This is a genomic window from Corynebacterium gottingense (assembly GCF_002285125.1).
GTDB lineage: Bacteria > Actinomycetota > Actinomycetes > Mycobacteriales > Mycobacteriaceae > Corynebacterium > Corynebacterium gottingense.
This window is the reverse complement of record NZ_NSGN01000003.1, coordinates 1-57,671: the sequence shown is the minus strand read 5'-3', so window position 1 is coordinate 57,671 and position 57,671 is coordinate 1. Positions and strand designations below refer to the sequence as shown.

Annotated in this window: 47 protein-coding genes, 1 tRNA gene, 1 other RNA gene and 1 riboswitch (1 of these 50 running past the window's edge); of the genes, 29 read left to right on the top strand and 20 right to left on the bottom strand. The window is 62.4% G+C overall.

Annotated features, from left to right (window positions below):
• Positions 1 to 908, bottom strand: partial view of a YlbL family protein gene (locus CKJ82_RS03870; protein WP_338063597.1) — the 5' portion only. It extends 208 nt beyond the left edge of the window; the window shows 908 of its 1,116 coding nt (coding positions 1–908); it begins with the start codon at positions 906 to 908; its stop codon lies off the left edge, out of view.
• Between the two features lie 109 nt (positions 909 to 1,017).
• On the opposite strand from CKJ82_RS03870, the gene CKJ82_RS03865 reads away from it, so the two are divergent.
• The 3 genes from CKJ82_RS03865 to CKJ82_RS03855 all read left to right on the top strand — a co-directional run bounded on the left by CKJ82_RS03865 (position 1,018) and on the right by CKJ82_RS03855 (position 5,849).
• Positions 1,018 to 2,439, top strand: a complete 1,422-nt coding sequence (locus tag CKJ82_RS03865; protein ID WP_095537106.1) for a zinc-dependent metalloprotease — start codon at positions 1,018 to 1,020, stop codon at positions 2,437 to 2,439.
• Between the two features lie 133 nt (positions 2,440 to 2,572).
• Positions 2,573 to 3,298: an ABC transporter ATP-binding protein gene (locus CKJ82_RS03860; RefSeq protein WP_095537105.1), complete on the top strand. Its 726-nt coding sequence runs from the start codon at positions 2,573 to 2,575 to the stop codon at positions 3,296 to 3,298.
• A gap of 1 nt (position 3,299) precedes the next feature.
• On the top strand, positions 3,300 to 5,849 hold the full coding sequence (locus CKJ82_RS03855; protein WP_095537104.1) for an ABC transporter permease: 2,550 nt from the start codon (positions 3,300 to 3,302) through the stop codon (positions 5,847 to 5,849).
• Here CKJ82_RS03855 and CKJ82_RS03850 read toward each other — a convergent pair.
• Both CKJ82_RS03850 and CKJ82_RS03845 read right to left on the bottom strand, forming a co-directional pair.
• Entirely contained in the window at positions 5,833 to 6,534 is a 702-nt protein-coding gene (locus CKJ82_RS03850) for a hypothetical protein (protein WP_240510671.1), read from the bottom strand. The genes CKJ82_RS03855 and CKJ82_RS03850 overlap by 17 nt on opposite strands.
• A 56-nt stretch (positions 6,535 to 6,590) precedes the next feature.
• Complete coding sequence (locus tag CKJ82_RS03845; RefSeq protein WP_095537249.1) at positions 6,591 to 7,088, bottom strand: PPA1309 family protein; 498 nt, start codon at positions 7,086 to 7,088, stop codon at positions 6,591 to 6,593.
• Positions 7,089 to 7,267: 179 nt separating this feature from the next.
• Between CKJ82_RS03845 and CKJ82_RS03840 the strand changes: the two genes are divergently transcribed.
• Complete coding sequence (locus tag CKJ82_RS03840; RefSeq protein WP_240510689.1) at positions 7,268 to 10,171, top strand: UPF0182 family protein; 2,904 nt, start codon at positions 7,268 to 7,270, stop codon at positions 10,169 to 10,171.
• 4 nt (positions 10,172 to 10,175) lie between these two features.
• Here the strand turns inward: CKJ82_RS03840 and CKJ82_RS03835 are convergent, their stop codons facing one another.
• Positions 10,176 to 10,652 (bottom strand): hypothetical protein, encoded by a 477-nt coding sequence (locus tag CKJ82_RS03835; protein WP_095537102.1) that lies wholly within the window; start codon positions 10,650 to 10,652, stop codon positions 10,176 to 10,178.
• Positions 10,653 to 10,890: 238 nt separating this feature from the next.
• Between CKJ82_RS03835 and CKJ82_RS03830 the strand changes: the two genes are divergently transcribed.
• A tRNA-Met gene (locus tag CKJ82_RS03830) sits at positions 10,891 to 10,964 on the top strand.
• A gap of 524 nt (positions 10,965 to 11,488) precedes the next feature.
• Here CKJ82_RS03830 and CKJ82_RS03825 read toward each other — a convergent pair.
• Complete coding sequence (locus CKJ82_RS03825; protein ID WP_095537101.1) at positions 11,489 to 12,016, bottom strand: hypothetical protein; 528 nt, start codon at positions 12,014 to 12,016, stop codon at positions 11,489 to 11,491.
• A gap of 117 nt (positions 12,017 to 12,133) precedes the next feature.
• On the opposite strand from CKJ82_RS03825, the gene CKJ82_RS03820 reads away from it, so the two are divergent.
• From CKJ82_RS03820 to CKJ82_RS03805, 4 genes are all read left to right on the top strand, one after another.
• Positions 12,134 to 13,192, top strand: coding sequence for a DUF4192 domain-containing protein (locus tag CKJ82_RS03820; protein ID WP_095537100.1), 1,059 nt, complete (start codon positions 12,134 to 12,136; stop codon positions 13,190 to 13,192).
• Positions 13,189 to 14,358 (top strand): DUF4192 family protein, encoded by a 1,170-nt coding sequence (locus CKJ82_RS03815; protein WP_095537099.1) that lies wholly within the window; start codon positions 13,189 to 13,191, stop codon positions 14,356 to 14,358. The genes CKJ82_RS03820 and CKJ82_RS03815 overlap by 4 nt, the downstream gene beginning before the upstream one ends.
• A 191-nt stretch (positions 14,359 to 14,549) precedes the next feature.
• Positions 14,550 to 15,113: an antirestriction protein ArdA gene (locus tag CKJ82_RS03810; RefSeq protein WP_165765372.1), complete on the top strand. Its 564-nt coding sequence runs from the start codon at positions 14,550 to 14,552 to the stop codon at positions 15,111 to 15,113.
• Between the two features lie 71 nt (positions 15,114 to 15,184).
• The gene (locus tag CKJ82_RS03805) at positions 15,185 to 15,760 is read left to right on the top strand and encodes a hypothetical protein (RefSeq protein WP_095537097.1); all 576 of its coding nucleotides are present in this window, start codon (positions 15,185 to 15,187) and stop codon (positions 15,758 to 15,760) included.
• Positions 15,761 to 15,827: 67 nt separating this feature from the next.
• On the opposite strand, the gene CKJ82_RS11990 is transcribed toward CKJ82_RS03805, so the two are convergent.
• From CKJ82_RS11990 to CKJ82_RS12130, 4 genes are all read right to left on the bottom strand, one after another.
• A complete protein-coding gene (locus CKJ82_RS11990; RefSeq protein WP_338063596.1) occupies positions 15,828 to 18,698 on the bottom strand; it encodes a DNA methyltransferase in 2,871 nt (956 codons plus the stop codon).
• Between the two features lie 8 nt (positions 18,699 to 18,706).
• Positions 18,707 to 20,314, bottom strand: a complete 1,608-nt coding sequence (locus CKJ82_RS03795; RefSeq protein WP_133064007.1) for a FliH/SctL family protein — start codon at positions 20,312 to 20,314, stop codon at positions 18,707 to 18,709.
• A 1,177-nt stretch (positions 20,315 to 21,491) separates the two neighbouring features.
• Positions 21,492 to 23,630 (bottom strand): hypothetical protein, encoded by a 2,139-nt coding sequence (locus CKJ82_RS03790; RefSeq protein WP_095537095.1) that lies wholly within the window; start codon positions 23,628 to 23,630, stop codon positions 21,492 to 21,494.
• An 806-nt stretch (positions 23,631 to 24,436) separates the two neighbouring features.
• On the bottom strand, positions 24,437 to 24,592 hold the full coding sequence (locus tag CKJ82_RS12130) for a helix-turn-helix domain-containing protein (RefSeq protein ID WP_420838544.1): 156 nt from the start codon (positions 24,590 to 24,592) through the stop codon (positions 24,437 to 24,439).
• 375 nt (positions 24,593 to 24,967) lie between these two features.
• On the opposite strand from CKJ82_RS12130, the gene CKJ82_RS03780 reads away from it, so the two are divergent.
• The 3 genes from CKJ82_RS03780 to CKJ82_RS03770 all read left to right on the top strand — a co-directional run bounded on the left by CKJ82_RS03780 (position 24,968) and on the right by CKJ82_RS03770 (position 28,340).
• A complete protein-coding gene (locus CKJ82_RS03780; protein WP_165765371.1) occupies positions 24,968 to 26,320 on the top strand; it encodes a tyrosine-type recombinase/integrase in 1,353 nt (450 codons plus the stop codon).
• A 366-nt stretch (positions 26,321 to 26,686) separates the two neighbouring features.
• Positions 26,687 to 26,848 carry a hypothetical protein gene (locus CKJ82_RS11750; RefSeq protein ID WP_158221641.1) on the top strand — a complete coding sequence of 54 codons (162 nt, stop codon included), beginning with the start codon at positions 26,687 to 26,689 and terminating at the stop codon, positions 26,846 to 26,848.
• A 70-nt stretch (positions 26,849 to 26,918) separates the two neighbouring features.
• The gene (locus CKJ82_RS03770; protein WP_095537092.1) at positions 26,919 to 28,340 is read left to right on the top strand and encodes a purine-cytosine permease family protein; all 1,422 of its coding nucleotides are present in this window, start codon (positions 26,919 to 26,921) and stop codon (positions 28,338 to 28,340) included.
• Here CKJ82_RS03770 and thiC read toward each other — a convergent pair.
• From thiC to CKJ82_RS03755, 3 genes are all read right to left on the bottom strand, one after another.
• Entirely contained in the window at positions 28,337 to 30,109 is a 1,773-nt protein-coding gene (gene thiC / locus CKJ82_RS03765) for a phosphomethylpyrimidine synthase ThiC (RefSeq protein WP_095537091.1), read from the bottom strand. The two genes, CKJ82_RS03770 and thiC, sit on opposite strands and share 4 nt — an antisense overlap.
• A riboswitch (TPP riboswitch) is annotated at positions 30,107 to 30,219 on the bottom strand. It overlaps the preceding gene by 3 nt.
• Positions 30,220 to 30,237: 18 nt before the next feature.
• Positions 30,238 to 30,474, bottom strand: coding sequence for a hypothetical protein (locus tag CKJ82_RS03760; protein ID WP_095278931.1), 237 nt, complete (start codon positions 30,472 to 30,474; stop codon positions 30,238 to 30,240).
• A gap of 44 nt (positions 30,475 to 30,518) precedes the next feature.
• Positions 30,519 to 31,463 (bottom strand): cation diffusion facilitator family transporter, encoded by a 945-nt coding sequence (locus CKJ82_RS03755; RefSeq protein WP_095537090.1) that lies wholly within the window; start codon positions 31,461 to 31,463, stop codon positions 30,519 to 30,521.
• A gap of 224 nt (positions 31,464 to 31,687) precedes the next feature.
• Between CKJ82_RS03755 and CKJ82_RS03750 the strand changes: the two genes are divergently transcribed.
• Both CKJ82_RS03750 and CKJ82_RS03745 read left to right on the top strand, forming a co-directional pair.
• Positions 31,688 to 33,460 (top strand): BCCT family transporter, encoded by a 1,773-nt coding sequence (locus CKJ82_RS03750; protein WP_165765370.1) that lies wholly within the window; start codon positions 31,688 to 31,690, stop codon positions 33,458 to 33,460.
• 296 nt (positions 33,461 to 33,756) lie between these two features.
• Positions 33,757 to 35,040 (top strand): HNH endonuclease signature motif containing protein, encoded by a 1,284-nt coding sequence (locus CKJ82_RS03745; protein WP_095537088.1) that lies wholly within the window; start codon positions 33,757 to 33,759, stop codon positions 35,038 to 35,040.
• On the opposite strand, the gene CKJ82_RS03740 is transcribed toward CKJ82_RS03745, so the two are convergent.
• The 3 genes from CKJ82_RS03740 to CKJ82_RS03730 are packed head-to-tail and all read right to left on the bottom strand — an operon-like array spanning position 35,037 to position 37,897.
• Positions 35,037 to 35,471 carry a GNAT family N-acetyltransferase gene (locus tag CKJ82_RS03740; RefSeq protein ID WP_095537087.1) on the bottom strand — a complete coding sequence of 145 codons (435 nt, stop codon included), beginning with the start codon at positions 35,469 to 35,471 and terminating at the stop codon, positions 35,037 to 35,039. The genes CKJ82_RS03745 and CKJ82_RS03740 overlap by 4 nt on opposite strands.
• On the bottom strand, positions 35,446 to 36,660 hold the full coding sequence (locus CKJ82_RS03735; RefSeq protein ID WP_095537086.1) for a DUF418 domain-containing protein: 1,215 nt from the start codon (positions 36,658 to 36,660) through the stop codon (positions 35,446 to 35,448). The genes CKJ82_RS03740 and CKJ82_RS03735 overlap by 26 nt, the downstream gene beginning before the upstream one ends.
• Positions 36,661 to 36,682: 22 nt before the next feature.
• Positions 36,683 to 37,897 (bottom strand): amidohydrolase, encoded by a 1,215-nt coding sequence (locus CKJ82_RS03730; RefSeq protein ID WP_095537085.1) that lies wholly within the window; start codon positions 37,895 to 37,897, stop codon positions 36,683 to 36,685.
• 116 nt (positions 37,898 to 38,013) lie between these two features.
• Here CKJ82_RS03730 and CKJ82_RS03725 point away from each other — a divergent pair, with 116 nt between their 5' ends.
• On the top strand, positions 38,014 to 38,862 hold the full coding sequence (locus tag CKJ82_RS03725; protein WP_095537084.1) for a S1 family peptidase: 849 nt from the start codon (positions 38,014 to 38,016) through the stop codon (positions 38,860 to 38,862).
• A 1-nt stretch (position 38,863) separates the two neighbouring features.
• On the opposite strand, the gene hisN is transcribed toward CKJ82_RS03725, so the two are convergent.
• Both hisN and CKJ82_RS03715 read right to left on the bottom strand, forming a co-directional pair.
• The gene (gene hisN, locus CKJ82_RS03720; protein WP_095537083.1) at positions 38,864 to 39,646 is read right to left on the bottom strand and encodes a histidinol-phosphatase; all 783 of its coding nucleotides are present in this window, start codon (positions 39,644 to 39,646) and stop codon (positions 38,864 to 38,866) included.
• Positions 39,639 to 40,445, bottom strand: coding sequence for an inositol monophosphatase family protein (locus CKJ82_RS03715; protein WP_239216787.1), 807 nt, complete (start codon positions 40,443 to 40,445; stop codon positions 39,639 to 39,641). Before CKJ82_RS03715 ends, hisN begins: the two co-directional genes overlap by 8 nt.
• 80 nt (positions 40,446 to 40,525) lie before the next feature.
• On the opposite strand from CKJ82_RS03715, the gene prfB reads away from it, so the two are divergent.
• On the top strand, positions 40,526 to 41,629 hold the full coding sequence (gene prfB / locus CKJ82_RS03710; RefSeq protein ID WP_095278941.1) for a peptide chain release factor 2: 1,104 nt from the start codon (positions 40,526 to 40,528) through the stop codon (positions 41,627 to 41,629).
• A 3-nt stretch (positions 41,630 to 41,632) separates the two neighbouring features.
• Here the strand turns inward: prfB and CKJ82_RS03705 are convergent, their stop codons facing one another.
• The gene (locus tag CKJ82_RS03705; protein WP_240510670.1) at positions 41,633 to 42,973 is read right to left on the bottom strand and encodes an MFS transporter; all 1,341 of its coding nucleotides are present in this window, start codon (positions 42,971 to 42,973) and stop codon (positions 41,633 to 41,635) included.
• Between the two features lie 388 nt (positions 42,974 to 43,361).
• On the opposite strand from CKJ82_RS03705, the gene CKJ82_RS03700 reads away from it, so the two are divergent.
• From CKJ82_RS03700 to CKJ82_RS03680, 5 genes are all read left to right on the top strand, one after another.
• On the top strand, positions 43,362 to 44,924 hold the full coding sequence (locus CKJ82_RS03700) for a hydroxymethylglutaryl-CoA lyase-like TIM-barrel protein (RefSeq protein ID WP_095537081.1): 1,563 nt from the start codon (positions 43,362 to 43,364) through the stop codon (positions 44,922 to 44,924).
• 2 nt (positions 44,925 to 44,926) lie between these two features.
• Complete coding sequence (gene accB, locus CKJ82_RS03695; RefSeq protein WP_095537080.1) at positions 44,927 to 45,457, top strand: acetyl-CoA carboxylase biotin carboxyl carrier protein; 531 nt, start codon at positions 44,927 to 44,929, stop codon at positions 45,455 to 45,457.
• Positions 45,458 to 45,493: 36 nt separating this feature from the next.
• Positions 45,494 to 46,870: an acetyl-CoA carboxylase biotin carboxylase subunit gene (accC, locus tag CKJ82_RS03690; RefSeq protein ID WP_095537079.1), complete on the top strand. Its 1,377-nt coding sequence runs from the start codon at positions 45,494 to 45,496 to the stop codon at positions 46,868 to 46,870.
• A gap of 31 nt (positions 46,871 to 46,901) precedes the next feature.
• Positions 46,902 to 47,822 carry a DMT family transporter gene (locus CKJ82_RS03685; RefSeq protein ID WP_095537078.1) on the top strand — a complete coding sequence of 307 codons (921 nt, stop codon included), beginning with the start codon at positions 46,902 to 46,904 and terminating at the stop codon, positions 47,820 to 47,822.
• A 104-nt stretch (positions 47,823 to 47,926) separates the two neighbouring features.
• Positions 47,927 to 48,370: a hypothetical protein gene (locus CKJ82_RS03680; RefSeq protein ID WP_095537077.1), complete on the top strand. Its 444-nt coding sequence runs from the start codon at positions 47,927 to 47,929 to the stop codon at positions 48,368 to 48,370.
• A 65-nt stretch (positions 48,371 to 48,435) separates the two neighbouring features.
• Here the strand turns inward: CKJ82_RS03680 and CKJ82_RS03675 are convergent, their stop codons facing one another.
• Positions 48,436 to 49,569, bottom strand: coding sequence for a PDR/VanB family oxidoreductase (locus tag CKJ82_RS03675; RefSeq protein ID WP_095537076.1), 1,134 nt, complete (start codon positions 49,567 to 49,569; stop codon positions 48,436 to 48,438).
• A gap of 248 nt (positions 49,570 to 49,817) precedes the next feature.
• On the opposite strand from CKJ82_RS03675, the gene CKJ82_RS03670 reads away from it, so the two are divergent.
• The 8 genes from CKJ82_RS03670 (at position 49,818) to ssrA (ending at position 57,266) form a co-directional block, all read left to right on the top strand.
• The gene (locus CKJ82_RS03670; RefSeq protein ID WP_240510669.1) at positions 49,818 to 51,197 is read left to right on the top strand and encodes an oxygenase MpaB family protein; all 1,380 of its coding nucleotides are present in this window, start codon (positions 49,818 to 49,820) and stop codon (positions 51,195 to 51,197) included.
• A gap of 37 nt (positions 51,198 to 51,234) precedes the next feature.
• The gene (locus CKJ82_RS03665; protein ID WP_095537075.1) at positions 51,235 to 52,461 is read left to right on the top strand and encodes an oxygenase MpaB family protein; all 1,227 of its coding nucleotides are present in this window, start codon (positions 51,235 to 51,237) and stop codon (positions 52,459 to 52,461) included.
• Positions 52,462 to 52,517: 56 nt separating this feature from the next.
• Positions 52,518 to 53,891, top strand: a complete 1,374-nt coding sequence (locus CKJ82_RS03660) for an NAD-dependent succinate-semialdehyde dehydrogenase (protein ID WP_095537074.1) — start codon at positions 52,518 to 52,520, stop codon at positions 53,889 to 53,891.
• 128 nt (positions 53,892 to 54,019) lie between these two features.
• Positions 54,020 to 54,712 (top strand): cell division ATP-binding protein FtsE, encoded by a 693-nt coding sequence (ftsE, locus tag CKJ82_RS03655; protein ID WP_095278949.1) that lies wholly within the window; start codon positions 54,020 to 54,022, stop codon positions 54,710 to 54,712.
• Positions 54,713 to 54,714: 2 nt separating this feature from the next.
• Positions 54,715 to 55,617, top strand: a complete 903-nt coding sequence (gene ftsX, locus CKJ82_RS03650) for a permease-like cell division protein FtsX (protein ID WP_095537073.1) — start codon at positions 54,715 to 54,717, stop codon at positions 55,615 to 55,617.
• Between the two features lie 16 nt (positions 55,618 to 55,633).
• Positions 55,634 to 56,131 (top strand): SsrA-binding protein SmpB, encoded by a 498-nt coding sequence (smpB, locus tag CKJ82_RS03645; protein ID WP_095278951.1) that lies wholly within the window; start codon positions 55,634 to 55,636, stop codon positions 56,129 to 56,131.
• A 24-nt stretch (positions 56,132 to 56,155) separates the two neighbouring features.
• Complete coding sequence (locus tag CKJ82_RS03640) at positions 56,156 to 56,812, top strand: SDR family oxidoreductase (RefSeq protein ID WP_095537072.1); 657 nt, start codon at positions 56,156 to 56,158, stop codon at positions 56,810 to 56,812.
• A 70-nt stretch (positions 56,813 to 56,882) separates the two neighbouring features.
• Positions 56,883 to 57,266, top strand: a transfer-messenger RNA (tmRNA) gene (ssrA, locus tag CKJ82_RS03635).
• Between the two features lie 159 nt (positions 57,267 to 57,425).
• On the opposite strand, the gene CKJ82_RS11925 is transcribed toward ssrA, so the two are convergent.
• The coding region (locus CKJ82_RS11925; protein WP_205691374.1) for a hypothetical protein at positions 57,426 to 57,671 on the bottom strand (246 nt) is incomplete at its 5' end.

Below are 57,671 nucleotides of genomic sequence, written 5' to 3'. Positions count from 1 at the left end.
ACCTCGCCGTCTTCCGCGATGGTGCCGGTGCCGGCGACGAACTTGCCGTGGTTGAGCTCGCCGGGGCTCAGTTTGTCTATCACGGCCAGCGAGAAGATCATACCGGCGCTTGGGCCGCCGACGTCGTTGAGGTTGTAGTTGACCGTCACGTCGCCGCCGGGCTCCGAGGTCATGAGGATGCCCACCATCGGGGTGTCCTTGTTCTCGGGGCTCTCGCCGAGGCGGACGCGGACGTCCATCGGGGCGCGGTCACGCTCGATGCTCACGGTGATCTCGTCGCCGGGGGAGTGGGCGTGAACCTTTTCCTGCACCTCGCTGGGCTCGGTGACGGGGGTACCGTCGATGCGGGTGATCACGTCCTCTGCTTCCAGCACACCGGACGCGGGGGAGTCATCCACCAGGTCGTGGACCAGCACGCGGGTCGGTTTGCCCAGGTAGCGCATGGCGGCCACGGTCGCGTTGCCCTCCGAAGCGGCGAACTCGGCCTGGTTGTATTGGCGCATCTGCTCCTCGTCCACGTCCGGCGGGATGATCTGCTCCACCGGTACGATCGTGTCGTCGGTGCCGATCCACCGGCCGACCGCCTGCGCGAGCGACATGTTGGTGCGCACGGACACTGTGGTCATGTTGAGGTTGCCCGAGACAGGGTCCGTCTCAGTGCCCTCGACGTCAATCACCGGCTCGCCCTCGACCTCGCCGAGGGTGTTGAACATCGGGCCGGGGCCCTCCGCCGCGTACGGCACGGCCAGGGAAATGTTGGTGCCGGGGACGTGGTTGATGGACATCATGACGGCGAGTGCTGCCACGGGGATCGCTCCCCACACCACGGTTGACCACCGCCTGCTGTGAGTGGTTTCCTGCGCGGATGCGTCCGCCTGGGGCTGCGCCCCGTCTTCCTGTTCTTCCACGCAGCGCATCTTAGCGCAGCCGTAATCGCTCACCGTGTTCGCTCTCAGCGTCCCGGTCTGCGCAAAAAGTGCTCGCGCGCAAGAGTCGGCGCTATGTATCGTGGCAGGTATGAATAACGGATTTGGATTTTCCTTTCCCAACAATGATGACGACGAAGATAAGAACAAGCGCGGCGACAACAACGGTGGCGACGCGTCGAACCCCTTCGCCGCCTTCGGGTTTGGTGGCGGACAGCAGGGCGGCGGGTTCGGCGACATGCTGAACCAGTTCGGCCAGATGCTGTCCGGCATGGGCAATTCGTTTAACCAGGCGAGCCAGTCGGGCGACTCGGCCGTGAACTTTGACATGGCGCTGCGCATGGCCCGCCAGCGCGTTGGTGACAAGGCGGCGGTCTCCGCCGGCGACAAGAAGGCGGTGGAGGAGTCACTCGGGCTGGTCAACCACTGGCTGAGTGAGTCCACCACGCTGCCCGCCGCGGACTCCCAGGCGCGCGCGTGGAACGCGGACGACTGGCTGGTGGAGACCATGCCGATGTGGAAACGCCTGGTCAACCCGGTTGCGGAGCACATGAACCGCGCGCAGCTGGACAACATGCCGGCAGAGGCTCGCGAGATGATGGGCCCGCTGGCCGGGGTGATGAACTCCATGAACTCCATGAACTTCGGCATGAAGCTGGGCCACGCGCTGGGGGATCTGGCGCAGCAGGCGCTCACCGGCACGGATTTCGGCCTGCCGGTCGCGCCCCGCGGCGTGGCGTCGGTGCTGCCCAAGAACGTGACGCGGATTTCCAAGGACCTCTCGGTGCCGGGGCAGGAGGTGCTGGTTTACATCGCTGCGCGCGAGGCCGCGCGTCAGCGCCTGTTCCAGCACGTTCCGTGGCTGGTGGAGCGCCTCGTGGCCTCGGTGGAGGAGTACGCCGCCGGGCTGCAGATCGATACGTCCAATATCGACGAGGCCACCCGCAGCCTGAACCTTGAGTCGGGCGACCCGCAGCAGATCCAGGAGGCGCTGCAGAACCTGCAGAACATGGATCTTTCCCCGCGTGTGGTTTCGCGTAACGCTGGGGCGACCTCGCGCCTCGAGACCCTGCTCGCGCTTGTTGAGGGCTGGGTTGACGTGGTCGTAGATGCCTCCCTGTCGGAGCGCATCCCGTCCTCGGCGCAGCTCGCTGAGGCGTGGGCGCGTCGCCGCGCGACCGGTGGCTCCGCCGAGCAGGCCTTTGCCAGCATCGTCGGCATTGAGCTGGGTGCGCCTAAGGTGCGCGAAGCCGCGGAGCTGTGGCGTCGCGTGGATAATGCCGTGGGCGTGCAGCGCCGCGACGAGGTGTGGAACCACCCGGACTTCCTGCCGACGGCAGAGCACCTGGACAACCCCGCCGCGTTTATCGACGGTTTGTTGGACGACACCACCGATGCGGACTTCGACGCCGAGTTCAGCAAGCTCGAGGAGGAGCTGCGCAACAACCCGAAGCTCAAGCGCGAGGACGGCGACGGCAAGGACAACGGCAGCGAAGACGGTACCGAGCTCTAGACCTTCGGCCGCGTTCGTACCAGGGCGGGGTGAGCGATTGCACAGCGCTCACCCCGCCCTTTTGCCTGCATTTCTCCTGCAAAGCGCAATAAAATAGATGGTGAAGCCACGCTGCTCGCAAGGAGAACACGCCATGACCGCCGCCGCCCGGGCCGAGAACCTGTTTAAGCAATACGGCGAGGCAGATACCGCTATTGTTGCGCTTGACCACGTCACGGTCGAGTTCCATCGCAATGAGTTCACCGCCATCATGGGGCCATCCGGGTCCGGCAAGTCCACGCTCATGCACGCAATGGCGGGGCTGGACACGGTCACCTCTGGTGAGGCCTACATCGGGCAGACCTGCCTGACCAACCTGCGTGACCGGGAGATGACGCAGCTGCGTCGCGATCGCCTGGGCTTTATTTTCCAGTCCTTCAACCTGGTGCCCACGCTCACCGCGCGGGAAAACATCACGCTTCCCCTTGATATTGCGGGGCGCGACGTGGATGAGCAATGGCTCGAGGAGATCACCACCCGGTTGGGTCTGGCGCAGCGACTCAATCACCGCCCGGCGGAACTCTCCGGTGGGCAGCAGCAGCGTGTCGCCTGCGCGCGAGCGCTGGTATCGCGCCCAGAGATCATTTTCGGTGACGAACCGACCGGCAACCTGGACTCGAACGCCACGGCTGAGGTGCTCGACATTTTGCGGACGGCGGTGGACAAAGACGAGCAGACCGTGGTCATTGTCACGCACGATGCGAAGGCTGCGTCCTACGCTGACCGAGTGCTCTTCCTCGCCGATGGCCGGATCGTGCGGGAGCTTCGCGACCCGACGATGGAGGATATTCACACCGTCATGGCGGAAATAGAGGGCTGACATGGCACGCAACGCAATGCGCACCGTTTCGCTGCGCACCATCGCGCAACACAGGCTTCGGCTCGGGCTCACCGTGCTCGCGGTCATTTTGGGAACGGCGTTTGTTTCCGGTTCGTTCATGTTCACCACCTCGCTGTCGAACACGTTCGACGCGGCGGTCAACAACGTCTACCGCGGCGTGGATGTCGGCGTAGGGGACGGCGTAGGGGACCAGGACGGGGATGGCCCTCCACTTGACGCGAGCATGCGCGACCGGCTTGCGCAGGACTCGCTGGTGCGCGAGGTCAACGTGCTGAGCCCGCAACCCGTGGTGATTGCAAACGAAGACGCTGTGGCGTATCAAACGCAAGGCGACACCTCGGAGGTGATCGCGTACTACCCGCCGGAGCAGACTGTGGGCGGGGAGAACGCGCTTGTGCAAGGTCGCGCGCCACGCGGCGCGGGCGAAGTCCTGGTAAGCGAATCTGCCGTCGAGGACTACGGTATTGGGCTCGGTGATCGGCTTATCCTGGTGCACCCGGAACATCGCGACACGGTCACCGTCGTGGGGGTGTCTACCCCCGCGTCGCAGCTTGGCGACGACATCACGATCAGCATGGCCGCGCCCGCCTTCCTTGACGTGTACGGCGACCCTATGCAGCTGAAGCTCTCCGCTGCCGAAGGCACCACGGCAGAGGAACTTGCGCAGCACCTCAGCAGCACCTACGACGTGGAAGCAGAGACCGGCGAGGCGCTTGCGGACGCGGCCCGCGAGGAGATGGCGTTCGCGCTGACAGCGATCCGCTACCTGCTCATTGCCTTCGGCCTGATTGCGTTGCTGGTCGGCACGTTCATCATCGCCAACACGTTCTCTATGATCGTCGCCCAGCGCACCAAGGAGTTTGCGCTGCTGCGTGCGCTGGGGGCCTCGCAGCCGCAGGTCGTCGGCTCGGTGGTGGTGGAATCCGCCATAGTGGGTGTCTTCGGCTCGCTGGTTGGTGTTGCTACCGGTATTGGGCTGGTCGCGCTGATCAAAGCAGTCATGGGCACCCAGGGCATGCCGTTTGAGCCGGGCCTTGGGCTCAGCCCCGCGGCCATCATCGTTCCGCTGGTGCTTGGCGTGCTGGTCACGACGCTCTCCGCCTATGCCCCGGCCCGGCGTGCGGGCTCGGTGCAGCCAGTCGAAGCGATGCGTGGTACCGACGCAGATGCGCCCGGTTCGTTGCGCCGCAGGACGATCGCAGGGGTGGTGCTCGCCGTCGTTGGCATTGCGGCGGCGAGCGCCGGGGCGATTATCGACGCCTCGACGAACCCCCGCGTCACCGCCGTCGGTATTGGTGCAGCGTGTCTGATTGTTGGCGTGTACTTGGCGGGCCCGGCACTGTCTTCGGTTGTCGTCCCTGGTCTTGGCAAGGTCGTTGGTGCGCCCTTCGGAGCGGTTGGTTCCCTCGCGGGGACAAATACGCACCGCAATCCGCGTCGCACTGCTGCGACCGCGTTCGCGCTGATCCTGGGCGTTGCGTTGGTGACGGTCATCGGCATGCTGGGGGCGACGATGAAGGCCTCACTGCAGGACGATATCGCCGACCACATCAGCGCTGACTACGTGCTCACAGGCCCCGTCAACGGTAACTTCCCGGCACCGAGCGACACTGTCGCCATGACCGAGGGCGTTGACGGCATCGATGCGCGTGTGACCGTCGGCGCGGTCCCGGCCACCGTCGGCGGGCAGTCTTCATTGGAGGAGCAAGCCCAGCTGACCATGACGGTCGATGCTGATCCGACCCAGGTGTTCGCCCTCGAGTTGAAAGACGGAGACCAAAATATTGCCGGAGGGTTCCTTGCAGACGAGGAGTTGGCCACCGAGCAAGGCTGGAAGGTTGGCCGTGCATACGAGGTCGCAGGTCCTATCCCCGGGATGACGGCGCAGGCGACGCTGCGGGGGATTTACGAGCCGACTGAGGTTGCGACGCGGATCCTGCTCGACGCCGAGGTGGCGGACCAAGTTGCACCACCCGAGGCGCAGCTTGTGCGCATGGTCGGCATCGTGGCTGAGGACGGCGCGGACCGTGACGCGATGCGTGAGGACCTCGAGGCCGCGGTGCGCGACGCGGTGGTGCTCCAGGTGATGACGGGCGACGAGTATGCCGCGCAGCTGGCTGGCAAGATCGACCAGATGCTCGCCGTGCTCTACGGGCTGCTCGCGCTGGCCGTGATCATTGCGGTGCTGGGCATCATCAACACGCTGACGCTTGGTGTCATTGAGCGACGCAAAGAGATCGGCATGCTGCGAGCGGTGGGCACGCAACGTCGACAGGTGCGCACGATGATCACGCTGGAATCGGTGCAGATCGCTGTCTTCGGCGCGTTCGCCGGGGTGGTGCTGGGCCTTGGTTTGGGTGTGGCGTTTATTGCCACGTTGGCAGACGAGGGGTTTGACAGTCCCCAGGTGCCCTGGGCACTCGTGGGCGTGATGCTCGTTGGTTCGGCGGGTGTGGGCGTGATCGCGGCGCTGTGGCCATCGCAGCACGCGGCGAAAACCCCGCCGCTTGACGCTATCGCTGCGTCGTAGTCGCAGCCGCCGACGTGCGCGTCGTGGACGCGGGGGAGTCCGCGGCGGTCTCGCCCTCGGCCTCCACGTCAGCCAGGCCCAGCTTCTCGATGCGCTCGCGCGGATCCTCCTGCTCAGAGGACACCAGCTGCTGCATCACTTGGCCGCGCTTATTGTCCACCACCGTGATGATCGCGGAGGTGCCCAGCGTGGACCAACCGACGATGCGCTCGCCGTCATCTTCCACGATCCGCGAGGACCGCAGCTCCGTGAGCAGCTGCGTCGTCGACGCCGCCTTCGCCTCGGAATCGAAGAATTGGAACTGTCCGATCTCCGCGCCGGAGCAGTCGTAGGAGCCGCTCACCCCAGTTGCCGAGCACGTATCCAGCTGCGCGAACAGCGACTCCGGCGCCAGCCCGGCGAAGGAATCGGTCACTTCCTGCACCGTCTTGTCTTTCGCAGAAGTGCTTGTCGACGCCCGCGTGCCCGATTCCTTCGACGTGCTCGACGCTGAACTTTCAGTGCTCCCAGTGCTTTCCGCCGTGGAACTCGTCGCGCTGCTGGACGGCGCCTCGCTCTGCGCCGTCTCGGTCTCTTCCGGTGCCGGTGCTGCTGTAGTGCTCGTCTCGTCGTCCCCGTTCCCGCACGCGGTCAGTGCGAGTGAGGCGGCGAGGAGAGCGGGGACAAGAGTGCGGCGGTGCGTCACGGGTAGGCTCCTTATTTCCTGTGCGTATGGGTAACGATAGTACGTGAGCGCTCGACCTAGGTCAGCTCGTCGGGGTCCTGCGCGAGGCTGTAGCGCAGCGCGGCGATCACGTTCGGGGCGACGTTGGGCCCGCCGCGCAGCTCGATCTCGTCCTGGGCGAACATGCCGCGTTCCTCCAGTTCTTCCTCAGTAAGCCGCATCTGCAGGAGAGTCTGCTCGATGTCGTCGTCGCGCAGCACGCCGGAGAAGAGGCGCGCGGGGCGCGGCTGGGCGTCCGGCCCGGCGGAAGTGTCGCGGAAGATGATTTCCTGGGCGAGGACGACGCCCTCGACCTGCTCGGGCCAGGCGACGCGCGCGACGTAGTCGGCCAGCTCATCGCTACCGGGGCGGATGTGCTCCGGCAGCTCCTGCACAACCAGGGTGAGGGGGGAGTGGTCGGCGTCGTCGGTGAGTTGAGACAGCTCGTCGATAAGCAACTGCGAGGGGACCAGCGCAAAGAGTGAGGGCGGTGCGTCCCAGCCCTCCGCGTGGACGAACTCCACAGCTTCCGTCATGGCTTTGTTCAGGGCCTGCTGTGAGCTGAAGTGACGCTGCACGGGAACCTTTCTGGCTGTCGAATCGTTGAAACTTTAAGCTAGAAGCTTAATACGCACGTAAAGACTATTTCGAAGGAGCAGGATTGGCTACCCGCGTCAACCAGCCTCAACCCAGCGCGAAAAAGTCGAACCGTACGCTGCTGACGGCGGTCATCGTCGTTGGCGCAATTTTTACCCTCGTGCCCATGCTGGTCGGTCTGTACACCGACTTCCTGTGGTTCGGGGAACTCGACTTCCGCGGTGTGTTTAACCGGGTGATTATTGCCCGCATTGTTTTGTTCGTCATTTTTGCGCTGATTGGCGGCGGTGTCGCGTACGCGGCGGCCCTGCTGGCCTGGCGGGGGAGACCGGCGGGTGCGCCCACGGCGGATCCGTTCTCGCCGTCCGCGCAGTACCGCGAGACGATTCAGCAGGGCATTCGTTCCCTGCTCTTCGTCGTGCCGCTGGTCGTCGCCGTCCTGTCGGGCCTGGCGGGGCAGCGGATGTGGCGCACGTTCCTGCTGTGGTTCAACGGCTCCGATTTCGGAGTGTCCGACCCGCAGTACGGCAAGGACCTCGGCTTTTACGCATTCGCGCTGCCAGGTCTTTCCGCCATCGTGGGCACGCTGAGCATGCTGCTTATCGTCGCGTTTCTCATCGCCCTCGTTGCGCACTACCTGCTGGGCGGGATCCGCATTGGCAACCGTGCGTCGGGGCAGCGCGGCTTCGTCTCCAAGGCGGCGCGCGTGCAGCTGGCGTTCACTGCCGGTCTGTGGATGCTGCTCAAGGCCGTGAGCTACTGGATGGAGCGCTACTTCCTGCTCTACGGGCAAAACGACATTTTCACGGGCGCGTCGTATACCTCTATTAACGCGATGCTGCCCGCCAAGATGATCCTCACCGTTATCGCGGTCATCGTCGCCGCGGCGTTCTTCGCGTCGGTGGTGTACAAGGACTTCCGCATCCCGGTGCTGGCCACCGTGCTGATGCTGGTGTCCTCGCTGGTGATTGGCAACGTCTGGCCGGCCCTGCTTGAGCAGTTCTCGGTGAAGCCGAACCGCCAGGCCAAGGAGCGCGAGTACATCGGCCGCAACATCGAGTCCACCCGTTTCGCCTACGGGCTGACGGACGACACGGTGACGTACGAGGACAACTGGGGCTCGGACAACGTCTCCAACAATGAGGTCGCGGACGATTGGTCCACTATCAGCAACATCCGCCTGCTGGACCCGGACGTGCTTTCGCCCACGTTCACCCAGAACCAGCAGCTGCGCAACTTCTACGGCTTCCCGGATCAGCTGGCCATGGACCGCTACCAGGTCGACGGGGAGATGCGCGACTTTGTCGTCGCCGCGCGCGAGATGGATCCGAACGCCCTGCGTGAGAACCAGCGCGACTGGATCAACCGCCACACGGTGTACACGCACGGCAACGGGTTCGTGGCCGCGCAGGCGAACACCGTGGACGAGGCAGCGCAGGACGCCGGCTCGACCCGCGGCGGTCTGCCCATCTTTACGGTCTCGGACCTGCAGTCCAACGCGAAGGCGGCGGAGAAGAAGGACGCCGAGGAGCTGGGCATCCGCGTTGACGAGCCCCGCATTTACTACGGCCCCGTGATCTCCAGCGCCGAGGATGGGCTGGACTACGCGATCGTGGGCGACAACGGGCAGGGCCCGGTGGAGTATGACACGGACAATTCCACCTACACCTACGAGGGTGAGGGCGGCGTGAACATTGGCAACTGGTTCAACCGCGCTGCGTACGCGGTGAAGTACCAGGAGCTGAACATGATCCTGTCGGACCGCGTGGGCGGCAACTCCAAGCTGCTCTACGACCGCGACCCGCGCGAGCGTGTGGAGAAGGTCGCGCCGTGGCTGACCACGGACTCCAAGACCTACCCCGCAGTGATCGACGGGCGAGTGAAGTGGATCGTGGACGGCTACACCACGCTGTCGCAGCTGCCGTACTCCACGAACACGTCGCTGCAGGACACCACGCAGGACGCGTTGAACCCGGACGGGACCACGCAGCGCCTGGTGAACAACAACCTGGGCTACATCCGTAACTCGGTGAAGGCGACGGTGGACGCGTACGACGGCTCCGTCGACCTCTACCAATTCGACGAAGAAGATCCCGTGCTCAAGGCCTGGATGGGTGTCTTCCCGGACACCGTGCACCCGAGCGGCGAGATGAGCGACGACCTGCGTGACCACCTCCGTTACCCGGAGGACCTGTTCAAGGTGCAGCGCGAACTGCTGGCCCGCTACCACGTGGACGACCCGGGCGTGTTCTTCAACAACGACGCCTTCTGGTCTGTGCCCAACGACCCGACCGCGCCGGAGGGCCGTCAGGAGCTGAACCAGCCGCCGTACTACGTTGTGGCCGCTGACCCGGAGACCAACGAGTCCTCCTTCCAGCTGATCACCCCGTACCGCGGCCTGAACCGCGAGTTCCTGTCGGCGCACATGTCGGTGTCCTCGAACCCGGAGACGTACGGCAACATCACGGTCCGCGTGCTGCCGACCAATACGCAGACGCAGGGCCCGAAGCAGGCGCAGGACGCGCTGATGTCCTCCGACCAGGTCGCGCGTGACCGTACGCTGTGGGAGGGTTCGAACGACCTGAAGAACGGTAACCTGCTCACCCTGCCGGTGGGCAGTGGCGAGATCCTCTACGTCGAGCCGATCTACTCCAAGCGCAAGGACCAGGAGTCCGCGTTCCCGAAGTTGCTGCGCGTGCTCGTGTTCTACCGCGGCCAGGTTGGCTACGCGCCGACGATCTCCCAGGCCCTGAAGCAGGTTGGCATTGATTCCAAGGCTGCGCAGGACATCGAGCTTGTCGACGAAGGCGCGGCCGACAACCAGGACGCCGAGGCCCCCGCCGAGCAGCCGCAGGAAGGCGACAGCAAGGCGCCTGCCCCGGGCAACAAGGACGAGGCGATGCAGGGCATCAACGACGCCCTGCGCAACCTCGAGGGTGCCCGCGACGGCTCCTTCGAGGAGTACGGCCGAGCCCTCGACGAGCTGGATCGCGCCGTGGAGGCGTACCAGAGCGCGCAGTAGTCGCTTACCCTAGCGGGTTGCGGACCAGGAGCCGGTCGATCTGCTCACGCAGATCCTCCGGTGCCGGGCGAAGAAAATCGCCGGGCTTCTCCTGGTCCGCTTCGTCGTTCTCGGGGCCCGGCCCGCCCGGATCCACCATGGCCGCCTCCGTGAGGTCGAGCAGCCTGCCCAGCCGCGCCAGGTTGAGTTGGTACGCGCCATCCAGCGCCGGCTCGTCCACGTCGCGGACCCAGCCGGTTTCTTTGAACAGTGGGATGTGCGTGGCGACGATGTTCGCCCTGGCGAACCCGCCCTTCGCCCCCGGAGGCCCGAGCCGGGTAATGAGTCCGGTGCGGCCGGGACGGATCGTTCCGTCGAGTTCGAGCGTCGGCTCGTCGGAATCGTCGGCGAGGAAAGCGAGGGTGCCGAGGATGTTCCGCTCCTTTGGTAGGAGCGAGGGGATCTCAACACAGTAGATTGCGGCTCGAAGTAATTCTCCCAAGGGCGCCTCCTGACGTCGTGTGACTGGATGGAGTGCAATCGTATCGCCCGGCCCGGACACGGCACCGGGTCGGTTCGAACTGGTGAACGAACCTGAGCGTGGTGGGCGTGCGTTGGGCAAGCCGTATGAATCTCACGATTATGGGTTCTGCCCAGGGGATTTGGCCTTTGGCAAAGTGATCAGTATAGTTACTTCACGTTGCCGATACGGCAGCAGGTGAAAAGAAAATATCACCCGACGCGGGGTGGAGCAGCTCGGTAGCTCGCTGGGCTCATAACCCAGAGGTCGTTGGTTCGAATCCAGCCCCCGCTACTAAGTGCCTGGCCAGAGGATATTTCCTCTGGCCAGGTTTTCTTTTTGCGAGACACCGTCTCGATAAACGTCCCTATAGCTGCACGGGTTCTGTACAGCGTCTCGCTAGAGCAGATTGGTACCCCGGAGCAAAAGCGTCCCGATAGCGACCTGCAGAGGCTTCGCGTGCAGTCGGGGGTGCTGCCCGACGCGGGCGCGGCACACCCCTGCTTCAGGGGTGTGCTTGGTTCACTACGGGCTGCGAAGGCCGGCATCTCCCCGGTGGGAACGACAGCAGGCGTGATGCCGGCCTTCGCTCAGCACGGGTGGGGCAGGCCTTGTGCCGCAAAACCACATGTGTTGATGCGTGGTGTGGATTTGCAGCCGTGTTTGCGCAGGTCGCATTTTCAAATCCACATCGCAATCACGCCAAGCGTGGATTTCGCCTAAAATTGGTGACGCGCCTCACATCAGTGCGGCCGCAGCTGAAGAAAGGCCCATTTCTATGAATAAAAATGGGCCTTTCTTCATATATAGGACACACGCTAGCTGTCTGAGCTCTGTCCATCCTGTTTCGTCGTGCGCTTGGTGGTTTTCTTCGCGGCGTCCTTCTTGTAGCGCTTCGCTGCACCACGCTTGCGGGCCTCGGATCGCGCCTTTGCACCAGCGTTGTACTCCCGCAGTGCCTCTAACACGTCGTTGTCCTTGGCAATGTCCTTGGATTTGTCCCACGAAGCCTGTACATCGGCAATCTCTTGCATCACGCCATCGCGAAACGACGCTGCTTCAGTCAAGAACGCATCATGCTCAGCACCTGCGTAGTCTTCGTCATTGTCGGATTCGATGATCGTGGACGGAGAGTCGTAGAGGTACTCCAACAACATCGGCAGGCTGTCGCGGTGTCTTTTCCACATTGCTGTGTACTCGTTCTTACGCTCACGCGAGACGTTCTTTCGAGACTTGACTGCCTGTTGAGCCTTGTTGATGAGCGCTTCAATCTGCTCAGGCGTGAGCTTGTCGAAGTCAATATCAGGCGTACCCGGGTTGTCGGGAGTGTTTGCTGAGTCTGTCATATGTGCACTGTAAACCAGTTTCCGTGCTGTTGTGCACATACCCGCACCAAAAGGTGCGGACGAGTGTGGGCGTGGCTGATGTAAGCCAACCCCCCGACACTCGTGTGAGGAGACATCATGGAGCAGCAACCTATTTCGACCCCGGGCGATGTAATCGCCTTAATCCCCGGCTTACTCGGGTTCTACCCGCAAGAATCGCTGGTGGTGCTGTGCTTCAACCGCGACGGCGGCTATGTGGAGACCGGCCCTGCAATGCGCCTTGACCTCGACCAGGTCACAGAAGACGCATTTGGTGAGCGCTTTGCACGCATCACCGGCGACTACAACGTGGTGCTCGGCGTCATCATCACCCGCCACCGCCACCACCCGGTCGTGCTCAACGCACTGGATCACCTGTACGTCGCCTACGTTGATGAGCTCATCGACGCTATCTGGTCTGTGCCCGATGTTGCCGAAGGCGAGCGCTACCACCTTGAGTACGGCCAGCAGCCGTCGATGGTGGATGACCCGCGCTTTTATGAAGGCGACGTCGCAAGCATCATGGCCTCGCCTGCAATGGCACAGCTTGCACAACACGGCGTGCTGCCGGAGCTGAGCCGCGAGGACATCATGGGCTACTTTGCGCTCGCCACGCACCGCGAATCGCGCTACGACCAGGTTGCCGCCGACGCCAAGCTGCACGGCAGTGAGGTGCTTCACACCTGGGCAAACGGTATCCACGACCCTGCCCGTGCGCTGGTGGCACAAGCGATGCTCACCATCGAAACAGCACAGCCTGCAATGGTTGTGCCCGCGCAGATCCCCGATCCGCTGGCGCTACTCGGCACCGACGAGCTGACCGCCTTTGTGGCGTGTCTGACCAGCAGCAAACTGCGCGACGCGCTGATTACCGTCGTGCTCGACAACCCGCAGCGTGCAAGCCAGATCCTGCTTGCTGTCGCTACCTGCTTCGACGGTGTGGTGCGTGCCAACGCGCTGTGCCTGTGGTCCATGCTGGCCACCAACGAAGACTTGGCAGGGCTAGCGCGTGCCGCACTCGATGCTGCGGTGGACACCGAGCCAGAGCATAGGCTGACGCGCCTGTTGGACAAGATCATGGCGCACGGGCTGAGCAGACAGCTGCTCAATAGCGCCGCTGACGGGGCGAATATGACCCTGCAGGAGCTTGGCCTATGACCGGGCCAGCTGTGCCACAGCGGTTCTTCCCAGGCCGGATGATCGCGCAGATCCCAGGCATGTTCGCCTATTTCCCACGCGATGCCTTAGTGCTGGTCGGCCTGGACTGGCTAGACGATGCGCTACAACCCGTTGAGCTGGCGTATGTCGGCCTAGAGCAGGTGTTGCGCCAAAACTGGCAGCACGCGATGTTTCGCGACCTGCGCAGACTGCCTCACGTCTTCGCCGTGATCGTGACCCCGCATCGTGAGACGCAGCAGGTCGATGACATCACCGAGCACGCCTATGTGGCCCAAGTGCTGGGCACCAACCTCATCGAGGCGTGCTGGCACGTGGCAGACATCGCCCACGGCGAGCCATTCTCGCTGGTGTTCGCCACACCAGGGCTATTGGGCTACGACGTGCGCAGACCGCCTGTGATGTTCGGGTCGGTGGCCGACCCGGAAGACAACGACCACATGCGCCTGCTACACAACTGTGGCGTGCGCCCAGCGGCGAACTTCGCGACGTTTGCCGGCTACTGGGAGTACTCCGAGGACTTAGCAGCGCTGACAGGCGTGCACAGCAAAGCAGCCTCACAAGAGTTCGCCACCGCCAACGCCGTGGTGGATGTGGCAACCAGCGCGCTGCGCAGGGCACACCGGGCGCTGATGGACCTCAACGACGGCAACGCTGACCGCGCTGTCGATCTGGTCTACGCCGCCCGTGACGTGCTGCGCAGTGCTGTGGCCAGCGAGCTGATCGAGCCGACACACTCATGCCCGCAGATCGTGCTGGTCGATGACCCGCATGAGCTTGAAGTGCTCATCGCGGCACTGAGCGTGAGCAAGATCAGCGACTGCCTGATCACCGAAGCGCTCGACCACCCGCAGCAAGCCGCAGGGCTGTTGATGCACGTCGCAAAGACCACACACGGCGAGGCCAGAGCGCACGCCCTGGGCATGTGGGCGCTTATCGCGCTGCAGGAGGGTATTACCCCTTGGGCGCTGCAGGCACTGCGCCAAGCAAGCGCTGAGATGCCCTCCTACACGCCTGCACGGGTGATTGGAGAGCTGTTGCGCCAAGGACACAGCCACGAGGTCATCTCGCGGGCTCACAGCGGCTCACAGCGCGCCTGGGCCGAGCTCTTGCTGCCACCAGATGCGATGCACTGGCGACGCACATAGGAAACCCGCCCTGGGGACACCAGGGCGGGCCCGCAGCCAGGGAGCGCTAGGCGCGAAGTTCTGGGGGATGAACTTCATCGGGGGGGTGCCACGCTGCCCGGGGAGGTCGATGAGCAGGTCGCTCAACCCGGCTGCAGCCATGAATGTACTGGACAACCACACACCCCGCACGACAACAGGAGAAAGATACTATGACCAGCAACAACACCAACCGCCCACAGGTCTGGGTGGGATGTTTAGCCTGCTACAACGACGGCCGTTTAGTCGGTGAATGGATCGACGCCGAGGATGCCGAGGACATCACCATCGACAGCCTGCACGACTACCTACCAGCGACGCTGCGCACGCAGGTCGAGCGAGACAGCGCGCATGACGAGCTGTGGTGCTTCGATACCAACAACATGCCCCGAAGCGGCGAGATGCAGCCTATGGACGCTGCCATGTGGGGTCGGGCCTACGTCGAACTCAGCGATGATTCGCTGTGGCCTGCGTATATGCGCTGGTGCTACGACGTCATGGATGCATCCGAGCCGCCAGAGGTAGCACGCTTTATGCAGGCCTACCAGGGCGAATACGGCTCATTTGCCGACTTTGGCTGGGAGCAATACTGCGAGCTCAAGCCCACCGAGGGCATGACCGACGAGCAGGAGCGCTACTTTGACTACGAGCAGTGGCTGCGCGATCTGGAGATGGACTACCACGTGCTTCCCACCATGAGGGTGGGGAGCGTGTGGGTCTTTGACGCGGTGGTATAACGCTTGCACAGCTTGCTGACAGTGTGTTTACTGACGGTGTACAGATTTCACTGGATCTAAGGAGCGGCGCAATGCCCAACCCTCAAGAACTCAACCGCCTGCTGCGTGACCTGCAGAACCTGCTTCCACAAATCGCTGGCGCTATCGTCGCGGTCATCACCGTCATCGTGATGATCGTGCAGGCAATCAACCCATCTCTTCCCGAGGGTGACAAACCCCAGAACCCAGGCCCCAGCATTGACAACGCTGCTCCGAAAGAAGAGTCGATGTGGGACCTGTGCGGTAGGACCTGGAACCTGCTGAGCCCGGCTGAGGTCGGCGTCAACGGCAAGACCTTCAAGAACGGAGTTGTGTCGACCGGCCGCGATGGCGCCCCATCTGGGATCGAATGCATCGTCGACAAGAAGTACAGTGCTGTTTCCTTCACTCTCACACGTGATGAACTGCACTACGTCAACGATGACGCAGAGGTAGAGGCCATCATCTACCTCAACGGTGCCGAGTCCCGTAAGTACACGCTACGTAAGGGCCAGGAGACCCAGGTCACCCTCCCACTTAATGGTGCATCCAGCTTCGCTATCTACTTCGAGGGTGGCGAAAACGACGGTAAGGGTGCCGCAGCCTACGGCTTCAAGTTCTACCGCTAACCCGTAGCCCCAGGCACGTCAGAGCAGTAACCCCGTGAGGAACAACCTCACGGGGTTTCGTTTTGCCCTACACGTCCCGCGTCAGAGCAGCGTAGTTTTCGAACAACAGCTCCTGGCGCTGCCGCTCAGTCGTGAGCTTGCGCGGTGCACCAAACGCCTTGTCCACCTCACGGTCGAGGGCGTCATGCGCCTTGATCAACTCTGGGTCCATCGCCAACGGGTTGTAGTGGTCAGCAAGCGAGCGCTCTGGGTGCTGTGCACGCACTTCAAGTACGCCCTTACCGGCCTTAATGATGCGCTCGCGCTGGTCATCAGTCAGCGACGGCACCGGGAAGGTGTACCAGGTCAATGTCGAGCTAAACCGCAGGTCAGACTTGATACGCCCACCGATCGTACGCTGCCATTCGATGAACATGGACGAGCTGATGAGCCCAAACTGCAGACCGTCGGGGTCAGCCAAGACAAAATTGGCATTGCCACAGATCACATCCGGTGAGTTGTGCTGTACCAGCCAATACAGGCGTTGTTCACCGACATGACATGGGATTGCTACATAATCGGTGAGCGGGCGATTCGGGTTTGGCCTGAACCGGTGTGGCATCTGCCTCAACTTGTAGGCGTCGCCGGTGGCAGGGCTACCCTCACGGAATTTACGGCACCCTTCAATCCGATTTTGCAGCTCCGGGGACCGGCCAATGTCAGCGGGATCGAAGTCATCCTCAGTCCAGATGCACCACCTGTCCGTGTTGTGCACTAGCTCCTTGGCCCCGATGAATTTACGCACGTATTTCATCGCGACCGCATCAGCTAGCGGGCGCGGCACTCCAGCTTTGGGGGCTAGAAAGTTGTTGTCTGCAGGTTTCGAGCCATAAGCAGCCTTGTTCACAACCGTCGAGAGTGGCTTTGAACGCTTGCTCACGATCACATTAACGCCATCCACCAGGTAAGCATTCACCCCGGTCTCCACTCTCACCGGCAAAGCGTCCCCGTTAACCTGCGGGTAATCCCACAGCTGCTGCTTTATGCCACGGTTACGGGTGAAGCCCACAATCACGCAGTGCACAGCAGCCTTGCCCGGTGCCTCAGAGTCCCACGCGAAGGTTCGGTGCGCGAATTTGATACGCCAGCCTTCACGCTGCAGGGGGCCAAACAGTGCAGGCACCGGCTGTCCTTGCGTAATCGAGTTCGTTGTCACGTAGGCAAACTCGCCCTGGCGGTGCTTGAGTACCTGCATCGACTGCGCGTGCCAACCGGTGACGTAGTCCAAATAGCCGTCGTAGTCCTTGCCCCAGACACGCTTCATGTCGGCCTTCTGCTCATCAGTCTTGGTGTACTGACCAATGAACGGAGGGTTACCAAACAGGTACGTCATCGGCGCGTCTGGCAGCGCCACAGCCCAATCCATGGCCAGCGCATTGCCGTGATGAATGTGCGCCGAAATCGAGATAGGCAGGCGATCTGGCGCCATGCCGATACGCGCGGCAAGCTCGACGTTGGCCTGGTGGTCCACCAAGAACATCGCTGTCTCAGCGATGCGTGCAGGCCACCAATTCAGCTCGAACCCATGGAACTGGCCGATGGAGAGCTTCTGCTCCATCGCCACGTCCATCACGGCAGTTTCATGGCCCTGCAGCTCACGGATCGCAACGATCACGTCAGTCTCGATTTTGCGCAGCTCACGGTAGGCGACCACCAAGAAGTTGCCCGAACCACACGCGGGGTCACAGAAGATGTAGGAGGCCAACCTGTCCTGGAAAGCACGCAGCTGCTTCACCCTCGCACTTGCAGTGCCTTTCAGGGCAATCAGCCTGTCAGCCTCGGCGCGGAACTCGTCCAAGAACAGCGGCTCAAGCACCTTGAGGATGTTTTTCTCGGACGTGTAGTGCTCACCATCTGAGCGACGGGCTTCCTTGGATTTCACCAGCTGGAACAGGGAGCCAAAGATTGCAGGTGAGATGCGCGACCAGTCAAAGTGCGTCGCCACACGCAACGCCTCGTACATTTGCTCGTTGAAAAACTGCGTCGGCAGGGTGTCTTCGAACAGGTGGCCGTTGACGTAGGGGAATTCCGCCAGCAGCGCAGACACATTGCGCCTGCGCTCAACAGGGGTGTTGAGCACTGCAAACAGTGCTTGCAGCTGGGCGCCTAAGTTGGCGGCGTTGCACTCTTCCTCGACATAGCGGGTGAACATCCCCGCCTCGAACAGGCCAGCATCCTCTGCGAACAGGCAAAACAGGATGCGTGACAGGAAGGAAGACGTTTCATAGACAGCCACGTCCTCGTCCTGCATCGTTGTGGGCGCTTCGTCGCCAACTTCCTCATCCACCTCATCGCCCACCATGGCGGTGAACAGATTGGTCATGAGCTTCGATGCCTGGACAGAGGCTTCGACCTGCTCTTGGTAGGTGACCGTGTCGTAGCCCGCCAAGAACTTGAGGTAGTCCACATGCTCAGGTAGCTCAGCCAGCGGGAACTCCACGTCGAACTTCTCGCCCGAGAGCCTGATGACGCGTAAGTGCTCGAAGTTGTGGCACAGGATGTAGCGGGGCATCTCGCTTTGGGTGACAGAGCCGCCAGCGAGGTAATCGAGCACCTGGGTATAGGCCTTCTCTAGCGGCACACCTGGGCTTTTGGCCTCACCGATGACCACTGAGGGCTGGAAGAGGTCAATGCGCCCCAGACCACGGCTAGAGGCCTTCTGGGCGTATCGCTCGTAGATCGCAGTGACAGTGGCATCGATGCCGAAGCACGAGTACAACTCCTGCCAGAACGGCTGGGCGTACTGCTGCTCGACATTGGCTTGCACCACATCCGTGTTCGAGAGGATCTCGTGCCAGCGGTGGGCAAAGCCCTGCAGGTTGGACTGAATCTGCGTGCGCGAAAGGCGCGTTTCACCTTGGGTTACCACCCAAGGGAGTTTAGTGGATTGCGCAGGCATTTTCGCTCCTATTCACCCATGTCCCTGGCGGATGGTCGGTTGACGTCAGGGTCTGGCTCCAGCGCGTACGGATCGACGCCATGTTCTTCCGGTGCCGGTGACCACGACAGGCGTTTGGGCCGCACAAGTTCATCACGGTAGACCTTCGTCTCGGCCTCAATTTGCTTCTGGTCGGCGTAATCGCGGACCCCCTCGATGATCTTCTCGAAGTCGCGTATATACGCCTTACGCTGCTGCTCTAATTCTTTCGAGGCTTTCTGGAATGCCTTGGAGTACGACTTGTGCGCCCTGTTGTAAGCACTCTCATAAGCATCTGTGTAGGCATCGTCGTAACCGGTTGTAAAACCCTCGTCCCGGCCCCTCCAGAAGCCTTCTTCTTCGCCAATAGCGTGGCCATCGGGCTTTCCATCCTTAACGCCCTTGTAGTACCCGCTTGCGTAGCCTTTCTTGTGCCCCGTCTCTCGGGCTTGATCCCTGGTCTTTCGGTTCTGTGCCTTGCGTTTGGCCATGTAGGCCTTGCTTTCTTCCTCAAACTCGCGCTGACGCTTGACGATGAGCTGCAGCAACAGGGCAAGCGCCATTGCTGCCTGGCGCTGCTGTGCATGCAGGCTTTGCGATTGGGCTTGCAGGCTGGACTCGCGCTTGTCGAGGTCAGCAGCCCTGGTCTTCAGCGAGGCCCCGAAATCCTCCAGATCCGCAGAGGCGGAATCAAGCTCGCGTTCGCGCTGCATATTGCGCTCTGTGTGGAGGTCAATGTCTGACCATGCCTCCTGCAGGGCCATGTACTCATCCTTAGATAGCCCACTGCCAGCACGGGGTGAGTTTTCCATCTCAATGTCGTAGCCCTTGTCGCGCATGAACTCCTTCATCTGCTTCTGCAGACCAGCAACCTTGACGCGACCGCTAATTACCTTTCCGCGTTTGTTCTCGTTTGGGTGATCCTCCGGATAACGCAGATCGCGATGCTGTGACCATGTTTTGGAAAACGCCGATTGGAGCATTCCGGGAGATTTTGAAGAAGGGGCGAAACTGTCCGCGAAAATATGTATGTGTGGGCGTGACTCATCGAAATTCAGTGCAAATCCATGTATCGCCTGCTGGCCCCCAGGCAATACCATTCCGAAGTATTCCAACACGTCCTGGAAATATTGATTTACAGCTTCTGGGTCCTTTGCAACCCAGCGTGATCGCATTAACGGCTCGCCATCTTCGTCATACTTTATGTCGCCGTTTTCGTCACGTCGGTAATACACGTTCGGTATTTCTCGCAGAAGCGAAATTGGTGCGTAAACAATAAACGTCGAGTATTCGTTCTGATTATCACGAGGCGCTCGATCTATTTGGAGATTGCGCCATTCTGCGTAGTGGACAACATCGCTGGAATCCATGCAGAGGTTGAAGCTACCGTCACCGTCGTTGACGAAAGCAAGGTTCTTCTCAGTCTCTGCGGCAATGATGGAGTCGTTCCGCTCGGCGTATTTCGCCACCAACTGGGGGTCGAGGTGGCGCATGCATTCATCGAGAAGGGCCTTTCGGCCGGTTGTTTTCGACTCCCTCTCACCGAATGCGTGGTGCTCGACGTGAAAGCCGGTACGTGATGCGTGATCTGGTTTCATGGTTCTGGTCCGTTCTGTGAAAATTCAATTGAACATGAGCCGCACCACTCATGAAAAGAAATCTACACTACCCCAGAATCACTTGTCAACAACCAATCGGGACAAATTTGCTAAAGGTGAGTTTGTGGTTTTGGTAGAATAACGGAATATCGCAGCGTAACCGTTGTAAACATGAGATCGGGACGGGGGAGAAACATGTGCAAAAGCGGCTCTAGTACGTGCAGCTGCACATGGGGCCACGACCGCGAGATGTCTACCCGTGTTCCTAGGGAAATGCGTTTTGAAACACGCGATTGCAGCCGGATTACGTGGTGCCTTCCGAGTAAAAAGCCTGTCACCTGCATATTTGATGCTGTTTGCGGCACGAGGCGGGGCCTTTTTCGGGCCGTTTTCACGTTGAAAAGAGCCATCGGACTGAAATCGGCCTCTAAACCCGCAGGTCCTGAACCCCGATTTTGGCTCCGGACTGAAATCGGCTTTGTACCGGCCTCGACTCGCAATCCACGCCCTGGGGGAGGCGTTTTGCGCTGTTTCAGGCCCATTTCAACGCCTCTGCGGCGTTGAACCAATTTTTCTGCACTTGGGGACCCCTCGCAGGCTATGCCGGGTCCCTGGCCAAAACCTTGCTGCGCTGCGGTTTTGTCCTCCCCGGCATAGCCTGCCCCCAAGTGCAGAAAAATTGTGATAGCCCCGTAGGACAAATCGGCGCTCCGCTGGATTTGTCTCACGGGGCCCTTGCAGGGGGCTACCGGCTGACGCCGGAGGGCACCCACAGGCCACACTGCGCCCCCGACACTGCATGTGTTCGTGTCGGGGGCTTGGTGGCGCTGTGAGCGCCTAAACGGGCCCAGTCGGGCCCAACACTGCGCGCACTCGTGTTGGGCCCTTTGTGGGCATTGGAGCACCGACCGCGCCCGCCCCGGGCGCTAGTGGTGCAGGGGTGATCCTGGCGGGGCGATGGAGCTTGCCACCGACCACATTTGGTCGCCCCAGGGCATGTACGACAACCAGTAAATGTGCCGTTATCGCAGATCTGCCACAATTTGTGGTGAAACTGCCACAAATTGTTGAGAAAAGCGATGAAAAATCTCGAGAAATTTCATCAGATTTGGGCTGCTTGCTGTCTCGCTACCATTACGGCAATGGCATAGTCTGCATTTGAACAACGTATGTGAAACTAGAATGGCTTAAATAAATCCGGGGGTGTGTCACGAAGTTCAGGGATAGATTTCTCTAATTCACCAGTCCATAATGCATACATCTCCCAAACCTTACGTTTGATTAGTGGATCATCATGGTTCGCATGTTGAAATTTAGCCAATTCTCCTTTGACCTCATTAAACTTGTGATTCTCAAACGTATTCCAACAGGGCGCCCATCTGGACAACTTCCACATATTCGACAGTGAATCTGTGAGATTGCAGTATTCTAATATTTGATAATAGTGGTTCTGTGTTTCATGGATATCATCTCCCGGTGAATACTTGTTCCATTTGGACATCGAAAGGAGAATGAGTTGTAAGTGAGTATTAACCTCTTTGACGCTAGGAAGAAGGGCTACCTTCTTTGCTACAAGTAACTTCGAGTCATCGTCTCGGGTGACGAACTTCCCGTTCTCGTCTATGTCTCCAGATGGCCCTAGGTCATCACTGAACACCGCTGGGGGCGTCGGTGTTGATGGCGCTGTAGGTAGTTGCTCGATTGGCTTTGGAGCAACGGCATTAGCACTCGCTGTGGCGCCCTCCGTCGGGTCTGCAGGTCTCTCAGCGACTGCTAGTGTCTCTGGGGCCTGCTGTGTCTCTTGGGGCTCTTCTACGACCTCTGCCTCAATGATTTCAGGGTCTTCTACGGCGTTGCCTTGGGCCTCCAGACTGAATGTGGCATAAAAGTCCTCTGGTGCCACACGTGGTGTCATGCGCTCCCGGACCGCAGCATCCGCTGCAGTGAGCTCTTTAAGCTGTTCGTGCTCAAGGCGCTCCACGCTGGCTTTGACAACCTCATTGTTGGGGTGGTGGCTCGCCTCTTCCATCACCTGTCGCAAGTTTTGCCGGACACGATTTCCAGCGCGGAAGCCTGACCCCAGAGCATCATCGCCTAGGACCTCTTCGAGGATGGAAACCTTGAAACTGTCTGTGTCGACCTCAACCAAAATGGGGAAGGTGCGCCCAAGCTCCCGGCTTGCATCATCATGGCCCTGGATCACTTTGGTGAACTCTTGGAGCAGCTGTGCTTTGAACTGCTCTAACGGCATCTCGCTCATTACTACGCACGTATCGTGTAGAAACGCTGTCTCACCCTGCGAGGTCTTGACGAACCGCGCGTTATCGAACTGATCGGGTTGCCGCTTGAAGAAGCTGACCAGCTGCTCGCTGCCACCGAGTGCTTTCCTGATCGCATCTAGGCTAAAACCTCCCCATTGGGTCCCATGCTCCACACCGCGCAGCATCACCAGCCGCTCACCCTCGTACCGGCTTAGAGCCTCCAAGGTGTCCTTTTCGAACTCCTTCTCCCTCTCCCAGCCGTAAACATCGAAATCGGGGATACGGAAGTCGAAGACCTCTTGCTCGCTGCCGGCCAGCACCTGAGCTGCAGCTTTGCAGAAGGGTGCCGCGTCGAAGCTGTCTTCAACCTGCAGGTAGAACACGAGGCGATACGAAGGTGGGCGCTGCGTAACAAGGTAGGCGTGTCGCGCGCTGCGCAGGCGCTTTGCATCTACCTTGGCGCCGAGCTGCAGCGCCTCCTTGGGCATGATCTCTCCTCGGGCCACTCGCGCATAGGGGTCGTTGGATTGCCTTCGCGGCGCGTTGGGCTTGCCCATAAGCTTGTACCGCTCATAGCCTGTTTCCCAATCCCACCCTGGCGAAGTTACAAGATCTTCACGAGTGTACGGCTCCTTGTTCGCATGCTGCGGTGCATCGTGCAGCATGTACTCGATAGCAGGGTAGAAGTGCTTTTCTGCACCAGCGTGCTTCCAGACCTTCTCCTCGGGCACGCCGAAAATCTCTGCCCATTGCGAGCGAGTACGGGCACGTTTTGAGCGATGCAACATTACAACCAAGTGAATGTGTGCCTCTGGCGTACCAGGCTTGTGGACTATGAAGACGTAACGGTCCGCGCCTATTTGATCTAGCGCACGTTGTACAGCCTCTACACTCCACAGCTGTTGTCCAGTAGCCGGGTTTGTCAGGTACTGCATTATCGATACGCATCGAGACGTTTCGGTGTTCCAGTAATGCTTGTTTGTCATGTCCACATCGTACACTTTTTTGCAGAGGTACACAATGGGTAAAAAGTGTACCCGGAGGGTGTACATCATATATATGCCCAGCGTATGTCTTGTGTATGCACCGTACACATTCGATGTGTGCGCGAGGCAAAATGTGTACTTGTGTACCCGCCCGCACTGGCGCAGTGTGGACCAGCTCGCAGGGGTAAACGTGCTGCAAGCTGGCCCAATGGCGCCCTTGGGTACCGATACCGGGGGAACAACGTGCGCCGGGGTGATGCTCAAACAGAAGCCGAACATGGCATTGGAAAGCGAACAGCATCCGACTGGCGCGTACACATTCAAAAGTGTATCGGGTGTATACCAAGGAAGTGTACGGCCCGCGGGTGCGCGCACGCACGTCTATTTATGCTGGTAAATGGACATGTGCTTGTGTGTTCGTTTTTCCGCAGGTACACAAATACACTTTGTGCATACATATAGACCAGTAGTAACTTTAGAAAAGTTTTGAAAAAAAGTGCGAACGGGCGAACACGGCCTACTTTTGCCACTATTTTCCCAGCTCACGGCACCTTTGTGGCTGTTCGGCCCAAAAAACCGGTGAAAACGAACGTCTAGCAACACGCCTGGTCAGGGAGGGGATATGTGTTCGTCCGATTCTCGCGAAAAACCGCACGCTGTCTTTTGTGGGTCCAAGGGACTGCCTTCGCGGGACTCGCTGCAGCAAGTGCGCGCTGCTCGCGGTAGTGGTCAAAGCAGCTCGCTGCCCGGGTGTCGAGTGCCCAACAAACACTGCGACGCTTTCCGCCCTCAGCACGGTAGGGTGCACTGCGACCAAAACAACACCCCCGACAGAGGCTTTGTCGGGGGTGTTGTTGTGTATCGACTACAAGGTGTCAGTAGTGGCTATCGATCCAGTCTTCTAGGTCTTGCGTCCTGTAGATCACTTTGCCGCGTACTTTTGTGAACGGCGGGCCGCTGCCCTCAGAGCGCAAATTGGCCAAGGTCTTCATGCTCAAGCCCACAAACGCCGCAGCGTCTGCTGTGCTCATGGCGTAGACTGACATAGGTTCTGTCTCTGCAACACGCAGCGTCTTCACGTCTTCTGACATGGGAAAATCACTCTCTGTAGATCCAAGAGTGCCCACGTCATCTCGCTGGCAGTACGTCTACTGTGTGCCCAGCACCGGTTGCTTTACTCTTCTGCCGTGCTCGTTCACACCCAACCGCTGGTGCTCACACGGCAACTCGGCTCCTACATCGAGCGCGGGCGAGTGGCCACCTCGTTGTCCCCGCACTGGCACTTGAGCGTTGTGCTCACACGAGACTATACATCCTTACGGTTCCCTGTGCTACCCTGCGATTCCCGATACAAAACAACAACGACCCCTTTACTGTCTCGCTAGTACACAACTAGAATGGGTCTCATGAGTATAAAAAAGAGAACAAAAAAGGGTGCAGCGCGCACGAAGCTAGCGCCCGGTGAGCACTCAATTGACCGCGCAGCAGTGCAAACGAAACCAGGCGGTGTCAAGGTCATCCGTTGGCAAGGCACGCTTCCTGACGGCAAGAAAATCCCACGGCAAAAGACGGAGATGACCACACGCTCAGATCGTGCGCTTCGCGACAAAGCGAAAGCAAGGTGGGAAGCCCTGGTGCAAAGCCAGCATTCCACCGTCGAGAGCACGATGGCTATGACCCGCTACATCGATGACGTGGTTTCGCCTGCGCTTGAGAAAGCACTGGCATCCGAGCACATCAAACCGAAGACGTACAAGCGCCATGCTTTGTCGCTGAAGCACCTACGCAGCGCGTTTGACGGCTACAGCATCAGTGATGCTGTGCGTTTTCGAACCATGGAGCGCGCGCTGATCGACATTGCCTACGCCCACGGGCACGAGTCCGCACGTCAGTGTCGTACAGTCCTATCGAAATACATCCTCGGTTCGCTTCGTCGTGATGAGCTCATTCAGGGCAACCCGTTGGCAGGCATGTCCATCGATCTACCGAAGGTGAAGAAGACCACCAAGGGCTCGTCCAGCGACGTCACCCTGACGCTAGAAGAGTACGAGCGAGTGGTGGACCACTTGCTTGAGCGCGACACGACAGTGCCGCTGCCACCGGGAACCGACAGGCGCGGTTCGTCAATTAGACTGCACCAAAACATCGTGCGCGCAGCACTCATCCAAGCTGGTATCGGACTTCGCATCGGTGAAGTCGTGGAGCTGCGTTTTAGCGATATGGCGGTCGATGCAGACAATCACATGCTTGCCCCAGTTAGCCCAGAGAAATCCAAAACGCATCGAGGCCGAAACGTCCCCTTGGTCAACCCTCGTATCGAGGAATACATCACCAAGCTTGCGCGCTCTAGCAATCCAGATGACTTGATCGTCGGTGCGCCAGCTGATCCGACAAAGGTGTGGGACTCCAACGCGGCCAGTAAAGCTGCCACCAAGCTTTTCAAGGACATGGCCAAGGTGCTCAACATGCCGAAATTGGCGCAGATGACGTCGCACTCCTGGCGTGCCACCCTCAACACCTTGACTGCCCCCTTCATCCCGCTCGAAGTACGCGCTGCGTACTTCGGCCACTCGCAGGAGGTCAATATCCGCTACTACACGGACATGACAGCGGTGGATCTGATGCGCGGTGCGCTGCAGTCCCAAACGGACGCCGACGATGCCGCTGAGCCGGATGGAGACACCCAGGCGCCTCAGCCGCGACTTACCGTCGTGACTGAGGAAGAGCCGTCCGCCGATGACCCCGACATTGCGGTCTAGTGGGGTGCTTTTGCCAGCTTCAAATCGTCCCTATAAGCGTCCCTATAGATGCGGGAGGCATAGGGTTCCCTAGAGTTCCCTAGGGTTCCTGCCCCTATTAAAAGACCAGCTCAGCGGGGCTAACTTGCCAGGGTATCGAACTGGATACGAATAACCCAGAGTTCGTAGGTTCGAATCCTGCCCCCGCTACCACTTTTTAGCCCCTCACCAGCAGTGATGCCGGTGAGGGGCTTTGTGCTGCGCGGTGAGACATATCCAACACCCCGTGCCCTGGGGAAAGACTCATAACAGGTCTACGCTGGGGAGTAGGAAAGGACCAGTACTTTTCCGCCGCACGAGCTACTTCGAGTCGAAAAGAGCACGACCATGAGCATCGAGACCTACGCAGACATCGCCATGATTGTCATCTTCATTATCGCCACGGTCGTGTACCTCAAGTATGGCGGTAATGAGTACAGCTACGACGCGAACGGCAAGCTGGTCCGCGAACCCGCCCCGGAACCCGCTCCGCAGCCAAAAGCGGCCTAGCCCGCCGCTGTGTGGAATAAAAGTCGTTGAAACGGCCCACGGTTGGGAGTCGTGGGGCTAACCTGCTGCTATGGAAGGCACACCACTTATAGAATCCCGCGGGATCGACATCGTCCCGGAATCCGAGCGCACGGCAAAGCCGTCTGACCTGTTTTGGCCGTGGTTCGCGGCCAACATCTCCGTCTTCGGTATCTCGTACGGCTCGTTCATCCTGTGGTTCGGCATCTCGTTCTGGCAGGCGGCTCTCGTCACCGCAGTCGGGGTGACATTCTCATTTTTTCTCTGCGGTCTTATCGCAGTTGCGGGCAAGCGAGGCTCCGCGCCAACGATGGTTCTCTCGCGTGCCGCGTTCGGCGTGCACGGGCAGAAGGTGCCCGGCATCATTTCCTGGCTCACCTCCATCGGGTGGGAGACGTTCCTTTCCATCATGGCGGTGCTTGCTACGAACACCGTGCTGCGGCAGCTCGGTGCGGACCCGGGCACGGCTGTCACCGTCATCGCCACCGTCATCGTCGCGGCCCTTATCGTGGCGGCTTCTGTCCTCGGCTACCACACCATCATTCGGATGCAGTCCGTGCTCACGTGGCTCACCGGCGCGGTCACCATCATCTACGCGGTGCTCGCCATCCCGCACATCGACCTGGACGCCATCCGCGCTATTCCGGCCGGGCCGGCAAGCGCCGTGGTCGGTGCGCTCGTGATGGCAATGACCGGCTTCGGCCTGGGCTGGATCAACATCGCCGCCGACTGGTCGCGCTACCAGCGCCGCGACACCTCCGACGGCGCGATCATCTTCTGGAACACGTTCGGCGGCTCCGTCGCCACGGTGGTGCTCATTGTCTTCGGCCTCCTGCTTGCTGGCTCGGATGCATCGCTTGCCGACGCCATCGCGCAGGACCCCATCGGCGCACTCGCCGTCATCTTGCCCACCTGGGTGCTGGTCCCGTTCCTGATCACGGCGGTGCTGGCCCTCGTGTCCGGCGCGGTGCTCGGCATCTACTCGTCGGGCCTGACGCTGCTCACGCTTGGCATCAACATTCCGCGCCCGGCGGCCGCGGCGGTCGACGGCGTGATCCTGACCGTCGGCACGATCTGGGTCGTCTTCTTCGCCCAGGACTTCCTCGGCCCGTTCCAGTCGTTCCTCATTACCCTGGGCGTGCCGCTGGCGAGCTGGGCGGGCATCCTCATCTCGGACATTTATAGCCGGAAGCAGGACTACGACGAGGCCGCGCTCTACGATCCAGCGGGGCGCTACGGCGGGGTGGATGTGGCGTCGATAAGCATTCTGACGATTGCTTCGATCCTGGGGTGGGGGCTGGTGGCCAACGCGTTCTCGGAGGAGGCGGCGTGGAATAACTGGCAGGGATACCTGCTCCCCCTGGTGGGGGAGCAGTGGGCCGATGCGAACCTGGGCGTGCTTGTGGCGCTGGTGTTCTCGCTGGTCGCGGCGTGGGTGGTGCGCCGCGGGCGAGTGCGCGCGCAGGAGCGTTAGTCGGCGCGCAGGTAGACCTGGGAGCCTTCCTCGCGGAACTTCTCCGCCATCTGCTCCTCGCCGACCGCGAGCGTCGGGATGCCGAGGTTCTGGATGGTCTGCTGCGTGTCAGCGTCCAGGACGGCGTCGATCTTGTCGCCGAATTCGTCGCGGATGTCCTGGGAGATGCGCATGGAGCAGAACTTCGGGCCGCACATGGAGCAGAAGTGCGCGGTCTTCGCGGGCTCGGCAGGCAGGGTCTCGTCGTGGTAGGCCTGCGCGGTGTCCGGGTCCAGGGAGAGTGCGAACTGGTCCTCCCAGCGAAACTCGAAGCGGGCCTTGCTCATCGCGTCGTCCCAGTCGCTCGCGCCCGGGTGGCCCTTTGCCACGTCAGCGGCGTGCGCGGCGACCTTGTAGGTGATCACGCCGGTCTTCACGTCGTCCTTGTTGGGCAGGCCGAGGTGCTCCTTCGGGGTGACGTAGCAGAGCATCGCGGTGCCGCCGGCGGCGATGTTTGCCGCGCCGATGGCGGAGGTGATGTGGTCGTAACCGGGCGCGATGTCGGTGACCAGGGGGCCAAGCGTGTAGAAGGGGGCACCGCCGCACCACTCTTCTTCCTTCTCGTTGTTGAGCTGGATCTTGTTCAGGGGCACGTGGCCCGGGCCCTCAATCATGACCTGGACATCAAAGTCCCAGGCGCGCTTGCATAGCTCGCCGATGGTCTTGAGCTCGGCGAACTGGGCGGCGTCGTTGGCGTCGGCGATGGAACCGGGGCGCAGGCCGTCGCCAAGCGAGAAGGCGACGTCGTACTGAGCGAAGATCTCGCAGAGCTCGTCGAAGTTCTCGTACAGGAAGCTCTCCTTGTGGTGCGCCAGGCACCAGCCGGCCATGATCGACCCGCCGCGGGAAACGATGCCGGTCACGCGCTTCGAGGTCAGCGGCACGAAGGGGAGACGCACGCCGGCGTGGATGGTCATGTAGTCCACGCCCTGCTCGCACTGCTCGATGACCGTGTCGCGGAAGATCTCCCAGGTCAGGTCCTCAGCCACGCCATTGACCTTCTCCAGTGCCTGGTAGATCGGAACCGTGCCGATCGGGACGGGGGAGTTGCGCAGGATCCACTCGCGGGTGGTGTGGATGTCATTGCCCGTGGACAGGTCCATCACGGTGTCGGCACCCCAGCGGGTGGCCCAGCGCAGCTTGTCCACCTCCTCGCGGATGGACGAGGTGACCGCGGAGTTGCCAATGTTGGCGTTGATCTTGGTCAAAAACGCGTTGCCGATGATCATCGGCTCGCTCTCCGGGTGGTTGATGTTGTTCGGGATAATCGCCTTGCCCGCGGCGACCTGCTCGCGGACCTTTTCCACGTCGCAGTGCTCGCGCAGCGCCACGAACTCCATCTCCGGGGTGATTTCCCCGCGGCGGGCGTACGCCATCTGCGTCACGCGCTTGCCTTCCGTGGCGCGCAGCGGCGCGCGGCGGGCTCCGCGCCACTCCTCGGAGGCGGCGCCGCGCTTGGCGGCACGGGTGCCGTCGTCAAGCAAATTGCGCTGGCGTCCCTCGTACTCCGCAACGTCGCCGCGGGCGGCGATCCACTCGCTGCGCAGCGCGGGCAGGCCCTCTTCCGGCTCGGCCCAGGGGCCGCGGGTGCGGTAGAGCTTTACGGGCTCGTTCGGGCCGGTGGGGGAGTCATCCAGCGCGACCGCGGTCTCGGGGACCTCGAGTCCGTTCTTACGCAGCGGTGCGTAGCTGTGCTTGCGGTGGATTTCTTGAGCGTAGGCGTCAGTCATGACACTCCTTCAACTTCCTTCGCCGGTGCTAACCGGACAGGTTCGGACGGTGCCCGCGCGGCATGTAGCGCGATCTCAGCCCCTACCTTGGGGCGCCCGTGTGGGATTGCGTAAACGAGTGTAGCGGCTTACAGGACTGCTCCGCCATTGAGGTAATTCACGTACCGAACCGCGTCATCCTTCGAGTAGAGGTAGCGGAAATCCGGATCGCTCGGGTCCTCGTCCGCGTTGCGGGGTGCGAGGCCTACGTTTTCGGGTGGAAGCGGTGCATCGCACCACCCGCCACCGGGGTTGTAGAAGCCAACAACGTATCCACGGCAGTGCGTGCCGTGCGGGTAGGAATCCATGGTTTGTGTGACCCACATGATTGACCTTCCTTCCACTGTGTTCACACCTCAGAATACCCGTCTTACCTGCTGTTTGTCAGCGAATCTCCAAAAATGGGACCCGTTCGAGTGGTGTAGCCAAACGGCTCGACGTGCACGATCGTCTCTGCGGCGCCGAGCGAATTTGCAATGCCGGCTTCGATCTCGTCGGCGTGGGCGTGCGCGTACGACACCGTCCACTCACCAGGCACCTGCATGACCAAGCTGATCAAGCGCTCGCGACCAAACGCAGCCGTACGTACGGAGGTAAACGCCACCCCGTTTTGCTCGGCAAACGTGTCTAGGAAACTATTGACCTTGGCCAGCTCCTCTTCCGGCAGGGCCTCCGAGAGCAGGCTCAGGATGGCGCTGCGAAGGAGTTTGTAGCCGGTGAAGAGGATGTTTGCGCCAACCAGCAGCGCGACGATCGGGTCGAGGACCTGCCAGCCGGTCAGCGCCACGAGCGCCATGCCGACAATCACGCCGACGGTGGTCCACACGTCCGTGAGCAGGTGTTTCCCGTCCGCCTCCAGGGTTGCCGAGCGGTAGCGCTTCCCGCCGCGGACGAGCGCGTACCCGGCGGCGGCGTTGAGCACGGCGGCGACGACGGAGAACAGTAATCCCACGCCGAGCTGCTCCACTGGCTGCGGAGTGATCAGCCGTTCCACGCCGGTGTAGATGATGGCCACGGCCGCGACGAGGATGAGCGAGCCCTCCACCTGGGCGGAAAAATATTCAGCCTTGGAGTGTCCGAAGTTGTGGTTCGCGTCCGCCGGCTTCGCGGACAGCTTGAGCGCCCAGAGGCTGACGACGGCGGCCACGAAGTTGATCACGGTCTCGATCGCGTCCGACATGAAGCCGACGGAGCCGGTGACCCAGGCAGCGACCATCTTGAGCGCGATGGTGAGCAGGGATACCGCGATGGAAAGCCACATGAAGCGTTCCAGGATCTTTTGCTCTTCTTGGAGTGAAGGGGGCAATTCAGGCATGCGAGTGTCCTCCCACAATTGGGGCGCTTCGGCGCCGTACGTGCAACGGTCCGAAGGTCTCGCTCACTCCAATCCGGAGCCGGCTGCCCGGGCGCATGCGCCAGTATGTCGAACAACCGATTGCGGGCTACTCCCCTTCGACGGAGAGAGAGTGTAGCAGGGCGTCGATAAGCAAGTGCCCTACAATGGTCACCGATTTGAGTTCCCAACGATTGGAAAACACCATGGCACGCAAGCGCGGCCTTCAAACTGATCCGGTGATCTTCGGGGCATCGCTCGGCTTCATCGTCGTCTTCGTGGCGGCAACGCTGGCGTTCGGTGATCGTGCCCGCCAGCTCTACAGCTCGATCTCCGGGTTCCTGATGGACAACTTCTCCTGGATGTACATCGGCGGCATCTCCGCAGTGTTCATCTTCCTGATCGTCATTTTCGTCTCCCGCTTTGGCAACATGCGGCTTGGCGACGACGAAGACGAGCCCGAATACAGCTACCCAGTCTGGTTCGCCATGCTCTTCGCCGCCGGCATGGGCGCGACGCTCATGTTCTGGGGCGCCGCGGAGCCGCTGAACCACGCGTACAACCCGCCGCGCGGCGATATGGAACCGATGAGCCGCGAGGCGATCGTGCAGGCCTTCGAGTTCACGTACTACCACTTTGGCATCCACATGTGGGTGATCTTCACCCTGCCCGGCCTGGCCATCGGGTACTTCGTGTACAAGCGCAAGATGCCGGCGCGCATGTCGTCGATGTTCGCTCCGCTGCTCGGCGGTCGGGTGTACGAGACGCCGGGCAAGCTTCTCGACGCCCTGGGGATCATCGGTACCATCTTCGGCCTCGGCGTCTCTGTGGGCCTTGGCGTCCTGCAGATCTCCGCGGGCCTGAACATTCTGTGGGGCGTGCCGCTCATTACGCCGGTGCAGCTGGGCATCATCCTGTTCATCACCATCGCGGCGTGCCTGTCCGTGGCCACCGGCCTGGACAAGGGCGTGAAGATCCTGTCCAACGTGAACATCGGCGCGACGATCTTCCTCATGCTCTTCGTGCTCGTCTCCGGCCCGACGCTGGCGCTGATGGGGCAGATCACGGAGTCTTTTGGCATCTACGGCAACTCGCTGCCCGAGCTGATGTTCTGGGTGGACTCCTACAACGACAACCCGGGCTGGCACGCTACCTGGACGGCGTTCTACTGGGCCTGGACGATCTGCTGGTCCCCGTTCGTGGGCATGTTCTTCGCGCGCATCTCGCGCGGCCGCACCGTCCGCGAGTTCATCGGCGGCACCATCCTGCTGCCGACGGTGTTCGACCTGATCTGGTTCTCCATCTTCGGCCGCGCCGCGATGGAGATGGAGGCTGAGGACCCGGGCGTGCTGACCAAACCCGTGGTGGAGGACGGCGACACCCCGCGCGCCCTGTTCTCGCTGCTGGCGGAGTACCCGCTGTACGCGGTGACCGGCGCGGTCGCCCTGTTTGTCATCGTGATGTACTTTGTCACCTCCATGGACTCCGCCGCGCTGGTGGTGGACATGTTTGCCACCGGCGAGGAGAACAAGTCCCCGGTGTTCTACCGGGTTGGCTGGGTTATCGCCGTCGGCCTGGTGACCGGCGCGCTGCTGTTTATCAATGACTCCGGCATCCAAGCCCTCCAGGAGGTGGTGATCATCATCGCCTTCCCGTTCTTCATTACGTACTTCATCATGATGTGGTCGCTGGTCAAGGCGATGACGGACGACTCCGCCGCCGCCCGCCGCTACCGCTCCCGCCAGTGGGAGAAGACCGACACCGCGGAGAAGCTGGAGGAGGGCGAGAACAAGCCCGCGCCGGGCTACGACTCCGAAGGCAACCCCGTTGACCGGCCCGAGTTTGAGTACGACGCGGAGGAGGGGACCTGGCGCCTCGAGGACTCCCTCATCCTCGGCGAGGATGTGCAGGTCTCCGGCGACGGCGAGCCGAAGGCTGGTTCCAAGGTCAACTGGGTGGAGCAGGAAGACCCGAAGTAGGCGCGATCGGCGCCGAAGGCTGAGAAAACTGCGCAATGCGTAGTTTTCTCAGCCTTTTTCGTGTCGTGAGTGGAGAACTGGAGTTTGGGTTCCGCAGCGCATTCGAACATATGCTGAGGAAACTGCGCATTGCGTAGTTTCTGTGAGTCTGCCGAGCTGAGGGCAGCTTCTCGACGCCCACATCTCCGGTTGTTATAGCACATAACAGCAGGTAAACGGCGTGTTCGGGCGGGGTGCTACCGTGTTGCATACAACCAAAACCTCGACCATCCCACCTCCCGAAAGGGGCCTGTGCCATGACGATCACGACCACCGATGCCACACCAAAGCCACCTACCGCAGACGAAAGTGTGGACGATACTGCGCAAGATTTCGAACATTCTCCGGGCGGCGACAAAGCGATCGCGGAGCTCGCTTCCCGCATCGAGGACACGTTTGGCAGGATCACCACCTGTAAAGCGCAATTGCTGCACCAGATTGGCATCTTTGATTCGCTGCGGCTGGCCCGTAGGTGCGGGGCGAGGACGACCGCGGGGTGGCTGGTGCGGCGGCTGGGGATCTCGCAGACCACAGCGCACGAGTACGTGCGCGTCGCTCGTGAGCTGACCACGTACCACCTGCTCGCGGAGGCATTCCAGGAAGGTGCAGTGAACTATTCCAAGGTGCGCCTGCTCCTCCCGTACCTGAAGAAGAACGACGAGTCGACGCTCGTGGAGATGGCACGGAAGTACGGCTACCACGAGCTGGAGGCGGAGCTTGCGCTGCTGGACAGGGACGAAGGCGAAGATGCCCCGACACGGTCCTCGTACGTGCGGATTGCGGAGCGCAAGAACGGACGCTTCGGGCTGTGGGCCGACCTCAGCCCGATGGAAGGCGCGCAGGTAGCGGCCGCGCTGAAGATCGGGGAACTGGCCTACCACGACGTTGACCTGCAGGATGCGGTCAACCGGGACGCGGTCGAGGAGGAGCTGGAGGACCTGCCCACCTCGTCCGGGATCGGGATGCCTACGGGCAAGGTGATGCTCGCTGCGTTCATGGGGATGGTGAATGTCGTGCGCTCGCGCCCGAAGAACCCGCTACGTGCCCCGGGTGCGCACGTCAACATCGTGACCACGGTTGACGGCGGGGCCTATTTGCCGGTTGGGGGCGCGGCGGCGTCGGCAAGCGTGGCGCACGCCGTGGCGAACGCCATGGTGCGCGTGAACACGGTGGACAAGGACGGCCTGATTCTCAACACGTCGAGGGCGTCGAGGCTGGCCACGGACGGGCAGCTCAACGCGCTGATGACCATGTGGGGCGGGCGCTGCGCCATGCCCGGGTGCGACCATACGAGGTTCATTCAGGTCCACCACGTTCACGACTGGGCGGACGGAGGCGCCACGGACCTGCACAATCTGCTGCCGCTGTGCTCGTCGTGCCATGCGATGGTCTCGGAGGGGTGGATTCGCATCCTGGAGGACGGCCCCGACTTGCACTTCGTGTTTCGGGACGGGAGCAGGTTCGTGGCGGAAAGCTATCAGGCACCGCTGCGCAGCGACGCGTCCTTGACCCTGCGCGAGTTCAACCAGGGGAGCGCTTAGCGCGCTAGGCGCATCCTGCGGTGGGGGATGCCGGTGTCGAGGGACTCGTCGCCCTCCGCGACGAGTCCGTAGCGGGAATAGTAGCCAACCAGGCCGGCTTGGGCCTCGATGATCAGGTCGCCCGGCCAGCGGGTGGTGTACTCAATCCCGGTGCGCACGATCTCGGGGCCGAGGCCGGTGCCGCGGTGCGCCGGGGCGACGACGAACCTGCCGAAGCGCGAGCCGGTCTCGGTGGGGAACACCCGGGCGCAGCCGGCGAGCTCGCCGGCTGCAGTCAGCACGAGGAGGTGCGTGGTCGACGGGTCCGCGTCCTGCGCGTCGATCTCGTTGTACGGGCAATTCTGCTCGGCGACGAACACGTCGACGCGGAGCTTGTACAGCGCGTGGACCTCGCGCGGGGTCATCTCATCCAGCGATTTCAGCACGATCACGGTGCGGTTCAATCCTTCCTGCCTTGCCGTAGGAAACGTGGCGGTGTGCCCACTCGAACGGACCTTGTTTACCGGCTGCCTCGAGCACCGTGGCGAGCACGACGGTGGCCAGCCACACGCAAGCACTCAGGCCGAGCTTACCGCTGATAGTCCAATCCTGGCCGATGCCCAGGCTAAACGGGTACACCAACACGATAAAGAAGATGGTCTGTGCCAGGTAGCCGGACATCGAGCGCTTGCCAAGCGCGACCAGTGGGTACGTCCAGGCAGACGCTGTGTTATTTAACCGGGAAGTAACGAGCGCGAGTGCCGCGAGGATCCCCGGGCCGGTCAAGGAACCCCACGACGAGTTGAGCAGGTGCAGGCTCGACTCCAACTCGGGATTGAGCACGCCAATGGCGGCCAGCCCCCAGGGCAGACCGATGGCCAACATGATGACCCCGGCCAGGATCGTCCACGTCCACAGCGTGCGTGCGTGCTGCTTGGTGTTGACCAGCACGCCTTCCTTCGCCCACACATAGCCGATGGTGGCCAAGGGGACAAGCTCAAGCAGGATAAACGGGGTGGACAGCAGCATTTCTGCCGCGTTGGCGAGGTTGTTGGTGAAGTAGGTGCCAAAACTCCCAAATTCTTCAATGAGCACATTGTTCCCACCCATCTCCTTAGCCACCTCAGGGATTAACGCCGCTGATACGCCAATGAATGAAGTGAAAAGGATGTAGAGGCCGAGGCAGGAGTACGAGATGATGCGCAGCACCTTCGTCGAGAGCGTGAACATCACCGAAAGCAGCAGCCCGACGAAGCCGTACATGGTCATGATGTCGCCAAAGAACAGCAGGCACAAGTGGGCCAGGCCAAAAAGCGCGAGCGCGCCGTAACGTCGGGCCAGGACCTTTCGCGCCTCACCGACCGGGTACTGCTTCCGGTACAGGCTGGAGACGACAAGCCCGAAGCCGAAGCCAAGCAGCGTGGCAAACATGGGCAGGCCGCGGGAGTGGACGAAGAGGGCGGCGAAGAGGGCCAACGCGGCGTCGATAAGCGAGCCCTCTTGCACCCCGCCGACACTCCACCCGGGGCCTGACTCCGGCTGCGAGTGCTGATTGATCATCCAAAATAGCGAGCCGTTGGCCAGCGCGATGCCGAGCAGCGCTGTGCCGCGGGCGAGGTCGGGAACAAGCAGTCGTTGCATGGGCCTCACTTTTACCAGCTACCTACCGCATCAGCCAGGGCGAGACCGAGACGAGGATGGCGCGGGTGGCCTGGTCGAGCGTGGGCTGCAGGTCAGGCGCAAAGAAGGGGGAGTGGTTGGACGGGGCGGAGTTGATGTCCGAGCTGCTGCCCACAAACCAGTAGAAGTACGGCGCGCCAAAGGCATTGGCAATGGTGGGGAAGTCCTCGGAACCGCCCAGCCGGCCGAAGTCGCCGACCACATCGCCGAACTGCTCGCGGAACGCGGCCATCACCTGCTCGGCGATGGCCTCGTCGTTGGAGAACTCCGGCGCCCCGCCGACAATCTCAAACGTCGGTTCCGTGGTCGCGCCCGCCGCCGCGCACTCGGCGCGGACGATGCGCCGGATGGCGCTGTTCAGGCGGTCGCTGACCTCGGTGGTGAACGCGCGGGTGCTCACGGACAGCTCGGCGGTGGCGGGGATCGTGTTCGGGGATTCGCCGGCGTGGATCGCGCCCACCGTCACCACGCCCATTTCCTGCGGGGCGATCTCGCGCGACACAATGGTCTGCAGGCGGGTGATCACGTGCGCCGCGATGACCACGGGGTCCACCCCCTTCTCCGGCATCGAGCCGTGCGCGCCGGTGCCGTGGATGGTGATTTTGGTCTGCACGCACGTGGAACACACCGGCCCGGCGAGCGCGCCCATCCCGTAGCCGGGAATCATCGGGCCGACGTGCTGGCCCAGCACCACGTCCGGGGTCGGCACCTTCTCCGCCAGGCCGTGCTCCACCATGTCCCGCGCGCCGGCGCCGGTTTCCTCGCCGGGCTGGAACAGCGCGAGGAGCGTGCCCGACCAGGCGTCAGTGTGCTGCGCAAGCATTGTCGACGCCGCGAGCAAGGCCGCCGTGTGCATATCGTGCCCACAGGCGTGGGCGGCGCCGAGCGCGGGGTCGGCCGAGTACTCCAGGCCGGTCTCCTCCGAGAGCGGCAGGGCGTCGAAGTCGGCGCGGAAGCACACGGTCGGCCCTTCGCCGTTGGTGAGGATGCCGACCTTGCCGGTGGCGCCCACCGGCACGACGGTGAAGCCGGCGGCTTCCAGCTCCTCGCCGATGCGGGCGCTCGTCTGGTGCTCTTCCAGGGCGAGTTCGGGGTGCTGGTGGAACCACTTGTACAGCCCTTCGCGCTCGCCGCGGGTGGCGTCCAGATCGGACTCGAATGGTGCAAACGGTCCAGTGAGTGCAAAAGATTTCGTCATGGGGACATGCTAGCCCGGGCACTTCCCACCTTTGATGTGGTAAATGAGGAAATTGGGGCAAAAACATGGCAATGTATACGGGAGTTGCTGTTGTGGTCTATGTAGGAAGAATGCCCATGATTCGTCGTCGTATCGCCGCCCTGATCACCGCGTTTGCCGTTGCCGCGCTGCCTGCTGCGCCCGCGAACGCCGGTGAAGCGCCTGCACCGCAGCCGGCGCCGATCGACCCGAACTACACCTGGCACAACGACCCGATTTCAAAGGTGCTGGCCGGCAAGCCGCTTGCGGACTACGTCCTGCACCGCGTGCCCGGCTCCTTCCACGACGCACCGCGCATCCCGCGCGAGTCCAACGAGGCCCTGCAGCGCGGCAACTCCCTATACGGCCCTGGCACCCCCATCTACGTGGGCGAGGGCCACAACGAGGTCATGTGCACCGTCGCGGTCGCCGGCTACGGTGAGCACGGCAACAAGTACGCCCTGACCGCGGGGCACTGCGGCAAGGTGGGTGACCCGGTCTCCTCGGCGGACTCCTGGCAGGTGGGGCACTCTGGCAACATCGTCAAGGTCAACGAGCGCCTGGACTACGCGCTCATCGAGCTCGGCTCCAACGCCGAAGTCACCCGCTCCTACGATGGCGTGACCATCAACCACCTCGGCTCCGCGCCGGTGAAGCCGGGCAAAAACGTGTGCAAGAAGGGCGTCGCCTCGGGTGAGACCTGTGGGATCACCTGGTCGGACTGGAACGTGCAGAACGTGAACCAGGTCTGCGCGATGCAGGGCGACTCCGGCGCGCCCCTGTACACGGACGACCGCCTCGTCGGCATGATCAACGGTGGCCTGTTCCCCGCGCCGTTCGACGTGCAGTGCACCACCCCGCTGCAGGGGCCGATCTACGCGCCCACCAGCGCCGCCCGCATGGACGCGATCCTGGCAGACCTGAACAACGGGTTCCGCCTGCCGTAACCTAGCGCAGCGCCGAGAGTGCCGCGTCGTGGAGCGCGCCGTTGCTGGCCAGCGCGTCGCCGCCGTGCGGGCCGTCCTCGCCGGACAGGGCGGAGAAGCGCCCACCGGCCTCCGTGACCAGCACCGATAGGGCGGCGAGGTCCCAGAGGGAGACCTCCGGTTCGGCGGCGATGTCCACCGCGCCCTCCGCGACGAAGCAGTAGTTGAGAAAGTCGCCGTAGCCGCGCAGGCGCCAGGTCTGCTCCGTCAGGCCGATGAACTTCTCCAGTAGGCCACGTTCGGTCCAACCGGCGAGGGAGGACATGGCGAGGGAGGCGTCGGCAAGCGAGCGCACCCCGGAGACTTTGAGTCGCGTGAGCTCGCCGCCGTTGAACGTGCGCCAGGCGCCGCCGCCGGTCGACGCGTACCAGCGGCGGGTCAGGGCGGGGGCGGAAACGACGCCGACGACCGGTTCGCCGTCCACAAGCAGCGAAATGAGGGTTGCCCACACGGGCACGCCGCGGACGAAGTTCTTCGTCCCGTCGATCGGGTCGATGACCCACTGGCGGCCCTTGAACGCCACCTCGCCGCCGAACTCCTCGCCAAGCACCGCGTCCGCCGGCCGCGACTCCGCAAGCTCCGCTCGGAGCGCCTCCTCCACGGCGAGGTCCGCGTCGGAGACGGGCGTCATGTCCGGTTTTGACTCCACCCGCAGGTCAGAGGCCTCGAAGCGCGCGAGCGTGAGCGCGTCGGCCGCATCGGCCAGTTCGAGTGCGAGGGCGAGGTCGTCGGCGAAATTACTCATGCCCGACAAGTCTAGTAGTGATGTCCTGCACAATCTGGGCATTTCCCGCCACACACCATGTCACTCCGCCCGCATCCACCTTGCGGGCCACGCCGCCCGCCGCCTCCACCAGCGCCTTGCCTGGCAGCCAATCCCAATCCGCCACGGAGTGCTGCAGCCACCCGCCGATCTGCCCCGCAGCCACGGTGGCCAGGTCAATCGAGCCGGCGCCCCACATCCGGATCGTCGCCGCGTCGCGCACCGCGCGCAGCCACACGTCGCGCACGGCGTCCTTGCGCATGTACGTGGGGTGCAGGTACGTGGCCAGGGCTTTCTCGCTTATCGACGCCCCCGTCAACCCCTCCGCACGCTCCCCGTTCACCGTCAGCACGCCCTGGTTGGCCAGCCACGTCGTGTCTGTGGCGGGGCGGTGCACGGCGCCGAGGCGCACCCGTTCCGTGTCCGCTGCATCCGTGAGCGCGATGGCAGAGCAGAAGTAGTCCGAGCCCTGCGAGAAGTTGTAGGTGCCGTCGACCGGGTCGATGACCCAGGTGCGGCCGGTTGCGGAGTCGCGGGCCGCGCCTTCTTCTCCGACCACGCCGTCGTCGGCACGCAGCGCGGCGAGCGCTTCCGCCACGAACGCCTCCGCGGCGCGGTCGGCCTCAGTGACCACGTCGGAAACGGACGTCTTGTAGTCGGTGGTCAGCCCTTCCTCGCGCATGCCCAGCGCGAGCTGGCCTGCGTGCTTGACCAGGGCGGCGGCGAGCGCAGCGTCGTCGGAATTGCGGTGGGCCTCAATGAACTGTGCGGTGGATGTCATGCGGCCCATTATCCACGGCATCGCGGTTTGGCGCGGGGGACCGGGGCTGCCGCATTGCTCCTCGACTAGACTGCGCTCTTATGCAACCGGAGACTCAGACGCGCATCGCCGACCTCGACTCGAAGCTCACCACCATTGAAAAGGTGATGGACCTCGAGGAGATGGGCGTGCGCATCCGCGAGCTCGAGCAGCAGGCCGCCGACCCCTCGCTGTGGGACGACCCCTCGCACGCGCAGCAGGTCACCTCGGAGCTCTCCAACGTGCAGGCGCGGCTGCGCAAGGTGACGTCGCTGCGCACGCGTATCGACGACCTCCCGGTCATGGTCGAACTCGCGGAAGAAGAGGGGGACCCCTCTATGGCCGCGGAGGAGCTGGAGGACGTGGAGGCGCGAGTGGAATCGCTCGAGGTGCAGACCATGCTCTCGGGCGAGTACGACGCGCGCGAGGCCGTGGTGAACATCCGCTCGGGCGCGGGCGGCGTGGACGCTGCGGACTGGGCGGAGATGCTCATGCGCATGTACGTCCGCTGGGCGGAGAAGAACGACCACAAGGTGGACGTCTACGACATTTCTTACGCGGAGGAGGCGGGCATCAAGTCGGCCACCTTCGCCGTCCACGGCGATTACATGTACGGTCAGCTTTCCGTCGAACAGGGGGCGCACCGTCTCGTGCGCATCAGCCCCTTTGACAATCAGGGGCGCCGCCAGACCTCGTTTGCGGAGGTCGAGGTCCTGCCGGTGGTGGAGCGGACCGACCACATTGACATCCCGGACTCGGACATCAGGGTCGACGTGTACCGTTCCTCCGGTCCCGGCGGGCAGAGCGTGAATACCACCGACTCGGCGGTGCGCATCACCCACATCCCCACCGGGATCGTGGTGACCTGCCAGAACGAGAAGTCCCAGATTCAGAACAAGGCCTCGGCGCTCAACGTTTTGCAGTCCAAGCTGCTGGAAAAGAAGCGGCAGGAAGAGAAGGCGGAGCTGGATGCGCTGGGCGCGGGCGGCAACGCGTCGTGGGGCAACCAGATGCGCTCCTACGTGTTGCACCCGTACCAGATGGTGAAAGACCTGCGCACCAACTACGAGGTCGGCGACCCGCAGAAGGTGCTGGATGGGGACCTCGATGGCTTCCTCGAGGCCGGCATCCGGTGGCGCAAGGCACAGGAGCAGGGCGAGGAGTAGCTCCTACGCGTGGCGGAGGTCGATGCCCTTCGTCTCCGGCAGGATGTACATGCTGATCAGCGTCAAGATGCACATCGCGATCACGTAGGTGCCGGACGCCCACGACAGGTCGTGGGCCACGAACCACTGGAAGATGTAGGGCGCGGTGCCGCCGAACACTGCCACCGAGATGGAGTAGGCGAGACCGATGCTGCGCGTGCGCTGGTCGGTGGGGAAGACCTCCGACATGACCGGGGCGAGCAGCGCGCCGCCGGCGGCAACGGCAATGATCGCGAGGGTGGACGCGACGAGGAGGGTCCACGGGCGGGCGTCGATAAGGCCCATGAGCGGCAGTTGCAGGAGGGCCAACAGGATGGCGAAGGTGTACATGACGGGTTTGCGGCCGATCTTGTCGGACAGTGCGCCCCACATCGGCAGGGCGATCAGGCCGATCGCCTGCGCCACCACGGTGACCCAGTAGGCGCCCTGCGTGGACATGCCCTGCTGTGAGATGGCGTAGGTGGAGACGTACGAGGTCCAGGTGTAGTGGGCGGCGGTCACGCCGGAGACCATGCCGATGACCAGGAGGACGTTGACCACGACGGGGCGGTGGTTGACGCGCTGTTCCACGGCCTCGTGCGCGCGCCGGTCGTCGTCCTCGTTGGCCACTGCCTCGTCGAGTTCGGTGAAGTGGTCGGACTCCTTCATGTGGCGGCGCATGTACAGAGCAAAGACGGCAGCCAGGGCGCTGATCCAGAAGGGGATGCGCCAGCCCCAGGCGCCGATTTGCTCGTCGCTGAGCACGAGTGAGATGCAGCCGCCGATGACGTAAGCAATCACGGAGCCGCCGAAGATGGAGACGTAGACCAGCGACCCCCACTTGCCGCGCTTGGACGGCGGGGCGATCTCGGGGATGTAGCTGTTGGCGGCCGCGGACTCGCCGCCGTGGGCGAAGCCCTGGGCGACGCGAATGAGGAGCAGGCCGACCGACGCCCAGATACCGATGGTGTCGTAGGACGGGAGGAAGCCGATGAGCACAGATGCGACCGCCATCATGATGATGGTGATCATGAGGACCGCCTTCCGGCCCTTCTGGTCCGCGATGTGCCCGAAGACGATGCCACCGAGCGGGCGGACGAGGAAGCCGACGGCAAAAACGCCGAAGGTGGCCAGCAGGGCGGAGGTCTGGTCCGCTTTGTGGAACATCGCCGCCGCGATGAACGGGGCGAAGACGGCGTAGGAGCTCCACTCGAACCACTCGAGGATTTGGCCGATGAGGCTGGCGCCGAGCGACTTTCGGTCTGCGGGGTATTCGTGGTCCGGATGGTGCTCCGGTGCCACGGGCTGGGTCTGGGTGGTTGACACGAGGCCTCCCTAGTCTGTGGGGTGGATGGGTGTGAGCAGAAACTATAATCCAGGTCACTCATTAGGGGTGGGGAACCTGGGTCTCACCAAAAAGAATTTGTGCTCCGATTCACAATGAAAGCGTTTGTCCAGGTAGTGGGCTCGGTTGGGGTGTCGCCGTTGGCGTGCAAATGTGCGCATAGCGAACCCGCGTGCATATTACGCACCACTTTCGGGGGAAGTGACTTAGGGCTTCACTACGGGAAATAGTGGGATATATGCGATATTCCGAAAAACTCGTCGCACATCACACTTTGAAGTGCTTACAATGAGCGCACCGGAAACACACGTCTTGAGCGGGCCAAAGTTCAAAGGCAGTCCCGATTCTGGTGTTTTTAAGGAGGAAAATATGGTTGCTCTCAAACCAGAGGAACTCAGCACAGAAAGTCTCGCCGAGATTCTCGCCGCGGGTGGTCGCCCTGCGAACAGCGAGCGCGAGATCAAGATCATCGACACCACGCTTCGCGACGCCCACCAGTCCATCTGGGCGACGCGCATGCGCACCGAGCACATGCTGGAGATGCTCGACGACCTCACCAACGCGGGCTTCGAGCACGTGGACCTCGTCGCGCCGATCCAGTTCGACGTGCCCGTGCGCTACCTCAGGGAGGACCCCTGGGAGCGTGTTCGCCTGGTTCACGAGAACGCGGCTCCGGGTACCAAGTTCCGCGCCATGGTGCGTTCCCGCAACCTCGCGTCGTTCGATTTCTTGCCCGACGACGTCATCCACGCGTGGGTCGAGCGCCTCTACGCCAACGGTTTCCGCGTCATCGGCGCGTTCGATGGCCTCAATGACATCGACAACATCGCCGACACGCTGATCCTGGCTAAGGAGCTCGGCGCGGAGACTTACGGGTGCCTGTCCTACTGCCTCAGCCCCGTGCACACCGATCAGCTCTACATTGACAAGGCCCAGGAGCTGGTGGAGCGCACCGACGTCGACCGCATCATGCTCAAGGATGCCGGTGGCCTGCTCACCCCGGACCGGATGAAGACGCTGATCCCGGCGATCCGCGGCGCGATTGGGAACGACCTACCGCTGGAGGTCCACACCCACTCGCTTACCGGTCTGTCGCCACTGACCTACATCTACGCCGCTGAGCTCGGAGTGGACTCCATCCACACCTCGACCGCGCCGCTGGCCAACGGCCAGGGCCAGCCCGCGACCCAGGCGCTCGCCCGTGACCTGCGCGCGCTCGGCTACACAATCAACATTGACGACGAGCGCGTGGACAACGTGAGCAAGAAGATCCAGGAGATCGCTGACCGGGAGGACAAGCCCGTCGGCAAGCCCCGTGCCTTCGACGGCGTCCACTACATGCACCAGCTGCCGGGCGGCATGCTCACCAATTTTGAGTCCCAGCTGGAGACCGCCGGGCTGTCCGACCGCTTCGAGGACCTGCTCTACGAGACCGCGCGCGTGCGCGAGGAGCTCGCGTTCCCGATCATGATTACTCCGTTTGCGCAGTTCGTGGGCACCCAGGCCGTGATGAACGTGATCTCCGGCGAGCGCTACTCCGTGGTGCCTAACGAGATCAAGAAGTACGCACTCGGCCACTACGGCGAGCCGCTCGCGCCGATCGACCCGGATGCGCTGGAGAAGATTAAGGCGAACGGCTCGGCCGAGATCAAGGAAGGCCGTCCAAAGCTGGAGCCGGCACTTCCCGCGCTCAAGGAGCAGTACCCGGACGACGACATCGACACGATCCTGCTGCGCGCGAACATCCCGGGCAACAACGTGGACGAGATGAAGCGCTTCGTCGCCGAGGGGCGCGCCGGCCAGGGCGAAGGCGTGCCTGGCGGCGAGCTGACCAAGCTCGTCCAGAAGATCTACGACACCACCAATTCAGGCGAGTTCCACCTCAAGACCGACGACCTCGAAATCAACCTCACCAAAAAAGGAGACAAGTAACCATGTCTGAGACCACCAACTTCAACGAGCTGAAGTCCCTCCTGGATTGGGTCAACCAGTCCGGCGACATCGAAGAGCTGAGCATCAAGTACGGCGACATCGAGCTCGCCCTTTCCAAGACCCCCGGCGGGCTGAGCCACCTCAAGGCTGCCCCGGCGCCGGCACCGGCAGCGCCCGAGGCCGCACCGGCTGCACCCGCTCCGGCACCGGCTGCACCGGCCGTGGAGGACGCGCCCGCACCGAAGGCTCCGGAACCCGCTCCGGCACCGGCTGCGTCCGAGGCCCCGGCCGACGGCGTCGAGATCACCGCGCCGATGGTGGGCACCTACTACGCGGCTCCGAAGCCTGGCGCTGACCCGTTTGTGAAGGTTGGCGACGAGGTTGAGGTCGGCCAGGTGCTGTGCATCGTCGAGGTGATGAAGCTGATGAACAACATTGAGGCGAAGGTCGCCGGCACCGTCAAGCAGATCCTTGTGGAGAACGAGGAGGCTGTCGAGCACGGCCAGACCATCATGATCATCGAGCCCAAGTAAGCACACCCACAACCCCTAGAAAGGTGAGGAGTCCCAATGTCTGAGTTGTTGGGGAGCGTACTCATTGCCAACCGCGGTGAGATCGCACTTCGCATCATCCGTGCCTGCAAGGAGCTCGGTATCAAGAGTGTCTTGGCGTATTCCGAAGGCGACCGCGATTCGCTTCCGGTGAAGGAAGCCGACAAAGCCGTGTGCATCGGCCCGGCGAACGCCGCCAAGAGCTACAACAGCCCGGAGCTCGTCGTCTCCGCCGCAATGGCGTACAAAGTCGACGCGATCCACCCCGGCTACGGCTTCCTCTCCGAGAAGGCCGACTTTGTCAAGATGGTCGAGGACGAGGAGATCGGCTTTGTCGGTCCGTCGTCCGAGCACATCCGCCGGATGGGCGACAAGATTGAGGCGAAGCGTATCGCGCAGAGCGCGGGCGTGCCGACGGTGCCCGGCTCCGACGGCGTCGTGACCGAGTTCGACGAAGCGCTCGAGGTGGCCAAGCAGACCGGCTTCCCGCTGCTGATCAAGGCGTCGGCCGGCGGCGGTGGCCGAGGTATGCGCGTGGTGGAGTCCGAGGACACGCTGGAGAAGGACCTCAACGAGATCATGAACGAGGCCCAGTCCGCGTTCAACGACTCGTCGGTCTACATCGAGCGCTTCCTCACAGACATCCGCCACATCGAGATTCAGGTGCTTGCGGACGGCGAGAACGCGATTGCGCTCGGCGAGCGCGACTGCACCTCGCAGCGCCGCAACCAGAAGCTCATCGAGGAAGCCCCGTCGCCCGCGATCGACGACGAGCTCCGCGCCGGCCTCCAGGAAGCCGCGATCAACCTCTGCAAGGAGGTCGGCTACAAGAACGCCGGCACGGTGGAGTTCGTGTTCGACAACATCGAGCGCAAGTACTACTTCATCGAGATGAACACCCGCATCCAGGTGGAGCACCCGGTCACCGAGATGATCACCGGCGTCGACCTCATCCAGGAGCAGCTGCGCATCGCCTCCGGGCAGAAGCTGCGCCTGACCCAGGACGATGTGCAGATCCGCGGACACGCCATCGAGTGCCGCATCAACGCGGAGGACCCGAATGAGAACTTCGCGCCGCGCCCGGGCAAGATCGAGAACTACCGAGCGCCGGGCGGGCTCGGGGTGCGCATGGACACGCACATCGAGTCCGGGTACACCATCCCACCGTTCTACGACTCGATGGTGGGCAAGCTCATCTGCTGGGCGGAGGACCGCGACGCAGCGATCGAGCGCACTCTGCGCGCCCTCGACGAGCTGACCGTCGACGGCGTTGTCACCACCGGCCCGTTCCAGGCCTACCTGCTCAACAGCGAGCAGTTCCGCAGCGGTGACATCAACACCGGCTACGTGGCGAAGGTCCTCGAGTCAGTCAACGAGATCCCCACTGAGGAGTAACACCTCGCAGCGCCTGTAAGGAGGGCACAGAATGTTGGTCGTCGTGGCCATGATGGTCGGGGCGATCGTCCCCGTGCAAACCGCGATTAATACCCGGCTTCGGCAAAGCGTGGGATCGCCGATTGGCGCAACATTCCTTTCGTTCATCCTTGCAGTTGCCGCGTCCTGCGTCATCGCGCTTTTTGCCACACGCACCCTGGTCCCGGACCTGGCACTCGTCGCGTCTGAGCCGTGGTGGGTGTGGCTCGGTGGCTTTATGGGCGTGATGTTCATCGCCGGCAACATCGTGCTCTTTCCGGAGCTCGGCGCCGTCCAAACCACCATCCTTCCCATCCTGGGGCAAGTGCTCATGGGGCTGCTTATCGACGCCACCGGGCTCTTCCGCTACCCCCAAACCCCCGTCGGACCACTCAGGCTCCTGGGCGCGCTGCTCGTGCTTTTCGGCATCGCGATGGTCCTGGAGATCGGGCGCGGAGTCCCGCTGCGCGGCACCGCCCGGGGGCTCCGCGCCTGGTTGCTGCGCGGCTTCGGCGTCCTCATGGGCATGGGCTCTGCGACCCAAACCGCGGTCAACGGCTACCTGGGCAAGGCGCTGCACAGCCCGATCCAGGCCGGGCAGATCTCGCTCGCCGTCGGCCTCATCCTGCTGTTTGTCTTGGTGCTCGTACTCGCTGCACCGCGGCGGGCGGTGGTGTCCGGAGTGGCGCCAGGGCCGTGGTGGATGTGGCTCGGAGGAGTACTCGGTGCCATCTTTGTTTTTGGGGGCGCGAGCTTGTCTCCGGTCTTGGGCACCGGTACTACCGTTATCGGTTCGCTCGTGGGCATGATCATCTGTGGCCAGGTGCTCGAGTCGCTCGGCATCGGTGGCGGCTCAAAAGGAATGCCCTCGTCCTACAGGCTCGCGGGGCTGGCCATCGTGCTGGTTGGCGTGGCAATGGTTCGCATGCTGTAAACATTTCACCCCCAAATACACCGGTGGCTTTTCCCGCACCAAGCCAGCATGTAGTGTTCATTTATATACCTGGAAATTCACTGCCATATTTGAGGAGCCTTCCTGTGAAGAAGTTTGCTGCTGCAGCGCTTGCTGCCACGATGTCCCTGTCCGTTCTGAGCGCGCCGGCCGCCGATGCTGCGTCGAACACGATGGAGCGGTATGGCACTGTGTGCCGTATCTCTTTGGACGGGGACTTGAAGGGTAAGAGCGGGCGTTGGGACCGCTCCAAGCTCAACCAGGTAAAGGATCTCGAGAAATTGACCGAGGAAAACGTGGGTGCTGTCCGTGCCTCTGCTGATCTGGGTCAGGCCTTTGGCTCCTCGGATGCGGATGTGATTGCTGCAGCCAACAACGCAGAGGCAATCGAAGCCTGCAAGGACGGCAAGGACTACAAGTCGGAGCCCATGGACGAGTGGAAGCAGGCTGGCATCATTATTGGTGTGATTGTCGCCGTGCTCAGCGTCGTTGCTTCTGCTGCAGGCCCGGTGCTGCAGCAGTTCCTGTAGCTGAAGAACGGCTCGCCGCCTAGAACCTGAGAAAACTGCGCAATGCGCAGTTTTCTCAGGTTTGCTTATGGGGTCTGACGCCAGCGCTCGAGCGTAAGCGTGGGGGAGAGAGCGCGTGACACGCAGGTGGTGAACGCGCCCTTCTCGTGGCGCTCTTCGGTGAAGATGCTGTCGCGGTGGTCGGGGGTGCCGTCGACAACGCGCATTACGCAGGTGCCGCACGTGCCTTCCGCGCACTGGGACAGGATGGGCACGTCCTCGTCCTCGAAGACGTCGAGGACGGATTCTCCCTCGGGGATGTGGTAGGTCTCGCCGTTGAAAATGACGTCGAAAGCGCCGTCGGCGTCGTGGTTCCCGGCGAGCGTTTCCTTGGTGGGGCGGTAGGTCTCGAAGTGGATGTTGTCCTGGGGGAGTGAGGCCAACGCAGTTTCGATAACGCCGTCCATGAAGCCGTGGGGTCCACAGACATACAAGTGCGTGTCCTCCGCAGGAACCGCTGAAGCCGCGAGTGCTTCCTCGATGTAGCCGGCCTGCTTGTCGCGCTCGCCCGAAGCGAAGATGCTCTTGGTCTGGCCGTGCAGATAGGTGTCGATGAGGTGGCGCATCAGCGCGCGTTCCTCGCTTGAAGCGAAATACAGCACCGAGTAGTCGGCGTGTTGGATCTGGAGTTCTCGTGCCAGCGAGAAGATTGGGGCGATGCCCACCCCGGCACCGACGAGCACAGACCGCTTCGCGTCTTTGGCCAGGGGGAAATTGTTGCGGGGTGGGCGGATGCGGAGGGTGTCGCCGACCTCGATGCGGTGGATTGCCGCAGAGCCGCCCTTGGAACCGGCTTCGCACTTGACCTCAATGCCGTAGGCGCCCTCCTTGTCACCCAGGTAGTGGGTGGGGAAGAGGGAGAATTGGCGCACAAGTTCCTCGCCATCGGGGGTGCGGAGGAGGAAGTCGGCGTGGCAGCCCGGCTCGTAGCCGGGAAGTGGGGCGCCGTCCTGCGTTTCAAACGTGATGAGCGCGATGCCGTGTGCCCGCTCGACACCGGTGACGGTGAGTTCGATGATGTCTCCGCTACCGCGTCGTTCCGTCTTCGTGGCGCGCCGGGATTCCAGTGCGGCTTCTCGGTCGGCCGCGTTTGGGTCTGCTTTCCTCTTTTTTCCTCCAAAAAACGCTGTAAATCTGCCGATGCCAGTGTCGTTTCCCATGGTGGACTCCGTCGAAAAGCGAATAGAAAATGTGTAATCCAAAAAGGGCGCCAAATTGGTTGCCGGGCCCGTTCTGTAATGGATAGTATAAAACCACGCAAAAAGTGACCGGCAATACACCACTGCATGACTATCGGATAGGTAACATGCGCGGGTGGAAGGCGGTTACTATCACTCTATTTGCGGCAAGCGAACCAACCCAGCCGCCCGTGAGGGACGGCGCAAAAGTGCAGAGAAACGGGATGACGATGACTGCCAGCACAGATGTCCGCGAGGAGCATCAGTATCAAAATCCGGTGCGCCCGGAGATTCTCCCCATGTCGGACAATCCTTACGAGGACTTCCGCTACTTCTACCGCGACGGGATGCCGCTGCGGCCGGCGCCGAAACGTCGCGTGAAGCGCCCCGGCTGGTCGAAGCTGCGCCACAACCTCTTTGACCGGTGGCACACGGTGGCCGACACCTGGGAGGGCTACGACAGCTTCCAGACCAAGCTGCTGGATGACCACATGTGGCAGACCGACGAGACCGGCTCGAAGTTGGCCGAGGCGTTCAAGCGCGATGGCGCCGAGAAGTCCCGCGCGGACTTCGAGCAGGCGCTCAACAGCGGAATCGACACGGTGGCCGACCCGTCGCCGGAGCTCGTGGAGTTCTTCGCCGAGGTAGACAACATCCCGGAGTGGATCGACCTTGAGGCCGCGGAGCGTGGCCGCATCGCCTACTACAACGTGACGCCGTCGGCAGAGCTGCTCTCTATCGGGTTCGCATACTGGGCCACCACGATGGAGGACCGTACTTCCGCGGCGACGGGCGAGACAGCGATGTTTGAGATCGAGTCCTTCACCCGCATCATCGAGACGGTGAAGTTCTTCGTTGACCTGGGCAAGAAGGGCGTGTTCGACCGCTACAGTGACGGCCTCAAAGCAGCGGTGCGCGTGCGCCTGCTGCACGCGCAGGCAAACCGAGGCCTGGAAAAGCTGTGGGGTCCTGAGCACTACAACGAATTCGGTCGCCCGATCGGCTCATCGTTCCTCGTCTCCGGCGAAGGCTGGTTCGCCCTCATGCCGATCGGCGTGGACGAGTTCTTCGGACGCCCACACACGGGCGAAGAGTGGGACGACGTCGCCATGTACTGGGCGTGGGTCCTGCACCTCATGGGCGCCGAGGAGCGCCTGATCCCGAAGACGGGCGACGAGATGCGCAAGATGACCGACTTCATCTACGCCAACGGCGGCTACTCCTCCGACTACCACGTGCGCGTCGCCACCGCGCTCATGGGCATTCTCGAAGACCTTGATCCGAAGATGCCGGGGCAGGTGCTTGGCGCGCTGTCGCTGATCATCGGCGACGAGGACACGAAGTTCATGGTCAAGGGGTCGCGCTTTGAAGGGACCCCGTACCTGCACTGGAAGATCGCATTCCTGCTCAAGGCGAAGTCCGAGGCGGCCATCTACCGCCTGCTGGACAAGCTCCCGGGCGCGCAGGCCAAGAAGGCCAAGAAGGCCGGAGACGGCAAGCCGCCGTGGTCTGACGTTTTCCAGCAGATCGAGGACTACGTGGCCGAGAAGGCCCCGGACGTCAAGGCCGAGTACAAGCTGCACGACACATCCAAGGAAGGCCTGCGCTAACCCCGCGCTGCCACACCCAACTACAAGGAGACCCATCATGACCCAGACCTTTACTGAAAACCCGCTCGCGCAGGACCACTACGACCGCTCCGAGTGGCCATCGGCGCGCGGCGACCGTGACGCTTTCGCTGCAAAGTTCGGCGAAGCCCGCGCGCAGCGCTTTGAGCAGGCGTTTTGGGCGAGCGATCCCATTGCGGATGCGCTGTTTACCAGCGGCCACAAGAGCAAGGAGATCATGCCGAACCTGCGCGAGGCACTCGCGCGCGGCGAGGCGACCGATGCCACGCTGCCCGAGGTCAAGGCGCTTATCGACGACATGAACGCGGCCCTCGACGGCGTCGACTGGGAGCGCCTCGAGCGCGGACAGCAGGCGGCGCTGGCGATCCCGGTGCTTGCGCAGAACCTGTCGCTCGGGCCGGGTGCGCTGATCCACACCTACATCACCCCGTCGATTGCAAACGTCCTGGTGAACACTGGCGAGCTCACCGAGGGCGCCGTGCACCGTCTGGCGTACACCACCAACTGGATCTACTCCGTCTACCTGAAGGACGGGCTGAAGCCGGGCAACGTCAGCTTCGTCCACACCGGCATGGTGCGCGCAATGCACGCCCACGTCCGCCGGGTGCAGGGCCAGCTGGGGCTGGACTACGCGGAGTGGGGCCGCCCGATCAGCGAGTTCGACATGCTCCGCACCTGGTTCGACTTCACCTACATCGCGTTTACGTATCTGCGGAACCTGGGTTACAGGCTGACGGTGGAGGAGGAGCAGGACCTGTTCTACCTGTGGAAAGTCGTGGGCATCATGCTCGGCATTCCGACCGACCTGCTGGACAATGAGACGGACATCGACGCCTCCCAGGAGACGATCGACGCGATCCACGCCGTCGACGGCGAGCCGAACGATGCGTCCCGCGCCCTCATCGACGCGCTCTTTAACGGCTTCCGCACCAACGTCAAGGCCATGCTGCCGTTCCCGGACGAGTCCATCGATGACTGGATGTACACCGCGACCCGTCTCATGCACGGCGACGAGATTGCGGACCAGTTCAACGTCCCGCAGCCCGTTTCCCGCCCGTTCGTCGAGCTCGACCTGCCGCTGGTGCAGCAACGATTCGACCTGCTGCGTGCGAACCCAGAAGCGCTGGAGAAGGAAGTTGCGCAGAACCACCAGGCGCTTCTCGACGCCCTCACGCAGGAAACCTCCTACATGTCCCAGGACGAAGGCGTGAAAATGAGCGACGGGGCTTACAGGCCCGGCGCGTAGTGGTAGAGTTCACAAACAGCACGAGAAAGTAATCTACGAGAGGAAAATAGGACACGATGTCTAACCCGTACCGCGTACAGAACCCGATGACCAACGAGGTCGTCGAGACGTTCGATCACCCCACGGACGAGCAGGTGCAGGAGATCCTGGCCAAGTCCGACGAGGCGTTCCAGTCCTGGCGTCACACGTCGTACGAGGAGCGTGCGGCGATCGTCGGCAAGGCTGCGCAGCTGCTCAAGGAACGGAAGAACGAGCTGGCCAAGATCATGGCTGAGGAGATGGGCAAGTCGGTCCCGGAAGGTGAGTGGGAGGCCGACTTCTCCGGCGACATTCTGCAGTTCTACGCCGACCACGCGGCCGAGCACTGCGCTGACCAGAAGGTCGACGTCCCGGGCGGCAAGGCAGTTGTCCGCCGTCTCCCGCTGGGCATCCTGCTTGGCATCATGCCGTGGAACTTCCCGATCTACCAGGTGGCTCGCTTCGCCGGCCCGAACCTGATGAACGGTAACTGCATCCTGCTCAAGCACGCAGAGATCACCCCGAAGTCCGCCGCGGCGTTTGAGGCGATCCTCAAGGAGGCGGGCCTGCCGGACGGCGTGTTTACCAACGTGTACGCCTCCCACGACCAGATCGAGACCATTATTGCGGACCCGCGCGTCCAGGGTGTTTCCCTGACTGGTTCCGAGCGTGCCGGCGCGAAGGTCGCGGAGACCGCGGGCAAGAACCTGAAGAAGGTTGTCCTGGAGCTTGGCGGTACCGACCCGTACGTCATCCTGGACTCCGCCGACATCAAGACTGCCGCGCAGGATGCGTGGGCGAAGCGCGTGCAGAACGCGGGCCAGGTGTGTACCTCCAACAAGCGCATCATCGTCATGGAGGACATCTACGACGAGTTCGTCGACGAGATGGTGAAGATTGCGGAGTCCTACAAGAAGGGTGACCCGTCCAACCCGGGCGAGAACGAGTACTACCCGATGTCTTCCCGCAACGCCGCGGAGCTGCTGGACGACCAGGTCAAGCGCGCCGTCAAGGCGGGTGCGACGCTGCGCACCGGCGGCGAGCTGGACGACACCACCGCGTACTACTCCCCGGCAGTGCTCACCGACCTCCCGGTCGGCTCTGACGAGTACTACGAGGAGTTCTTCGGCCCGGTCGCTGAGATCTACAAGGTCTCGTCCGAGGAGGAAGCGGTGGCGCTGGCCAACAACTCCCGTCAGGGCCTGGGCGGCGCAGTGTTCTCCGAAGATACCGACCGTGCGATCAAGGTCGCGGACCAGATCGACACTGGCATGGTCCACGTCAACCTCGGGCAGTACTTCTCCGCCGTGCTGCCGTTCGGTGGCGTGAAGCGCTCCGGCTTCGGCCGCGAGCTGTCCGTGTTCGCGCTCGATGAGTTCGTGAACAAGCAGTACCTCTACGTGAACGACTAACAAGTTCACAGACTCGCGCGTTGTCGCTCGCAGGCGGCGTGCGGGGCGAGGGTGAAGCCCCCGATTGCGCAGCACAAGCGCGGTCTGGGGCTTCACCTGTCACACCAGTAACAGGTAAAGTCGGTCCGGTGATCAAATTCTCCAACGTCACCAAGGTTTACCCCACGTCGACCCGGCCTGCGCTGGACGACGTGTCGTTCACGATCGGAGACGGGGACTTCGTCTTCCTCATTGGCCCGTCCGGCTCCGGTAAATCCACCTTCCTGCAGCTGATGATCCGGGAGGAGAACGTCTCTTCCGGAGACATCTATTTCAACGACTTCCACGTCAACGAGCTGCGCGGCAAAGAGGTGAACAAGCTGCGCCAGTCCATCGGCTATGTCTTTCAGGACTTCCGCCTGCTGCCCAAGCTCAGCGTGTACGACAACGTCGCGTTCGCGCTGGAGGTGATTGGCAAATCGAAGGAGCGCATTAAGAAGCTGGTGCCGGAGGCGCTCGAGCTGGTCGGTTTGGACGCCAAGGCGAACCGCATGCCGCACGAGCTGTCGGGCGGTGAGCAGCAGCGTGTGGCGATCGCGCGCGCTTTCGTCGATAAGCCTGCGCTCATGCTTGCCGACGAGCCCACGGGCAACCTCGACCCTGCGACCGCAGATGGGATCCTGGCGCTGCTCTCGCGCATCAACCGGATGGGGACCACCGTGGTGATGTCCACGCACAACGCCCGTGCGGTGAACGACATGCGCAAGCGCGTGATGGAACTCGATTTGGGCCGACTCGTGCGCGACGACGAGCACGGCGTGTACGGAAACGTGAGGGGATAGCTGTGAACTGGAATTTCATTTTCCGCGAGGGATTTCGCGGGCTGGGGCGCAACGTCACCATGACCATTGCCCTGATCATCACGACCGCCTTGTCACTGGTGCTCGTCGGAGCGGGCATCTTGATTTCGCAGGCGACGAGCGAGACGAAGGACCTGTACCTGGACCGCGTCGAGGTCATGGTGGAGCTGGACGAGGACATCTCCGCGAACGACAAGGACTGCTCGTCCGACGCCTGCAAGGAGGTGCGCGACGCGCTGCAGGGGGACAGCGGGGTGGAGCAGGTGACGTTCCGCTCGCGCGAGCAATCGTACGAGCGGTTCAAAGAGCTGTTTGAGGAGTCCGAGCCGGACCTGGTGCGCGAGACGACCCCGGACGCGCTGCCGGCGGCGCTGCACGTGCGCCTGGCGGATCCGGCGGAGACCTCACCGATTGAGAAGATCTCGTCGATGCCGCAGGTGACCGTCGTGACAGACCAGGCGGACACGGTGCGCGAGGCGGCCGGCACGATGGATACGTTCCGTAACGTGACCTTCACCGTTGCCGCGGCGCAGGCGCTGGCGGCGATCTTCCTCATTGTGAATATGGTGCAGCTCGCCGCGTTCAATCGCCGCGACCAGATCGGCATCATGCGCATGGTTGGCGCGTCCCGCTGGTTCACGCAGGCGCCGTTCGTGCTGGAGGCGCTGATCTCCGTGTTCGTGGGCGCGGTGCTGGCAACGATTCTCACGTGGGTGGCAAAGCGCTCCATCGTCGATCCGATGCTGGGCGACCTGTACTCGTCGTCGCTGATCGCGCGCGTGCCGGACTCCGCCGTGTGGACCGTCATGCCGCTCGTGGGGCTCGGCGCCATGGTCGTCGGCGCGGTGGCGGCGCAGGTGGCACTTCGTTCTTACGTGCGTAAGTAGTACACTTGTTGCTCCTATGGCCAAGAAGAGTAAAAAGAAGAAGCTGAGCAACACCGGTGTCCTCGCGACCAACCGGAAAGCTCGGCATGACTACACCATCTTGGACACCTGGGAGACTGGCATCGTGCTCTACGGCACGGAAATCAAGGCCTTGCGCGAGGGCAAGGTCTCGCTGGTCGAGGCCTTCGCCACCATTGATAACGGCGAGGTCTGGCTGCGCAATATGCACATCCCCGAGTACTCGCGCGGCCACTGGACCAACCACCCGCCGCGCCGCACCCGCAAGCTCTTGCTGCACCGCCGCGAGATCGACTCGCTGGAGGGCAAGATTCGCGACGGCAACCGCACCCTCATCCCGCTGTCCCTGTACCTCAAGGACGGCCGCGCGAAGCTGGAGCTCGGCCTGGGGCAGGGCAAGCAGGACTACGACAAGCGGCGTTCCATCAAGCGTCGCACCGAGGACCGCGAGATCGCCCGCGACCTGGGCCGCAAGTTCAAGGGGATCAAGGCTTAGCCTCTTCACGCTACGGTGGTGCCCATGAAGACTGCACTGATTACCGGCGCGTCCCGCGGAATCGGCCGCGCGATCGCCGAGGAGCTTGGCAAGGACCACCACATCATCGCGGGTGCGTCGCGCGATGCCTCCGAGGTTGTCCGCGCGCTGCCAAGCGCAGAACCCTTCGAGGTGGACCTTACCGATACCGAGGCGCTCATTCGCGCCGCCCGCGCCATCGAGCAAGTCGACGTGCTCGTCCACGCGGCCGGCGTGCTGCACAAGGCCCCCTTCGCCGAGCTCACCGAGGCGCAGTGGCGGGAGTCGATGGAGGTCAATGTCCACGCGCCCATCACCCTCACCAGGGAATTGCTGCCCGCTTTACGACGCTCACGTGGACTCCTCCTCACCATCAACTCAGGCGCCGGCTTCTTCGGTGTTCCCGAAAACTCCGCGTACTGTGCGTCAAAGTTCGCGCTCCGCGGCTTCACCGACGCGCTGCGCCTGGAAGAAGCCGGCGCCATCCGCGTCACCTCCTTGCACCCCGGGCGAACGAACACGGACATGATCGCAGCTCCGCAGCACGGTGATGCCCCGAAGATGGCGGCGACCTCGGTGGCCAAGGCCGCGCGCCTCGCCGTCGACGCCGGCCCCGATGCGGTGGTGGACTTCCTCCGGATCACGCCGACCGGCCTGGAATAGGCGCCGGGTGCTTGCAGTTGAAGAGGGGGAGAGGTAAAGTTACTTCTCCTACGGTTCCCGTAGTTGACAAGGGGTCGATTCAGGTTTCGACTTCATCGACTTAGCCAGGGGAAGCGTGCCGGTGCAGGCTGGAGACCACCGTAAGCGTCGCAGCAACCAATAAACGCAGAGAAGAACTCTCAGCGTGACTTCGCCCTCGCTGCCTAAGAGCTAGCGACCGCGAGTCTGTCAGGCCGGGGACGTCCCCGACCCGGTACCTGGCATCGACTTAGGGGACTTGCCTCCCGGGCTTGTGAGTGGGCCTTTGGGAGGGACACTTCACACTTACTGGGCTCATCATCCGGACATGTCCGCCTGATCCGGAGGGCCGAGCAGAGGTAGCGCGCGGACTGCGCACGGAGAAGCCCTGGCGCGGTGATGAAGGACCCGGGTTCAATTCCCGGCGGCTCCACCGAAGTGCGAACGCCCGCTGGTCGGCAATGGCCAGCGGGCGTTTCTTTTTGCCAGTTCACCTAAAGTTTTCAATTCGAGATATTCCTGCGCGCGCCACGTGAGGGATCACCGCTGAAGAATCAACCGCTAGAAGTTTCGCGTTAACGCAAGCATTGGGTTACTAAAAACCGTGTCTGTGCTGGGGGTTTGCGTGTTTGTGTTGTTCGTGGTTAAGTATTTCCTCGTTGCCGAGAGCGAGTGAGTCGCTCGGTGGGAACGAGATAATTTCACAGTGTTGCGGGCTTGGTTGCTTGAGTTTGGTTGAGGTTTTCCTCGATTTTGACTTTTGTTTACCTTGTGTGTAACGTTGTTTTCCGCTGCCGAGCACTGATTGGTTGTGTTTGACTGGTTGGTCTGGTGTGCGTGT

Excerpts from the sequence above, each read along its gene's own strand:
- prfB (WP_095278941.1), top strand. The coding sequence starts at position 40,526 with ATGCAACCGGAGACTCAGACGCGCATCGCCGACCTCGACTCGAAGCTC.
- CKJ82_RS03815 (WP_095537099.1), top strand. The coding sequence starts at position 13,189 with ATGACCGGGCCAGCTGTGCCACAGCGGTTCTTCCCAGGCCGGATGATC.
- CKJ82_RS03660 (WP_095537074.1), top strand. The coding sequence starts at position 52,518 with ATGTCTAACCCGTACCGCGTACAGAACCCGATGACCAACGAGGTCGTC.
- CKJ82_RS03685 (WP_095537078.1), top strand. The coding sequence starts at position 46,902 with ATGTTGGTCGTCGTGGCCATGATGGTCGGGGCGATCGTCCCCGTGCAA.
- CKJ82_RS11750 (WP_158221641.1), top strand. The coding sequence starts at position 26,687 with ATGAGCATCGAGACCTACGCAGACATCGCCATGATTGTCATCTTCATT.
- CKJ82_RS03715 (WP_239216787.1), bottom strand. The coding sequence starts at position 40,445 with ATGACATCCACCGCACAGTTCATTGAGGCCCACCGCAATTCCGACGAC.
- CKJ82_RS03640 (WP_095537072.1), top strand. The coding sequence starts at position 56,156 with ATGAAGACTGCACTGATTACCGGCGCGTCCCGCGGAATCGGCCGCGCG.
- CKJ82_RS03825 (WP_095537101.1), bottom strand. The coding sequence starts at position 12,016 with ATGACAGACTCAGCAAACACTCCCGACAACCCGGGTACGCCTGATATT.
- CKJ82_RS03795 (WP_133064007.1), bottom strand. The coding sequence starts at position 20,314 with ATGAAACCAGATCACGCATCACGTACCGGCTTTCACGTCGAGCACCAC.
- CKJ82_RS03845 (WP_095537249.1), bottom strand. The coding sequence starts at position 7,088 with ATGACGGAAGCTGTGGAGTTCGTCCACGCGGAGGGCTGGGACGCACCG.
- CKJ82_RS03810 (WP_165765372.1), top strand. The coding sequence starts at position 14,550 with ATGACCAGCAACAACACCAACCGCCCACAGGTCTGGGTGGGATGTTTA.
- CKJ82_RS03790 (WP_095537095.1), bottom strand. The coding sequence starts at position 23,630 with ATGATGTACACCCTCCGGGTACACTTTTTACCCATTGTGTACCTCTGC.
- CKJ82_RS03730 (WP_095537085.1), bottom strand. The coding sequence starts at position 37,897 with ATGACGAAATCTTTTGCACTCACTGGACCGTTTGCACCATTCGAGTCC.
- CKJ82_RS03725 (WP_095537084.1), top strand. The coding sequence starts at position 38,014 with ATGATTCGTCGTCGTATCGCCGCCCTGATCACCGCGTTTGCCGTTGCC.
- smpB (WP_095278951.1), top strand. The coding sequence starts at position 55,634 with ATGGCCAAGAAGAGTAAAAAGAAGAAGCTGAGCAACACCGGTGTCCTC.
- hisN (WP_095537083.1), bottom strand. The coding sequence starts at position 39,646 with ATGAGTAATTTCGCCGACGACCTCGCCCTCGCACTCGAACTGGCCGAT.
- CKJ82_RS03670 (WP_240510669.1), top strand. The coding sequence starts at position 49,818 with ATGACTGCCAGCACAGATGTCCGCGAGGAGCATCAGTATCAAAATCCG.
- CKJ82_RS03865 (WP_095537106.1), top strand. The coding sequence starts at position 1,018 with ATGAATAACGGATTTGGATTTTCCTTTCCCAACAATGATGACGACGAA.
- CKJ82_RS11990 (WP_338063596.1), bottom strand. The coding sequence starts at position 18,698 with ATGCCTGCGCAATCCACTAAACTCCCTTGGGTGGTAACCCAAGGTGAA.
- CKJ82_RS03805 (WP_095537097.1), top strand. The coding sequence starts at position 15,185 with ATGCCCAACCCTCAAGAACTCAACCGCCTGCTGCGTGACCTGCAGAAC.
- CKJ82_RS03700 (WP_095537081.1), top strand. The coding sequence starts at position 43,362 with ATGGTTGCTCTCAAACCAGAGGAACTCAGCACAGAAAGTCTCGCCGAG.
- CKJ82_RS03780 (WP_165765371.1), top strand. The coding sequence starts at position 24,968 with ATGAGTATAAAAAAGAGAACAAAAAAGGGTGCAGCGCGCACGAAGCTA.
- CKJ82_RS12130 (WP_420838544.1), bottom strand. The coding sequence starts at position 24,592 with ATGAGCACAGCAGACGCTGCGGCGTTTGTGGGCTTGAGCATGAAGACC.
- CKJ82_RS03760 (WP_095278931.1), bottom strand. The coding sequence starts at position 30,474 with ATGTGGGTCACACAAACCATGGATTCCTACCCGCACGGCACGCACTGC.
- CKJ82_RS03855 (WP_095537104.1), top strand. The coding sequence starts at position 3,300 with ATGGCACGCAACGCAATGCGCACCGTTTCGCTGCGCACCATCGCGCAA.
- accC (WP_095537079.1), top strand. The coding sequence starts at position 45,494 with ATGTCTGAGTTGTTGGGGAGCGTACTCATTGCCAACCGCGGTGAGATC.
- thiC (WP_095537091.1), bottom strand. The coding sequence starts at position 30,109 with ATGACTGACGCCTACGCTCAAGAAATCCACCGCAAGCACAGCTACGCA.
- accB (WP_095537080.1), top strand. The coding sequence starts at position 44,927 with ATGTCTGAGACCACCAACTTCAACGAGCTGAAGTCCCTCCTGGATTGG.
- CKJ82_RS03770 (WP_095537092.1), top strand. The coding sequence starts at position 26,919 with ATGGAAGGCACACCACTTATAGAATCCCGCGGGATCGACATCGTCCCG.
- CKJ82_RS03675 (WP_095537076.1), bottom strand. The coding sequence starts at position 49,569 with ATGGGAAACGACACTGGCATCGGCAGATTTACAGCGTTTTTTGGAGGA.
- CKJ82_RS03755 (WP_095537090.1), bottom strand. The coding sequence starts at position 31,463 with ATGCCTGAATTGCCCCCTTCACTCCAAGAAGAGCAAAAGATCCTGGAA.
- CKJ82_RS03820 (WP_095537100.1), top strand. The coding sequence starts at position 12,134 with ATGGAGCAGCAACCTATTTCGACCCCGGGCGATGTAATCGCCTTAATC.
- CKJ82_RS03735 (WP_095537086.1), bottom strand. The coding sequence starts at position 36,660 with ATGCAACGACTGCTTGTTCCCGACCTCGCCCGCGGCACAGCGCTGCTC.
- CKJ82_RS03750 (WP_165765370.1), top strand. The coding sequence starts at position 31,688 with ATGGCACGCAAGCGCGGCCTTCAAACTGATCCGGTGATCTTCGGGGCA.
- CKJ82_RS03860 (WP_095537105.1), top strand. The coding sequence starts at position 2,573 with ATGACCGCCGCCGCCCGGGCCGAGAACCTGTTTAAGCAATACGGCGAG.
- CKJ82_RS03745 (WP_095537088.1), top strand. The coding sequence starts at position 33,757 with ATGACGATCACGACCACCGATGCCACACCAAAGCCACCTACCGCAGAC.
- CKJ82_RS03665 (WP_095537075.1), top strand. The coding sequence starts at position 51,235 with ATGACCCAGACCTTTACTGAAAACCCGCTCGCGCAGGACCACTACGAC.